Below are 56392 nucleotides of genomic sequence, written 5' to 3' on the forward strand. Positions count from 1 at the left end.
CGCGCCTGGGGGGTCACCCTTTTTCTTTGCGCGGGGCGCCTCATCCTTTCTTTTACCCCCCCCCAAAACAAAACCGCCCCGCGGCAATTGGGGCCGGGGGGGCCTTTTTGGTTTTCGCGTGTGCTGAAGATTCAGCGCGACAGCATAAACGTGTCGTACTCCAGGTCTTCCAGGGCACTGGAAAGACGATGCAGCCCCAGCAGCACGCACACCAGCAGCGACAGGGTGAACCCATAGCCGAAGAAGCTCGGGCCCAGGTACTGGCTGAACAGGGTCAGGACTGCGTTCAACACCGCGAACAACACGCACAACTCCAGGACCACGGTGCGCTTGTCGAGGTAGAAAAACACGTTGAGCAAGGCCATGAATACCACCTGGATACTCACCCCCACCAGGTCGATGTAGAACAGTGGCAGGTAGTAACTGGAGATCCCCAGCCAGTCCAGCAGACGCGGGGCAAACAGAAACAGCAGCACCACTGTCAGCCCCTGCACCTTGCAGATTTCCAGCAGCCCCTGACGAATCGACAAGGTCATTTCGGTTTTCAACTGGCCGATGTGTTGCAGCGTCTCGCCATCGCGAATCGCCCGGAACAGGCGGTCGTACCATTCGGCGAAGTCGGTTTCGATGCGCACCAGGAACACCGCCATGCCGGGGATGATCGCCAGGTACGCGATAAAGATCGGCAAGTCATAGAGGATCGACGCGCGCAACGGGCCGATCACCTGCCCCGAGGTCCCGGGGTTGAACCAGAACATGAACTTGTCGATCCAGATTCCCAGGTTATAGAAGAAGCCGGTGGCCAACAGACTGAGGAATACCTGGCGGCGCTCTAGGAAATCGAAGGCGATCAGTTTCTCGGCGCGGTACTCGCGCAGGATGTCGTACAGGAACAGGAACAGCAGCGTGCTATGGCCAATCAACAACGCCAGCAGCAGCCCGGGCATCTGCAGGAAACTCAGCAGGTAGGCGCTGACCACCATCAGCGTATAGCCCACCAGCATCACCAGCAGGATGCGGTTATAGGCCTTCATCCCCGACAGGAAAATGATCACAAGCCACAGGTTGCACAGCACCACGAAGTTCGCCAGCACCAGCAACCGGTAGATCAGCGGCTGATCGAACAGCAGCGCCAGGATCAACGTACCGAGGATTCCCGCCGCCAGGGTCACCAGCAACAACACCCCCAGCAGGTTGGGCAGGATCTGCTCAAAGCGCCGCTCGAACAATCGGTCGGAAACGAAGCGGGTGAAAAACAGCTGCAAGCCGCCGGTGAGGATCAGCGAGGTGGCCATCAGGTAAGTGACCGTCACCAGAAACTGCCGCACCAGCACATCGGGCAACAGCAGGCCGAGGCTGATGATGCCCACCAGCATCACACTGACAATCGACAGGACCCAGGGCCCCGAGCTGATCAGCCCGGCATAGACATAGGCGTGCAGGGTGGCGGTGTAGGAATCCCGGGAGAGGATTTTCCGCAGTTCGAAGCCGATCCCGGCCATTAGCAATTCTCCATGGCAGTCTGGTACAGCTCGCGATAGCGCTTGAGCATCAAGGCCTCGGTGTAATAACGGGTCACGCGCAGCAGGCCACTGGCCTGGGCCGCCTGCCAGCTCGCCGGACTGCGCAGCAGCTCGAGGATCGCCGCGCAGGTGGCCTGGGGGTCGGCAATCGCCACTACCTTGCCCGCGCTGCCCAGGTCACGGTCTTCGGCGCTGCCGCCTTCGATCAGTTCGCGGCACGAACCCACGTCACTGCTGACCACCGGCGTCCCGGCGGCCCAGGCCTCGAGAATCACCAGGGGTTGCGCCTCGCTGATGGAGGTCAACACCATCAGGCCCAACTGCGGCAGGATGTCCTGGATGCGCTGGAAACCGAGGAAATGCACCTTGCCTTCCAGCCCCAGGCTGGCCATCAGGCTGCGGCATTCGCTGACGTATTCCGGGTCTTCCTCTTCCGGGCCGACAATCCAGCCCTCGGCCTCGGGCATGGCGCTGATCACCCCGCGCATGGCCCGCAGGAAGGTTTTGACATCCTTGATCGGCACCACACGGCCGATCAGCCCCACCACCGGGGCGATGCCCGGCGCGCGCGCCTCAAGGGCCGCGCTCCATTGCGGCAGGTCGATGCCGTTGGGGATCACCTGGGTCCGCGCCGGGTCGGCACCGTCCTTGATCTGCCGTTGGCGGTTGCCGTCGTACAGGGCGATGATCTGGTCGGCGCTGTTGTAGGTCAGTTGCCCGATGCGTTCGAAAAACCGTACCCACAAGGTGCGGATATAACCCGAACCCGCATCCAGGCTGCCGTTCAGCGCCTGGCCCGAACTCTCGGCGATCCAGCTGGCCTGGGCCAGGTCGATCTTGCGTTCCTTGGTGTAGATGCCGTGCTCGCTGAGCAGGTAGGCGCAATTCCAGCGCTGCTTGAGAATGCACCCCAGCATGCCCGCGTACCCGGTGGAGATCGCATGCAGCACCCGCGCCCGGGGCATGCGCCGCGACGCTTCGGCCAGCATCAGCAGCGGCGACTGCATCGAGCGCAGGGTCCAGAAATAATTGACGAACGACGGGTCGGCGCAATGCTCGCGATAGCCCTCGCTGAGGGTGGCCCAGCTGGCGCGGCTGCGCAGCACATCATCCAGGGTCAGTTGGCCCTGGGCGATGCTCGCCAGCAGGCGCTCACCGAGCTCGACCGCCGGCTGCTCCGGGTGATGCAGAAAGCGGTACAGGTCCGACACTTGCTGCTCGTCGGCTGCTCGCGGTGCGGCCCGGCTTTCGCTGAGGTGCGTGGCGTCCTCGAGAAACACCTCCTCGATATGCAGCACATTGGCCGGAATCCCGTAGCGTCGTTCAGCGTACGCCTCGCGCTGGCCGCCGATAAACATCACGGAAAAGGTGAGGTCCGGCAAACCGAGGATCATCTGGTGGATCCAGCTGGAAACACCGCCGCGCACGTACGGCCAGGTGCCTTCGAGCAGCAGGCAGATATCGGTCAACGGGGTGTCGTCGCTATGGCTCATGTCCAGCTCCTGACCAATGCCGCGAAGGGCGGACGCTGGCGCATGTCTTCCGGCAGACGGGCCAGCAGCCCGCCGATCTCGTGGTAGCGCCTGGCCTCGAAGGCCAGCTCGGCACAGAACGGCAGCACCTGGGCTTCATCCATGTCGCTGGCGCGGGCCTGGTTCAACAGCACTTCGGCCCGTGGAATATCGCCCCGCTCCAGGGCGATGCGCCCGGCCAGCAGCAACAGTTCGCCACCCTTGCCGGCCAGCAGGCCCTGCTCGGCATGTTCACTGGCCTGGTTCAACACGTGTTCGAGCACGCTGCCCTGGGCCAGGCCCAGGTAGGCCAGCTCCCAGTACCAGCGCGCCAGGGTGGCATGCAAGGCTCCCGCCGCCTGCGCGTTTGCGCTGGGCAACTGCGCGAGGGCCAGCTGGATCCGCAGGTTGATGTCGTTTTCCTGCTTGTCGAGCATCGAATACGCCAGCAGCCGCACATCGTCGCTCGGGTCGCCCAGGGCCAGCTTGAGGATCGGCACCGCGTCCCGCCCGGGCATGCGCCGGGTGGCCAGCAGACCGGCCAGGCGCTGATCCGGGTCCGGCGCATGGCGCAGCACATCCTGCAGCCCGGCATCGGCGAAGGTTGGCGAATGCAATTGCACCTGGGCGCGGAACGGCAGCGTGGGAATGCCCACCGCCTGCCAGGCCTGCTTGTCGCGTTTGCGCGGCAGGTACAGCGCCGGGAAGATCGCCGCCACCACGCCCAGGGTGCCCAGCACCGGCACAAAGAACGCCAGGCTGAAGATAAACAGCGGGCTCCAGGGCAGCGGCGCACGGTAGCGTGCCGGCAACAGGCGCCATACGGCCGCGCACAACAGCGCGCTGGCCAGGCCATGGCTGAGGGTAAACGCCAGGAATTGCTGCCATTGCGGGGCGACCATCCACAGGCTGGCCCAACTCCCCGCTTCCAGCAGCAGTGCGCCGCTAAACAGCCACTTGCTGATCATTCAGACCACACTCATTGAACAGGAAATTACGCAGCTCATTACGCTCACCGGCAGGTTCCAGGCTGTAAGGCAGCACCCGCACACCCAGGCTGGCCAGGTCGCTGTCGATGCCGAAGTGCTCGTGCAGCATCAGGCCGATACGGGCCAGATAACCTTCGCCGCCTTCCGGGCTGGTCAGGGGCAGGAGCACCAGCAGCAGGCGATTGCCTCGGCTGTTGAGTAACGGCAACTGCAGGTCCAGGCCACGCTGGCTACGTTCGAACAGGCGCGCCAGTTCGTCGTTGGCGCGGGTCATTTCGAAACCGAACAGGCCAGCGGTCAGGCCGTGCTGCTCGACATCCACCAGCGAACGCTTGAGCTGCTGGGTGAAATGCTGCGCATCGGCATCCGCCAGTTGCAGAACCTGTTGGTCGCGACGCAGCAGGTCGGCGATATGCCCGGCCAGCAGCGCCAGCAAGCTCAAGGTGCGCTCCTGGAAAGCGAAGAACGGCATCTGCCGCACTGCCAGGATCGCCAGCAGGCGGTCTTCGGCGTCGATCAACGGGATGCAGGCCTGCAACGAAGAAAACTGCATCGAATGACCGGCATCGATCAGTTCCTGACGCACGCTCACCAGCTCGCCGCGCTCCAGGCACAATTTGATCAGTTCGTCGTCAACATCCAGCGCGCCCATGACCCCGATGCTGGCCAAAGCCTCAGGCAGCACCTGTTTTTCGTTCTCATGCACCCGGTACAAACCGGCCACCCGCAACGAGCCGTACTGGCCCAGCACCGCCAGCACCGCATCGGCCAACAGCGCCAGGCCATCGCCCTGCCCCGGCATCAGCCGCAGTTTGTCGCGCAGGCCCAGCAGGGAGCTGCGCAGGCTCTGGTCACTGCCCGCCACACGCTGCTCGAGCAGGTCGTGGGAGACCCTGAGGATCTGGTGCGAGCGGGTGAACTCGTCAAGGCGGTACTGGCGATAGTTGTTGGCCATCTGCAAGCGCTGCAGGCGCCGCTCCCACAGATCCCGGACCTCGCCCACCAGCATCCCGCAGACCAGTACGCCGACAATGAATGACGGTTCGATCTCGGCATAACCTTCAAGCCCGTTATGACGCAGGACAAACACCGCCAGCACCAACAGCCCGGCGCTGAGCAGCCCGCGGACAAAACCGTAGCGCACCCCGACCAGCAAGGGCGCCAGCACCGGCCAGGGAAAGGGCGCGAACATCTGCAGCGGGTCGTTCGGGGCCAGCCACAGCCCCAGGCCGATGGCCAGGCCGGTGACCAGGAAGGTTTCCAGCCAAGACACCGGGCCGCTGGCGCGAGGCGCCAGGCTGTAATCCATGTGCGGAGAATTCATTGCGATCACTCGAACCGAAGGGCGCCAACAAGTTTGCCGAGCACCTTTTGCGCAGTGCCGGCCAGGCTTTCACGGGACCAGCCGGCGCGCGCGCCACTCTTGCTCCACAGCACACGACCAGTGCCGGCTTCCAGCACGCGCAGGCTGATGCCTACCGCCGGCTCGCCGTCGAGACCGTTCTTGTACTGCCATTCCTCGACGCTGCCGGCGACCACATAATCGAGCTTCTGCTCACGGGCCCAATCCAGGGCACCGGCCAGGCGCTCGTTGTCATCCATCAGCGCCTGTTCGCCCTGGGTCGAGACCGGGTAGACCTGCGGCTGCACGCCATGGCTGCTGAGCACACTGAGCAGAATCTGCTCGCTGCGTTCACCGGCCTGGGGCGTCTGCGAGTAGTTGACCATCGGCACGATGCCCCACTGTGCATTGCGCGGCAGGCCCGGGCTGGTTTCGCTGGTGAAGCTGGCGCAACCGGCCATGAGCAGGGCGGCCAGCGCCAGGCTCAGGTTACGAATTGATTGCATAGGTTTTATCTCCTGTAGACATTCCATGATCAGCGTCCGAAACGCACGCCGTAGCTCACACCCAGGATGCCGCCGGACTGCCCGTCCCCGCCTTGTGGCGCAGATTGGTAGCCAAGGGTCAGGGCCAGTTCGTCATCCCCAAGAATCTCGACACCGATACCGGTGCTGAGGCCGTAGTTGAAACTTTTGTCGAACCACTGCCAGCCCGCCGTGACATCCACCAGCCAGGTGTATTGCGGACGTGTGCGGTTCAAGGCGCCGGGCATGCCGCGCCGCCACGAACTGCCCACATACAGCTGGCCGTAACGGCTTTGCAACAGATCACTGGCCAGCACCGTGGGCGACTCAAGCGGGTTGTCCGGGTTCTTCACCGGGCCACCGTTGCCACTGGCCAAGTCGTCCAGGGTGCGGTCATCGACCCGGTTGTGCTGGTAGTCGATACCGCTGCGCAGGGTCCAGTTCGGCCCTTCGAACTCCAGGGTGTGGTTGTATTCCATCTTCAACGCCTGCCCCTGGCCCAGGGAGTCGCCACCCCGGGTGGAAAACGACTTCTGTGCCACTTCCCAGCTCAGTTGGTCACGGGCAGACAACCCATGGCGCCCGGCCAGCCAGACACTGTCGTGCTGGCCGAAAGCACGCATCAGCCCGCTGTCTTCGCTCTTGCGGTGCCAGTCGACCCCGGTCTCCAGCTCATCGCTGACGCCCAGCTGCCAAGTGCGGCTGAGCCCCAGGCCATTGCGGTCATCGTCCCGACGCTGGCTGGTATCGGCGATCAGTTTGTAGCTGCCGTTCTCTACCTGATGCTGCAAGGTCAATTCGCCATTGCGCTCCTGACCCAGGCGCGAAGAAATCAGCTGGTCACTGTTGTAGGTGCCCTGCTCCAGGACCAGGTTGGCGTACCACTGGTCCCCCAGGTTGCGTGCAACCCGCAGGCGCGGCGCGTTGAACTCCAGCCCGCCGTAGTCCTGCTCCTGCCACGACAGTTGCGCGCCCTGGGGCGTGCGCTCGTGGATCTCCACGGCCTGGCGTCGCAACTGCTCGCGTACGGCCTGGGGCTGTTCGTCGCCGAGGGCCGACAGGCTCACGTCCAGGGCCGCGCCGTCACGCCCCAGGCGACTCAGGGCCTGGGCCCGTTGGGCCGGGTTGAGGTCACTGCTGGCAAGCAAGGTTTCGACCTGCGCCGTGTTGCGGCTGCGCAAGGCTTCCTGGATCTGCTCATAGCGCTCGACCTTCAGGCCTTGCTGGCGAGCCCAGGCCAGCCATTGATCCTTTTGCGCTTCCTGATTGGTCGCGTCGAGGCGCGCCAGCAAGCGGTCGAACCACAATTGCAGCATGGCCGGCGAACCGTCCTGCCACTTCAGCACCTGCTGCTGGGCCTTGCGCGGCGAGTAACTGCTGGCCACCAGGCGCAGCCAGATCCCGTAGCGCGGCGATTGCGGCTGCAGGTTGTCGCCCTCGGGGCTGCGCAACAGCTTGAGGCGCAAACGCTGGGCCGCGTCCTGATAACCGGCGCCGTCCAGGGCATCGGCATAGGCCGCCTGCACCAGCCAATCGTTGGGGCTGCCCTTGAGGTACAGGCGATACCAGGCCAAGGCCTCGCTGTTGCGGCCAAGCATCTGGCTGGCGCTGGCGAATGGCAGCCACAGGGTCCGGTCCTGCCGCGCCTGGGTCCGCCACTGGCTGAGCAATGGCTTGAGCTGCTCGACCCGGCCCTGATCGACATACAGCCACATCAACCGTTCGCGAAACAGGTTGTCGTAGGGGAAGCGGGCCAGGCCCGACAGGTACAGGCGCTGTGCCTCGTCGAACTGCCCCTGCTGCATCGCCAGGGCACCGCGCGCCGCCACCACCTGGGCCTGATCGTAGACCGCCGGGTACTGCTCGGCGTCCTTGATCAACGCCGCCACCTGCGGCCAGTCCTGCAGTTCCTGGGCTTGCTGCAAGGCTTCCACCAGGCGCTGCGGATCATGGCTGCGCTGCCAGCCGGCGACCATCAGGGCCAAGGCTCGTTGCGGATCGCTGGTGCGATACAGGGTGATCAACTGGCTCTCGTCGCCGCTGTTCAGCGAGCCCTTGAGCGCCAGCAGTTTCTCCAGGGAAACCTGCAACTCATCATCCAGCTCCAGGTCCCAGGCCAGTGCCGCGCGGGTACGCCAGTAGCTGTCGTCGGTGATCTTGCGGTTATCCACCTGCAACACCTTCCAGGCGGCCTGATTGTCGAAGAGCTTGAGCCAGGTGTTGGCCCAGTCGACGCGTTCGGTGCTGGTCAGGGCAAAGCGGCTCGACATGCCGCTGTAGGCCTTGGTCTTGGCCGCGAACTGGCCGGTGTTTTCCAGGTTCTGCAGCAGGCGGGTCCAGGCCAGGCGGTGTTTCGGGTACTTGCGCAGATAGGTGTGCAGCCAGGCCTCGGCCTGCTCCGGGGTGCCGCGGGATTCATGACCGTAGATCAGCGCGTCGAGCTCGACGTCAGTCAGCGCCCGCTGGTCCATGATGCCGGCCAGTAACGGGATGCTGCGATCAAAGTCGAATTGCTGGCTCGCCAGGCGCCAGGCGTGCTCGCGGGTCTGCGGGTCTTCACGCAACGCCAGCAGGCGGATCCAGTACCCCAGTGCCTCATAGGTCTGGCCCCGCCATTCGCCAAGGTGGCCCATCTGCTCCAGCAGCTCGGGGTCATCCGGGTGAGCCGCCAGCAGTTGCTGGCCGGCACTCCAGGCGCCGTCGAGGTCGCCGAGGGCCAGGCGCATCGTGAAGTCCTTGGCCAGGATCCGCGGGTTATTCGGCTGCAAGGTGCGCCATTGCTGCACCAGGCGCTGCGCGAGGTCGAAGCGCTTGTTGGCCACGGCCACATCCACGCCCTGTTCCAGCCAGGCCGCATCGGTTTCCGGGTTGTTTAGCTGATCCAGTTCATCGGCCAATACCTGCGCCGCCTGCTCGCCACGTCCGGCGGCCAGCAGGCTGTTGAAAGCCAGCTGCGCGTAGCGACGGCGCTCTTCGGGTTGCTGAGTGTCCTGCTTGAGCAGCAGGTAGATGTCCGCGGCACGGCCCGGCTCCTCCCCCGCCAGGTACCACTGGGCAGCGGATTTGAGCGATTCGATACGCTGCTGCGGGTCGCGCTCGGCCAGTTCTTCATAAACCCCGGCGGCGAACGCCGGGGCTTGCAGGCTCAGCGCCAACTTGGCCAGGCGCTGCAATTGCGGCAGCGGCAACTGGCGATGGTCGAAGGCTTGCAGACGCTCCACCAGGCCCTTTGCGGCGCCCTGTTCCTGGCTGCTGGCGGCGACCAGGGTGTCGATTTCCAGCTGGTAATACGCGAGCAACGTCGGCTGCGGATGGGCCCAGCTGTCCAGGTTCTGTCGGGCTTTGGTGTAGTCGCCCAACTGGATCAACAGGTCCACCAACTGCAAGCGCAGGCGGTCATCTTCCGGGTGCGCAGCCAGCAGCAGTTCGGCGTAATTGGCCGACACGGCGTCCGGCTGCCGGCCATCGGGCTCGAACAGTTCTTCTCGCTGGAAGGTCAGCCATAACAGGCCGCCCACGGCGACCGCTATCACTACCAGTGCCCAGGGATTGAGCAGCCGGCTGCTTTCAGTTGCAGAGGAGTTGGGCATGACTCACCTGCTTCATGGGGAGTTGGAAATGCCAGAGGCCTGCCGACCCCTGACCCGCGAAACGCTGGCCGTCGACTTCAACCCGGCAGACGCCAGGCGCACGTACCGAGAAGCTCAAATCGATCTGGCCGGCAAAAGAGAAACTCACCCGGCGCTCATCCAGGTAGCGCCATTCCTGCAGCGGCAAGTTGGCTTCCTCCAGGGCCGGACGCGGGTCGCGATCGGCCCGCAAAACCAGCAACGCACGGTCGCTGCTCAAGTGCACATATCGCCCTTGGGGCAAATCGCGAACCCCGGCGATACCGCTGGAGCGACCCAGGTCCGGCCAGCCCATCTGCGGGTCCAGGCGCAGGGTGCGCAAGGCATCCATGCCCCGTACCTGCCAGGCGCCATCGGCGGTGCGCGCCAGGCTGGACTGGTACAGGCCGTGCAGGCGATCCAGGTAATCACTCATCCACAGGGAGATCGGCTGCTGGCCTTTCATGTAGCCGTAGATCTCGTTCATGGCCTTGATCGAGGCCTGCTTGGTGCTGGAATAGAAGTGGTAATACAGGTGCAGGCCGCGCATGCGCCGTGGGCTGTCGGTCAGCTCGAAGGTGTCGATCACATCGCGAAAGCCGTAGTACGGGCCTTTCCACAGGTTGGTGTAGAGGTTCTCGTTGATGATCGGCGCGTAATACTGCAAGCCGCCTTCGGTGGGACGCAGCAGCGGGTTGAGCCCGGTCAGCGACGGGTTGGCGCGGGTCAGCATGGTCTCGGCGCCGTTCACGTTCTTTAGCCCGGCGTCGTAGGCCAGCTTGATGGTCGACGGCGCGGGCAAAGCGTCACCCGGCCAGAACACCACCTTGACCGGTTTCTCGGGGGTGGTCAGGTGCTGATTGATGTAGTCCCGCGAACCGAAGATCTCACGCCGAAAATCGATTTTTTCGTAGCCCGGGATGGCCATTTTCAAGCCGTACTCAGGGTTAAAACCTTCGCGTTTCTTCGCCACTTCCGGCTGCATGAAAAACGGATGGCTGAAGGTGTGGGTGGCGACTTCAACTTTCGGGTCGGCAAAAATATCCCGGGCAATCGGCTCCAGCTCCCGGGCCAGGAACGGGAACATGCCGCGCGGGGAAATCTCGCCTTCGATGATCGACACCGACGTCAGGAACGGGTTGGGACGGATGAAGTCATCCAGCACCTGCTTGCCGGCATAGGGCGTACCCCGGACCTCGGCGCGCGAGGGGAAGCCGTCACCGTCAATGTGCACCGTGGCAATGCGACGACCGTTTTCGGTGGTGGTGTCCGGACGCGGCTGCACCGGCAGGCGCAAGGCCGCCTGGAGGAAGGCAAACGGATCGAGAATCCAGCGACTGCGCTCGTTGTTCACTTCCAGAACATAAGGCGCCAGCGCCAGGCCGCCCCACGCCGCGACCGCTACTGGCGCAAACTCCTGGCCGCCCTCGCCCTTGAGCAGCAATGCGGCCTTGGGGCCTTTGGGCAACAGAGAGAGGGCGGTCAGGTCACGGGAACGCGGCTGTACCGGTGCTTCGAACGCGCCGATCAGGGCCTTGTCCTGGTAGGTAATCTGCAATGCCTGGGTCGCCGGCGGCGCGGAGCGTTCGAGCCCCAGGCGCTTGAGCAGGACCTTGTCCTCTACCGGCAGGCCGGCGAAAAACACCAGCGGCACCTGCTCGTCGAGGCGCTTGTTGAGCCAGCGGTTGAACACCTGGCTGTCTTGCGGCGCACCGCTGGTCATCCAGGTCAAAACGCCGGCGTACAGGCCGCTGAAGCTGTACTCAGGCAGCGCATCGGCCGCCAGGTAATCCACGCGATAGCCCAGGTACTCCAGCAAGCCGCCGAGCAGGGTGTGCCCAGCATTGCGGATCAGGTCGCCTTCACGCGGGTCGAACACCAGGGCGATACGCCGGGGCTGGACTTCAATGCTGCTGATGCCCAGGGAGTCCAGGTCCGGGGTGCCGATGTAAGGGATGAACCCCTCGTCGCGCAGGCGCCGAGCCAGTGTGCGCGCCTCTTCACGCCGTTCCGGCGGCAGGTAGTCGATGGCCACCAGCGGGATGCCCTTGGCGCGCAACGGTTGCAGGTGGGTTTCCAGCCACTGGCGATCCGCTTCCGGGACCGGGCGATAACGCTTGGCCGAAGCATCCCAACCGGCGTGGATCGACTCCACGGCGACCGCCGCAGGCACACCCTCCAGCTCCGGCAACACCTCGAAGCCGCGGTTGAAAAACAGCTTCAGGGCCGGTTGGCGCTGATGCAGTTCCCGCAGGAAACTGGCCAGGGCCAGGCGCTGGGCTTCCTGGTCTGCGGCCGGAAGCAGTTGAAAACTGTCCAGGGTGTCGAGGAACAGACCGGCATAACCCTGGGCCTGCAGCGCCTTGGCCTGGGCGAACAGATACTCGCGCCAGGCCGGTGCTGCCAGGTTCATCACCTGGCTGTTCCAGGCCTTGTTGCGCGTCGGGCTGACGGCGGCGCCCAGGGCTTGCTGGTCCAGCTCGCGCTTGCCGCCGTGGAACTCACCCACCGAGAGATAAGCGAACGGCTGGCTGCCCATCCCACTCAGGGTTTTGACATCCGCGGGCGCCATGTGCCCCGGCTCGACCACGGCCCAGTCAAATTGCGCCAGCTCCGGCAACGGCGGTTTATCGGCGTACCAGAACGCCACGCTGGAAGGCGCCACCGGGGCCGCGGCATGCACCGCCGCGCCAGTAAAACAGAGCGTCAGGGCAGCCAGCAGGCGTTTGATGGCCGAGCAGAAGTGCGTCCCGCGAAAAACGTTTTCCATAACTCACTCTTGAGATGACTGAGCCGATACGTGGATGTCTCGGCTGATGTGACGGACCGAGTTACAAACTGCGGATCAGTTGCGCCAGGCCATCGCCGATAGAGGTCGGTGCTGGCAGGGTGAAGCGCTCGAGCAGACGAGTGTTTTTGGCGCGCGAGTGGCGAATGTCGCCCAGACGTGGCGCGTGGTGGATCACGGTCAGGGGGCTGCCGGTGGCGCGGCCCAGTTCGCCGATCAGGTCATTGAGGCTGGTGGAACGGCTGAGGCCGACGTTGACCGCACCAGGGGCCGGCTGATCGGCTTGCAGCGCCTGGATCAGGATGCTGACCAGGTCCGCTACATAGACGAAATCACGGGTCTGATCACCATCACCGAAGACCGCCACCGGCTGCTTGGCCATGGCCCGCTCGGTGAAGATACTGATCACCCCGGAATACGGCGAAGACGGGTCCTGGCGCGGCCCGAAAATATTGAAAAAGCGCAGGATCACCGGCTCCAGACCGTGCTGGCGGCGATAGAAGTCCAGGTAGTACTCGCTCGCCAGCTTGTCGGCGGCATAAGGCGTGAGTGGTGACTTGGCGGTGTACTCGGGGATCGCCGTGCCCTCGCCGTTATTGCCGTAGATCGCCGCGCTGGATGCGAACACCACCCGGTGGATGCCGGCGTGCAGCATGTTTTCGCAGACGTTGAGGGTGCCGACGAAGTTGCTCTGATGGGTCGCGACCGGGTCGTCCACCGACGCTTGTACCGAGGCCACGGCAGCCAGATGCACCACGGCCTGGCAGCCAGACATGGCCTGGGCCACGGCATCGCTGTCGGCGACATCGCCGATGATCAGGCTCAGGTTGCCATTGTCCATGGGCAGGTTATTCACCTTACCGGTGGACAGGTTATCCAGCACACGGACCTTGTAGCCCATGGCCAGCAACGCTTCGACCAAATGAGAGCCGATAAAGCCAGCTCCGCCCGTCACCAATATCCGCTCAGAAAACATGCAAAAACTCCAAGAAACTGTATCCGCCTGCCACTTTCAGCCTGCCAAGGGGCTGGGCCGGCGCAGGGCATCAATGCCTGCCGCTGTTTTCGTCGGAAAACCCCGCCAAAGACGGCGTTTCGGCCGAATTTGAACGCGATTCGCCGCGACGCATAGCTGGCTATGCGCCATCGAATGCGGCGCCGATAGTGAGATACCCGCCCAAGAGTGTCAATATTTTGTTTTTGCTTTGTATTTTTTCGCGGACAAACGGTAATACGCCAATAAAATGCCATTTGTTTGACGACAATATAGAGTCGCTCTATAAAAGGGACCGCGCCCATAGCGGCAAGACGCCCGATCTAAAGCGGTTTCCCTAGGATTGACGCCACGTCAGGCGATTGAGTGGCTCCGACTGAAAGACAAAAAAAATGGCTGATATGCCATGGTGCAGGCGGAACTTCTTGGGAGATTCAAGGACTTCAGGAGGGATGGCAGGCTCGGATTCGTGCCTGGAGATCAATAATCCACTGTTTGAAAAAACAGTGGATCGGTAAATCGCGGACAAACAAAAACGCCGCTCAATGAGCGGCGTTTTTGTGAAATTGGAGCGGGAAACGAGACTCGAACTCGCGACCCCGACCTTGGCAAGGTCGTGCTCTACCAACTGAGCTATTCCCGCAAATGGCGTCCCCTAGGGGACTCGAACCCCTGTTACCGCCGTGAAAGGGCGGTGTCCTAGGCCACTAGACGAAGGGGACACGCTAACTGAAATACATGGTGTGTATTCCAGTGCCCAGACCCGAATCCGAAGACTTGGTCCTGGTTTCACTCAGCATCACCCGAAGGCACTGCTGTTTAAAATTGGAGCGGGAAACGAGACTCGAACTCGCGACCCCGACCTTGGCAAGGTCGTGCTCTACCAACTGAGCTATTCCCGCATATGGCGTCCCCTAGGGGACTCGAACCCCTGTTACCGCCGTGAAAGGGCGGTGTCCTAGGCCACTAGACGAAGGGGACACACGTACAACATTCACTGCTTACTGCGTTTCGCTGTGTGCTTTACGCTGTAAGTGGCGCGCATTCTATGGATGGATTGGGGGGTCGTCAACCCCCTGATATAAATTTATTTAAATCAATGACTTCCCCGCCGATTACCGGGCTGGGCGAGCATTTCTGTCGCCCGGGCTTTGACGCCTATATTCTGGCACCCGACAAGGCGTTATAGTCCAGCGCTGCCAATGATGGCAATGTGCACCTATTGCCGCCACTACCTATATAAGCAGCGTTGCAGCTTGGCCCGGCTCGTCGAGCGGCGCTATGCGCCCCCATGCGAAGCCACTACACTCGCACGCGAAATCCTATAAAGAGGTCTTAACGGTGACACCACTCATGATCACCCTGCTAGTTGTAGCCGGGATCGTAATACTGATCGCCATTGGCTACATGAACCATGTGGTGGAAAACAGCAAACTGGAAAAGGCCCGCACCAAGGTCGAACTCAATGATCGCCTGCGTCGTTGCGGCGAAATCACCGAGACATTCCCCGGCCAGTTGATGACACCGGCGCTCAAGCTGCTGCTGACCCGACTGGAACTCAACGTCAACCAGCGCCTGCTCAACCTGCACAAGTCCGATAGCGGGATCAAGGCCCGTATCGCTGAGCTCAATGCGTTGATCGCCCAGGGCGAATCGATCCCGGTGAACAACCCACCCTGTCCGATCCAGACCGAAGCCAAGGCCAAGGATGTGCGCTTTCTGCTAGAAGCCATGCACGGCCAGGTGACGCGCGCGGCCCAGGACGGCTTTTTGCCGACCAATGAAGCCAAGCGCTGGATCCGCGAGATCCGCCATCTGCTGGTGCTGTTGCACATCGAGTTTTTCAACAACCTTGGCCAGCATGCCCTGCAGCAGGGCCAGCCCGGCCAGGCGCGCCTGGCTTTCGAGCGCGGCGCCCAGTACCTGCGCAAGCAGCAGGACCCGAACACCTACAGGGAGCAACTCGAGTACCTGGAGAAGCTCCTGGCCCGGGCCAACTCGATGGTGCTGGCCAGCACCCAGCCGGTCGAAGGCGAAGTCAACCAGTTGACCGAAGGCCTGAAGACCGCCGAAACCGATGCCGACTGGAAGAAGAAAGCGATCTACGATTGATGCCAGCCCCTTGCCCCACGAGCTCCTCGTGCGGCAAGGGCCAGGACCTGCCCTCAACCTGCGGCCAATAACCCGCAGGTGAAGCACACGGCCTCAGAGCCGGAAGTGCCCGACCATCCCCTTCAACTCCACCCCCAACTGCGCCAGCTCAATGCTCGATGCGGCATTGCCCTGCATCGCCAGTGACGATTGGTCGGCGCTGGCACGGATGCTGGTGACGCTGCGATTGATCTCTTCGGCCACCGAGCTCTGCTGCTCGGCGGCGGCGGCGATCTGCTGGTTCATCTGCTGGATCAGGGATACCGCCGCGGCAATGCTGCCCAGGGCGCTTTCGGTTTGCAGGGCATCACTGACCGCCAGCTTGACCAGCTCGCCGCTGCCCTGGATCTGCTGCACCGAAGAGTCCGCCGCCGCACGTAAGGCACTGACCAGGCGCTCGATCTCCTCGGTGGACTGCTGCGTCCGTTTGGCCAGCGCCCGCACTTCGTCGGCCACCACCGCAAAACCCCTGCCCTGCTCGCCCGCACGCGCGGCCTCAATGGCAGCGTTGAGGGCCAGCAGGTTGGTCTGCTCGGCCACGCTTTTGATCACCCCCAATACCGCGCCGATGTTCTGGATCTCGGCACTCAGGCTTTCGATACTGCTGCTGGCACTGTTCGCCGAGTCGGCCAGTTGCTCGATGCGCTGCATGCTCTGGCGCACCACCTGTTGCCCGCTCTCCACCTTGTTGTCGGCGGACTGCGCCGCCAGCGCCGCCTCCTCGGCGTTGCGCGCCACGTCGTGGACGGTGGCGGTCATCTGATTCATGGCAGTGGCAACCTGCTCGGTTTCTTCCTTCTGGCTGCTGACTTCAAGGTTGGTCTGCTCGGTGACCGCCGACAGGGACTGGGCCGAACTGGCCAGTTGCTCGATACCAGCCTGCAAGCCGCTGACAATACTGCTGAGCCCTGCCCCCATCTGCTGCATCGCCAGCATCAACTGGCCGATCTCATCGCGCCGGGTGACCTCGACCGTGGCGCTGAGATCGCCCGCGGCGATTTGCTGGGCCACGCGAATCACGCTGCGCAGCGGCGCGACAATCAGCCGGGTAATGATCCACGACGCCAGCAGGCCCACCAAAAGGGCCAGGGCCGAAGATCCGATGATCAGCCAGGCGTTCTGCTTCAGCTCGGCCTGCATTGAGAGGTCCTGGGCAGCGTAGGCCTGGTCGACCCGCTCCGTCACCTGCGCGGCGCGTTCGCGCAGCTGCTGGTAAACGGTTTTCTCCTGAGCCAGCAGCCCGGTGTACTCCGCGAGTTTTTCGCCGAAGTTGCCAATGTGCCCGGCGACCTCATTGAGCACCGTCTGATAGCCGGCATCCTTGACGGCGGTCTTGAGCTGCTCGGCCTGGGCCAACGCCTGCTCGGCCTGCTCGATCTTGCCCTGGCCGGCATTTTCTTCGTCGCCCTTGCGGCTTTGATCCAGGCGCAGGCGCGCTTCATTCATGGCCTGCAACATCAGCCGCGAGACCTGGCTGACCTGATTGGCCTGATCGATGAATTCGCTGCCCTCCTTGCCCTGGGACTCCTTCAATCCGTAGGTGCCATCGTCGGCCAGCCCGGCCTGGAGGACATCGAGGTTATTGGCCACGCTGGAGACCGACCAACTGGCCATCTCCAGCGCCAGGTCCTTGGCCTGGGTCAGTTCGACAAACTCATCGAAAGCCTTGCGATAAGCCGCCAAAGCCTGCTCGACATCGTTCATTACCGGCACGTTCGCCGCCGATTGGCTTTTGAGCTCGGACGCCAACCGCAGCAAACCCTCGACCCCCTCATGCAGGGCATCAACGGTCTTAGGGTCGCCACGCAGGGCGTACTCCTGCTCCAGCAGGCGCACGTTGAGTAAACCGCTGTTGAGGGACGACATCTGCTTGAGGCCATCAAAACGATGGCTGATGGTTTGCAACGACCAGACACCAATGGCCGCCACCACTGCCGTCAACAACAGGACCAGGGTAAACCCGATGCCCAGTTTCTTTGCCATGCCCAGGTTGGCAAAACGTCCGCTCGTGGCCGAATTCATTGCGCTCAGTCCCCTTCCGATACCCAATGGCGGCAAGGCCATTTTCGAGTACTGCAGGTTCGCAACGGGCTGTACCGCAACACAAGTCTCTGGCGTCGGAACAATGGCAAAAAGCTAGGTGCAGGTCGTTTTCAGGACGGTCGAGGTCGATCGGGCGGGCCTGGATGCGACAGGGCACATCACCGTCCCGCCTCGACGAAAAATCCCCTCAGATGGCGGTGGCGCCGCCGTCGACCGCCAGCGCATGGCCGGTGGTGAAGGCCGCGCCGTCACTGCACAGATACAGCACGGCGCTGGCGATCTCCTCGACCTTGCCCACCCGGCCCACCGGATGCATGGCTGCCGCGAACTCGGCTTTCTTTGGATCGGCCTCATAGGCGCGGCGGAACATATCGGTGTCGATCACCGCCGGGCAGACCGCGTTGACGCGGATTTTCTTCTTCGCATACTCGATAGCCGCAGACTTGGTCAGGCCAATCACCGCGTGCTTGGAAGCGGCGTAGATACTCATCTTCGGTGCCGCCCCGAGGCCTGCCACCGAAGCGGTGTTGACGATGGCACCGCCGCCCTGGGCCAGCATCAGCGGCAACTGGTACTTCATGCACAGCCAGACGCCCTTGACGTTGACCCCCATGATCGCGTCGAACTCATCCTGGGTACCGTCGGCCAGCCGGCCCTTCTCGATCTCGATTCCGGCATTGTTGAAGGCGTAATCGACCCGCCCGTAGGCATTCACCGCCTGGGCCATCAGCTGCTGTACATCTGCTTCCAGGGTCACGTTGCAGCGCACGAACAAGGCGTCGCCACCGGCACGGCGAATCAGCTCCACTGTGCCCTCGCCGCCGTCGACATCCAGGTCCGCCACCACCACTTTCAAGCCCTCGCCGGCGAATGCCAGGGCGGTGGCTCTGCCAATACCGGCGGCGGCACCGGTAACCAGGGCCACTGTGCCGGAAAACGTCATGCTCATTGTTATGTCCTCGATGGAATGCAGGTCGCGTGCCGGGAGTCTAGCCACAGGCCGGGGCCCTGCGGCAGCACTATCAGAAGCCCGGTTGAGGACTTATGCGCGGCAGTGATAAACCGCCCGGGGTGACCATCACTGCACTGGATCGGCGCCTATTCGCTGCGCCGGCAATCCTTGCGGCAGCGGCGCTGAAGGTCTATCAACTAGGGTTTCATTGACCTTGAGTGCCTGCCATGACCAGCCAGACCAATCGCCAGTTCCTGCTCGCCAAGCGCCCTGTAGGCGCGGCGACCCGCGAGACCTTCACCTACCAGCAGGTTGCGGTCGGTGAACCGGGGCCGGGGCAGATTCTGGTGAAGAACGAATACCTGTCCCTGGACCCGGCCATGCGCGGCTGGATGAACGAGGGCAAGTCCTACATCCCGCCGGTGGCGATTGGCGAAGTGATGCGTGCCCTGGGCGTGGGCCAGGTGATTGCGTCGAACAACCCGGGCTTCAATGTCGGCGACTACGTCAATGGCGCCTTGGGCGTGCAGGACTACTTCCTCGGCGAGCCTCGCGGCTTCTATAAGGTCGACCCCAAGCTCGCTCCCCTGCCGCGCTACCTCTCGGCCTTGGGCATGACCGGCATGACCGCCTACTTCGCCCTGCTCGACGTCGGCGCGCCCAAGGCCGGCGAGACCGTGGTGCTGTCCGGGGCCGCCGGAGCGGTGGGCAGCATTGCCGGGCAGATCGCCAAGATCAAGGGCTGCCGCGTGATCGGCATCGCCGGGGGCCAGGACAAGTGCAAGTTCCTGATCGACGAACTGGGTTTTGACGGCGCCATCGACTACAAGAGCGAAGACGTGCACGCCGGCCTCAAGCGCGAATGCCCGAAAGGCGTCGATATGTATTTCGACAACGTCGGCGGCGACATTCTGGATGCGGTGCTCAGCCGCCTGAATTTCAAGGCACGGGTGGTGATCTGCGGTGCCATCAGCCAGTACAACAACAAGGAAGCGATCAAAGGCCCGGCCAACTACCTGTCGTTGCTGGTCAACCGCGCGCGCATGGAAGGTTTTGTGGTGATGGACCATGCCGCGCAATTCGCGGCGGCCGGGCAGGAAATGGCCGGCTGGATGGCCAAGGGGCAGCTCAAGAGCAAGGAAGATATTGTCGAAGGGCTGGAGACGTTCCCGGAAACCCTGATGAAACTGTTCAGCGGCGAGAACTTTGGCAAGTTGGTGCTGAAGGTTTAAGCGCGGCTGACGATTGAAGGCACCGTCCATCGCCGGCACTCCGGCGATGGACTGGCGCCTCAGGGCCTGTTCACCCTCAGGCCAGTTCGGCGACCACAGCCGCCAGCGCCTGGCCTGGATCAGCCGCCTGGCTGATCGGGCGACCGATCACCAAGTAGTCGGAACCGGCATCCAGCGCCTGGCGCGGGGTGAGGATGCGCCGCTGGTCGTCCTGGGCGCTGCCTGCCGGACGGATGCCCGGAGTCACCAATTGCAGCGACGGGTGGGCGGCTTTCAGCGCCTGGGCTTCCAGCGCCGAGCACACCAGGCCATCCATGCCGGCCTTTTGCGCCAGCGCCGCCAGGCGTAGCACCTGCTCCTGGGGCTCGATGTCCAGGCCGATGCCGGCCAGGTCCTCGCGTTCCATGCTGGTCAGCACGGTCACGCCGATCAGCAGCGGTTTCGGGCCGTTGCGCTGGTCGAGCACTTCACGGCAGGCGGCCATCATGCGCAGGCCACCGGAGCAATGCACGTTGACCATCCACACGCCCATTTCCGCCGCGGCCTTGACCGCCATCGCCGTGGTGTTGGGGATGTCATGGAACTTGAGGTCGAGGAACACTTCAAAACCCTTGTCGCGCAAGGTCCCGACGATTTCGGCGGCGCAACTGGTGAACAGCTCCTTGCCGACTTTGACCCGGCACAGTTTCGGGTCCAGCTGATCAGCCAGTTTCAGTGCGGCGTCACGGGTGGGGAAATCCAGGGCGACGATGATAGGAGTCTGGCAGGCGGACATGAATGGGCTCTCAGGCAAGTCGAAATCGGCGCGGATTGTAGCGCAAGCCGGGATGTTCCGGGACCCGGTGATCGGTAAATCGTCGCCAGGAGCGCCCGATCAGCCGCCAGATCGGGCACAATGGCCGACCCGGCGGGTTTTGTATCAAGCCCGATACACTTCCGACACGCCCGCAACAATCCACAGCGCTACCCTCGCCAGCCGCTATACCCCGAACAGCACTTCCAGCCCTCGGGCCGGACGCCTATGCTGAAGCCACAACCTCGCAGCCCATCTTTGTGGTTGGCAGCCTACCTGGCAGATGATCGCACCCATGCAAAACACTCCAGCCCCTCTCAACGACGATCAGAAAGCGCCCGTCAGCAGCGACGAAAAACGCTGGAACACCCGGGCCTTGATCGTTGACGACGACGTGCCGATCCGCGAACTGCTGATCGACTACCTGGCACGCTTCAATATCCACGCCAGTGGCGTCACCGATGGCGCCGCCATGCGCGTGGCACTGCAAGCCGAACACTTCGACGTGGTGGTGCTCGACCTGATGCTGCCGGGCGAAGACGGCCTGTCCCTGTGCCGCTGGCTGCGTAACGAATCGGACATCCCGATCCTGATGCTCACCGCGCGCTGCGAACCCACCGACCGCATCATCGGCCTGGAACTGGGCGCCGACGACTACATGGCCAAACCGTTCGAGCCTCGGGAACTGGTGGCGCGGATCCAGACCATCCTGCGCCGGGTGCGCGACGATCGCAGCGAACAGCGGGCCAATATCCGCTTCGACAACTGGCGCCTGAACAGCGTCCTGCGCCAACTGATCTCCGCCGATGGCCTGGTGGTGCCGCTGTCGAATGCCGAGTTCCGCCTGCTCTGGGTGTTCATCGAGCGCCCGCGCCGGGTATTGAGCCGCGAGCAACTGCTGGACGCCGCACGCGGCCGCTCCATCGAAGCCTTCGACCGCAGTATCGACCTGCTGGTCTCGCGCCTGCGGCAGAAGCTGGGCGACGATCCGAAATCGCCACAGCTGATCAAGACCGTACGCGGTGAGGGTTATCTGTTCGACGCGCGAGACATCGGCTGATGCGGGGGCGTTTCGATACGCTGTTCAGCCGCCTGTTCGGGATGTTGCTGATTGCGATCGTACTCGCCCACCTGCTGGCCTTTTTCTGGTTTCACCACTACGGCCCGCCACCGCCGCCGCCCCCTCCCCAGGCCGGACAAGCCTTCAACGGTCCGCCCCGCGGGCCGCCGAATTTTGAACCGCGGCCGCCACGACCGTGGTTTGGCGGGCCCATCGTGCCGCTGACCTTTCAGCTGATTTCATTGGTGATTGCTGCCTGGTACGGCGCCAAGCTGCTGAGCCGCCCGATCCAGCGCCTGAGCGGCGCCGCCGAACGCCTGAGTGAAAACCTCGACAGCCCGCCACTGAATGAGTCCGGGCCACGAGAGGCACGCCAAGCGGCCCACACCTTCAACCTGATGCAACGCCGCATCCGCGAGCAGGTGCAGCAGCGCGGGCGCATGCTCGGCGCGGTTTCCCATGACCTGCGCACGCCCCTGTCGCGCCTCAAGCTGCGCCTGGAGCAGATCGAAGACATCAAGCTGCAAGGGCAGATGCGCCAGGACCTCGACGACATGATCAGCATGCTCGACGCGACCCTCAGCTACCTGCATGAGCAGCGCACCAGTGAAGCCCAGCAGCGCATGGACGTGCAGGCCCTGGTTGAATCGCTTTGCGAAAACGCCCAGGACCAGGGCGCCGATGTCCAGGCCAGCGGCCACTGCGCGCCGTTGCAAGTACAGCCCATGGCCTTGCGCTCCTGCCTGAACAACCTGCTCGACAACGCCCTGCGTTACGCCGGGCATGCCGCGATCGACCTGCAGGACAGCCGCGAACAGTTGCTGATCCGGGTCATCGACCACGGCCCGGGGATCGACGCCACCCAACGCGAGGCGGTATTCGAGCCGTTCTTTCGTCTGGAAGGCTCGCGCAACCGCAACTCCGGCGGCGTCGGCCTGGGCATGACCATCGCCCGCGAGGCGGTCGGGCGCCTGGGTGGTCAACTGAGCCTGGAACAAACCCCTGGCGGCGGCCTGACCGCGGTGGTCCGCCTGCCGCGTCACTGATCCCCCTCGAGCAGCATGTGTAGCCCCGGGTACAAAGCCCACATACCCACGACAAATCCCCCCGCGAGGCTGCACAAGCCGGCACACCCACCGGCTTTATCCATCCGCAGGGAGTGAGCCCCATGATCGGTAGCGTCAGTAACTATTCGAGCTATATCAGCTCCAGCAGCAGTACGACCAACAACACCCGCAGCCAGCAGTTGCAGAAAGAGCTGTTCAGCAAACTCGACAGCAACGGCGACGGCGCAGTGGATCAGGACGAGCTCAAGAGCGCCCTGTCGCAGAAAAGCGACAACGGCATCCTGGTCAGCCTGAGCAAGAACTTCAGTGACCTGGACAGCGACAGCAGCGGCAGCCTGAGCAGCGAAGAAATGGCCGCCATGGCGCCCCCGCCGCCGCCATCGCAGGCCCAGGCACCCAATACCGAGCTGGCCGATGCCCTGATCAAGGCCCTGGACACCGACGGTGACGGCGTTGTCAGCAGCGACGAGCTGAGCAACGGCCTGAGCAGTGCCGGCAGCAGCGCCGACAGCAAGGAAATCTTCTCGGCCCTGGACAAGAACCAGGATGGCAGCGTCAGCCAGGAAGAAATGGCCGCCGCCCTCGCCCCGCCTCCACCGCCGCCTCAGCAGGTTTCCAGTGAGGAGTTGTTCAGCCAGCTGGACACCGACGGCGACGGCAGCATTACCACCAGCGAACTGAGCAGCGCGCTGCAGGCCAGCAATAGCAGCACCACCAGTACTGACAGCAGTGCCGCCCTGCTCAAGGTGCTGGACAGCGATAACAGCGGTGGCGTCAGCAGCGACGAGCTAAAGGCCGCGTTGCAGGCCGGTCGTGATCAGCCAAGCGCGGCCTCCAGCGAAAAGAGCGAACTGGCCCAGGCCCTGGGCAAGATGATCGCCAACCTGAACAAGCAGTATCAGCTCGATAACGTGGCGCAGGTCGGCAGCAGCGTCAACGTCGCCGCCTGATCCGCGGAAAGCGGCGCTGGCCTGCCAGCGCCTGCACGCCAGCAGGTCGCACGGTCAGCGCTGGTCCTCGACCCGCGCCTGGCTCGCGCTCCAGTCGGTGAGCAGGCTGTAGGCCACCGCCAGCAGGGTCGGGCCGATAAACAGGCCGATAAAACCGAAGGCGATCAAGCCGCCGAACACCCCCAGCAGCACAATCACCAGCGGCAGGTTGCCGCCACGGCTGATCAGGTAGGGTTTGAGCACGTTGTCGACGCCGCTGATGATGAACGTGCCCCAAATCCCAAGGAACACCGCCATCCCGTATTCGCCCTTCCAGGCCAGCCAGGCCGTGGCCGGTATCCACACCAGGGGCGGCCCCATGGGAATCAGACTGAGCAGGAAGGTGGTGATCCCCAGGACCAGGGCGCCCGGCACCCCTGCGATCAGGAAGCCGATCAGGGCCAGGATCGCCTGGGCCGCTGCCGTGCCGATCACGCCATTGACCACCCGCTGCACCGTACCCGCCACCAGCTCGATGTAGTAGCCGGCCCGCTCGCCGATCAGGCGTTCCAGCAGCTTGTGCACGAACAGCGCCAGGCGCGGGCCGTCGCGATAGAAGAAAAACACAAAGACGATACTCAGGGTCAACTCGAGGATGCCGCCGCCGATCTGTGCGCTGCGCGCCAGCAGCCAGTTCCCGACCTGCCCCAGGTAGGGCTTGACCGCCAGCATCATCGCCGCGCCCTGCTGATCGATGCTGTCCCACAGCCCCACCAGACGCTCCCCGACCAGAGGGATGCTGCCCAGCCAGACCGGCGCAGCGGGCAGGCCATCGACCTGCACGTCCTTCATAAAGGCCGTGGCATCGCGCACATGGTCAGCCAGGTTCAAGCCCAGCCAGACCATGGGTGCGGCCACCAGCACCATCCAGCCCAGGGTCAACAGGGCCGCGGCCAACGACTCGCGGCCATTGAGCCAGCGTGTCAGCAGGCGCATCAGCGGCCAACTGGCAAACGCCAGCACCGCACCCCAGAACAGCGCCGACCAAAACGGCGCCATCACCCACAAACTGGCACCAAACAACACCAGGAGCAGAATCTGCACCAACAGGCGATCGTTATTGAGCATGAAGAATCTCGAGAAAGGACGTCGAACACAGAGTAGGCGAACACAGGGCCGGTGTGTTCGCCTTGGAGGGTATTAGCGCAACAGCTCGAAGTGCAGGCCCGTCGTATCGGTGTTGCCGGTTTCCATCCGCGCGGCGCGCACGCCCTGGCCGATCAGGGCCTGACGCCAGGCTTCGGCGTTGCTCCCGGAAATACTGACCCGCAGCGTGGTATCCAGGTTCAGCCCCCGGGACAGCAGGGTCAGCCAGACCGGCTGCGGATCGGCACCGAGTTTGGGCAGGTCCAGGCGGCCGGTGTCTTTCAACTGGCGCAACAGAGTTGCCGAAGTCGGCAGCAAGTCACCCAGTGGCGCACTGGCCTCGAACTGTTCGACATGCAGGTACGCCCGGCGATTGCCCCGAGTGATGCTGTACAGCGCCACCAGGGAATTGTCCTGGGGCGCGGCCAGGCGCAACAGCAGGTAGGCCTGCTGGTCGTCGGCGCCAAAGAGCTTGGCGTTGCCGAACACTTCATTGGCCCACAGGCTGCTTTCCCCGCAGTCCCGCGCCTGGCACCAGAACAGCAGTTCGGCACCCTGCTTCTGCAGGGCTTCGCGGGCGGCGGTAAAGGCTTCGGTGGATGAATGCTCGGGCGGCAACTCATAGGTCACCGAAGTGGCCTTGCCCCGGGCGCCGACCTGGCCGTCAAAGCGCAACTGGCCGCTGATCCTGCGGATCGAGCCCATGGGGTAGATGCGCTCCAGCTCCGCCAGTGGCCGGTAATCGACAATTTGCGCATCGGCCAGGCGCGGTACCAGCGGCAAGTCGTGGCTACCGGGCACGTCGGCGGCGAACACCATGGAACTGGCACAGTACAAGCCCAGCATGCTGAAGCAACGGATGAGTCCTTTCATTGGAAATACGCTCATCGGATCAGCATGGCCTGGGCACCTTTGACAACGCTGGCGTCATCCGTGCGTTGAGGGACCAGCAGGCCGCGTTGCACCGCCGGGCGCGCCGCCAGGGCCGCCATCCAGCGCTGCAGGGCCGGCAGGCCGTCGACCGAGACCCCGGACCATTCATGGCCGCGGACCCAGGGGTAAGTGGCGATGTCGGCGATGCTGTAATCACCGGCCAGAAACTCCACCGCCTGCAAACGACCGTCGAGCACTTCGTACAGACGCCGGGTTTCATGCTGGTAGCGGTCGATGGCGCCTTGGAGTTTTTCCGGGAAGTAACGGAAGAACACGTTGGCCTGACCCTGCATCGGGCCGACCCCGCCCATCTGGAACATCAGCCATTGCAGAACCAGCGAACGACCCTTGGGGTCGGCGGGCAGCAATTGGCTGCTGAGTTCGGCGAGGTAGATAAGGATGGCGCCGGATTCAAACACGGCGAAATCGCCATTGGCACGGTCGACGATTGCCGGGATCCGCCCGTTGGGATTGATCTTGAGAAAGTCTGGAGCCTTCTGTTCCTTTTTGTCGAAACTCAGGGCATGCACCGTATAGGGCATGCCGAGTTCCTCGAGCACGATAGAGACCTTGTGGCCATTAGGCGTCGCAGCGGTGTAGAGATCTATCATGGTTGTCTCCGATTTCAACCCGCCCAGCCTCGACAGTTGACCGGCGCAAGTCAAGGAACGGCGAAAAACCGATTGAAACAGTCTGCGACAAAGATCGCGCCGGCCTCGTCGTTCAGGTGCAAATGATGGCCTCCCGGCAACTGCTCCCGGGCAAAGGGTAGACGCTCGAGCAATTGCCCGTGCTTGGCCAGCATGCCATCGGCCGCCACCACCAGCCGGGTCGGGCAACTGACCCGCTGTACGAAGGCCATGGCCTGCTCTTCGGTCAGGCGCAACGGCGACGCCAGGGTCAGGCGGTTATCGCTGCGCCAGGTATAGCCCCCGGGTACCGGCATCAGGCCGCGCTGGGCCAGCAGTTCGGCCGCTTCACGACTGACCGCCACCAGGCCCTTCATCCGCGCCTCGATGGCCTGCTCCAGGGTGGCATAGACCCGCTTGCGCTTGTCCTGCAGGGCGAGTTGCGCCTGCAGCGCCATGCCCAGGCGCTCGGCGGCATTCTCGGTGCCGGCGGTGGGCGGGATCACCCCATCGATCAACGCCAGGTGGCTGACGCGCTCCGGCAAGGCTCCGGCCAGCACCAGCGAGACAATCGCCCCCAGGGAGTGGCCCATCAGGGCAAAGCGTTTCCAGCCCAGTTGCTCGGCCACCTGCAGCACGTCGTACACATAGTCCCACAGGGCATAACCTGCGCCCGCCGGCCGATGGTCGGAGTGGCCGTGGCCGGCCATGTCCAGGGCAACGATACGCAAGCCGTCGAGCTTGGGCGCCAGGCGCGCAAAGCTGTTGGCGTTATCCAGCCAGCCATGCAGGGCAATTACCGGCAAGCCGTCCTCGGGACCGAACAGATGGGCCGCGAGTTCGATATGGGGCAGGCTCAGGCGCACCTCTTCGACCACCCGGCTCATGCGCAACTCCGTTCGCGGCGTGTGTCCCAGCGGCTGAACAGCTCCTTGAGCAGCGCCGCGGTGTCCTGGGGGCGCTCCAGCGGAAACATGTGCCCGCCCGGCATGCTCAGCGACTCGCCTTGGGGCATGCGCCCAACCGCGCTGGCGTGATGCCGCATCACCACCCGGCTATGCCGTCCACGCACCATGGCCAGCGGCACCTGCAATTGGCGGGCGAGGCCCGGGCTGGTGTGGGGCACCCCACGGTAGATGCTGATTTCCGTCGCTGGGTCGAAGCGCAGGCGCAGACGATCGCCGACCTGATGCAGGCCGTGTTGCAAATAGGCTTCGAAACATTCCGGATCAAACCGGCGAAACAGGCTCTTGTCGGCAAAGTAACTGCGAGCCGACTCCAGGCTGGCAAACTCCTCGCGCCGCCCCAGGGTGCGGCCGGCCGGGGTCAGGCGGTCGATAAATCCAAAGCGCTTGGCTGCCCGGATGACCCATTGGTCGGCACGGGTCAGCACCGGCGAATCGAGCATCACCACCCCGCGATACAGCTCTGGACAACGCAGGGCGGCATGCAAATGCAGAATGCCGCCCAGGGAATGACCCACGCCCCACACCGGCTGCGCCTGCTGTTGCAGATGGTGGATCAGCTCGCTGACCAGGTTCTGCCAGTTGTCGTCCACTGGAAAACGCGGATCGTGCGCGTGTTGCTGCAAATGGGCCACGTCATACTCGGGCGCCAGGGCAGCAAACAACTTGCCGTAGGTTCCCGAAGGAAAGCCGTTGGCGTGAGCGAAAAAGACCTGCTGCGACATACCGAGTTACCCATGGACCGGACAATGGCTGATTGTCCGCAGGTCACCGCACCAGGGCAATGACCGTAACGAACACGAATGATGACACGCCGCTTCAGCCTATAAGCCTGCGCCGCTCAGCGGGCCGGCGGCGTTTCCCCCAGCGGCACCACCGCCATGGTCAGGCGCGAGATGCAGCTGGACTTGCCCTCATCGCTGCTCAGGCGGATATCCCAGACATGGGTCGTGCGGCCGATGTGCACCGCCCTGGCCACCGCGCTCACCCGGCCGCTGCGCAGGCCACGCAGGTGGTTGGCGTTGATTTCCAGGCCCACGCAATAGAATTTGCTGGCATCGATGCACAGGTAGCTGGCCATGGAGCCGACGGTTTCCGCCAGCACCACCGAGGCGCCGCCATGCAGCAGGCCGTAAGGCTGGTGAGTGCGATGATCGATGACCATGCTTGCGGTCAGGGATTCTTCGTCAAAGGACTCGAAGCGAATATCCAGTACTTCGCCGATGGTGTTTTTCTGAAGCGAATTGAGTTGTTCGATGTTCGGAGTGGTACGCCATAGGCTCATCGCTGCATCCTTCAGGGTTTTTATGGGGGTCAATCCTGCCACAGCACGGCTTCGGAGCGCTCGCTCCACTCCTGAAAGCGCTGGCCGTAAGCGGCTTCGATCACGTTGCGCTTGATCTTCAGGGTCGGCGTCAGGAAACCGTTCTCGACCGCCCAACTGTCCTTCACCACCACCAGGCGACGCAAGCGCTCGTGTTTATCCAGGACCTGATTGACCTGCTCCAGCAGCACTTCCAGGCTGCTGTGCAGGGCACCGCGCGCCGCGCCGGCGGCCTCCTGCACGCCCACCGCCGAAAGCACGCACAGCCCCAGCGGTGCCCCCAGACCGTCGCCGACCACGCACACCTGCTCGATCCGCGGGTGCACCGCCAGGCGATTCTCGATTGGCGCCGGGGCCACATACTTGCCTTTGCTGGTCTTGAAGATCTCCTTGAGCCGGCCGGTCAGGCGCAGGTTGCCGGCGGCGTCCTGCTCGCCCTTGTCGCCCGTACGCAAAAACCCGTCGGCGGTGAGGGTCTCGGCGGTTTTCTGCGGATCCTTGTAGTACCCGAGCATGGTCGCGCCGCTGCGCACCTGGACTTCACCGAACTCATCGATGCGCACTTCGACCTCCGGGCACGGCTTGCCGATCCAGCCGGGAATATGTTCCCCGGGGCGGCCGATATGGGAGTAGCCGCAGCTCTCGGTCATGCCGTACACCTCCAGCACATCCAGCCCCAGGCGCTGATACCAGTGCAGCAACGTCTGCGGCACCGGAGCCGCACCCGACAGCGCCACGCGCAACGCGTCCAGGCCCAGCCCGGCCAGCACTTTGTGGCCCACGCGCTTGCCGATGAATGGCAGCCGCAACAAAAAGTCCAGGCGCTTGGCCGGGACCTTGCTGTAGACCCCCATCTGGAACTTGGTCCAGATCCGCGGCACACCGAACATCGCGGTCGGGCGGGCGCGCTGCAGGTCGGTGAGGAAGGTATCGAGGCTCTCGGCGAAGAACACCGTCTGCCCGGTATAGATGGCCGCCATCTCGACAAACATGCGCTCGGCCACGTGGCACAGCGGCAGGTAGGACAGCAGGCGGTCCGCAGTGCCCAGGCCGAACAGCCCGGCGCCGTGGGTGGTGGCAAACCCCAGGTTGGCGAAACTGTGCATCACCCCTTTGGGCAGGCCGGTGGTGCCGGAGGTATAGATGATGGTCGCCAGTTGCTCGCCGGCCGGCGTGGGGCTGTCCAGGATCGGTGAACAGCGCTGCAGATCGTCCCAGTTGAAATCAAAATCGCCCTCGGGGTGCAGCGGCAGGCTGACGGTAGCCAACCCCGGTTTGAGCCCGGGCGCCATGGCGGGCCAGTCATCCAGCTTGCCGATAAACACCAGGGCCGACTCGGAGTGTTCGAGCACCTGGGCCACCGAATCGGCGGTCAGGTTGGGGTACAGGGGCACGGAGACGTGGCCGGCCATCCAGATCGCCAGGTCGGCAATGATCCAGTGCGCGCAGTTCTTGGAGATGATCGCGATATGGCTGCCGGGCGGCAGCTCGCGCCCGCGCAGCCAATGTGCGGCGCAGCGTGCCTGGTGAGCGACCTGGGACCAGTCCAGTTCCTCGACCTGCCCACCGCCCGTGGGCTGGACCAGAAAACGTTGGCGGGGATGACGAGCTTCACGCTCGTAGAACACTTCCAGCGGCAAACGAAAAGCAGTAGACATGCGACTCGCTCCTTGTTTTTGTTCTGATCGTGAGACTAGCCAACCAAGCACTTGCTCGGCTGACTATTCCACGCACAAAGGAGCGCTGCAAGTTAAGAAATGTTGCGCCCTGCCACCTGGAGACAGGGCTGTCCCTCTAGGGCTGCTTGAGGCTATTGAGCGCCATCAGCCCGGCCAGTGGCCAGTCGCCTTCAAGCTCGGCAAGGAAGGCGGTGCCCATCGCCTGCGGGCTGCGCAGGTGACCATGCTGCAACAAGCCAATCAGGTTGCCCACCAGGGGTTGGTGGCTGACCAGCAGCAGGTTGTCCGCCGAATCGATTCGCTCCAGCGCGGTCAGCGGGTTGCTGTCGGGCGTCAGCCAGGGCACGGTGCGGATCGGCGCCTCGAAGCCCAGGGCCTCGCGCACCAGCTCGGCGGTCTGCTGGGCCCGCACATACGGGCTGGCAAGGATGGCGTCGATGGGCTGGCCGATCAATTGCGCGGCACTGCTCAGGACTTCCTTGCGCCCATGCTCGGTCAGGTTGCGCTCGGCATCGCTGCGGGCGTGGGGCTCGGCTTCGCCGTGGCGCAACACCCAGAGCTTCATAGCTTGGGCTCCTCGTCACGGGCCGGGTGCGGGGCCGGCGGCACGGCATGGGGCGCCTCGCCTTCAGGGGTGCGCGGCGCCGGCCAGTCGGCAAAGGGCCAGGGTTTCTGATCGGTATGAAAGCTGCCGAAACGGCCGATCTGCGCCAGGAACTGGCTCAGGCTGTCGCCGAAGTTCATCAGGCTGGCGCTGGGCGCGCCGTAGATCAGGCGATAGATCAACTGCACCAGCACCAGGACGCCGAGGATGAATTGCGCCACCTGCCACACCAGCAGAAACACCAGCATCCACAGGACCCGCAGCAGGATCGACTCGTATTTGGCTTCGGAATTGCTATCGTTCATGTCTCGCTCCTGTCTGCTTTCAGTTGAATCCGCTGGTGGAGATAAAGTCGACGTCGGTTTTCGGCTCGCCACGCATCAGCAACTCGATCACCTGGTTCAGCGTACGCCCTTCGAACAGAATCGCGTGCAGCCCGGCTACCAGCGGCATGTACACCCCCAGTTCCTGGGCCTTGACCTTGAGCACCTTGAGCGTGTTGACGCCTTCGGCCACCTCGCCTAGGCGGGTCACCGCCTCTTCCAGGCTCAAGCCCTGGCCCAGGGCAAAGCCGACCTGATAGTTGCGGCTCTTGGATGAAGAGCAGGTGACGATCAGGTCGCCCACCCCGGCCAGGCCGAGAAAGGTCATCGGGTTGGCACCCTGGCTGACGGCAAAGCGGGTCATTTCCGCCAGCGCCCGGGTGATCAGCATGCTCTTGGTGTTTTCCCCCATGCCCAGCGCCACCGCCATGCCGGCGATGATCGCGTAGACGTTTTTCAACGCCCCGCCCAACTCGACGCCAAAACGATCGGCACTGGCGTACACGCGGAAGGTGCGCCCATGCAACGCGGCCTGCACGCGCTGGCACAGCTCTTCGTCTTCGCTGGCGACCACGGTGGCGGTCAACGCATGCTCGGCCACTTCGCGGGCCAGGTTCGGCCCTGAAAGCACGCCGATCCGCGCCTGGGGAGCGATGTCCTGGAGGATTTCGCTCATCAGCTTGAAGGTCTGGGCTTCGATGCCTTTGGTCAGGCTCACCAGCAATTTGCCGCTGAGCAGTTGCGCATGGGGGGCCAGTACCGAGCGCAAGGCGCTGGAAGGCAGCGCAACAAAGCACAGGTCACATTCGCCGAGGGTGGCCAACAGGTCGGTGACCGGCTCGACCGCCGGATGAATCTTGATGCCCTTGAGGTAGCGCGGGTTCTCGCGATTGACCCGAATGGCCTCGGCCTGCTCGGGATCGCGCATCCACTGCCGCACCCGATGACCGTTTTCGGCCAGTAGATTTGCCACGGCGGTACCAAAACTTCCGCCTCCCAGGACCGCAATAGGGCGCTGTTCAGTCATATGCAATCCGTCAATCCATACCAGTGGCGATGGCGGCATTATACGGTTCGGTCCTGCGCCTACCAGCCCCTGGGACAATTAGCGCGAAATGTCGGGATCTGCCGGATTCGATCAGGGAATGTCGGGCTTATCGACTGGAAAACTCAACCATCTCGGTTAACATGCGCGGCCATTATTCCGATTCAAGGCTGTACCGTGCGTTTTGGCCCTCCCTGCCGCCCCTCGTCGTTGCTCCTGGCACTGTTGTTCAGTGCTGCGGCGCTGGCCGACGACCTGTTTGTGGACAACCAGCCGCTGCCGCAAGTGCTGACGGCTACCCGTCTCAAGCAGTCCCCGGCAGCGGTGCCCGGGAGCATGACGGTGCTCGACAGCGAGCTGATCAAGGCCAGCGGTTCCCGGGATATCGGCGAACTGCTGCGCCTGGTGCCGGGGATGATGGTCGGCGCCATCAACGGCAACCAGGCGGCGGTCAACTATCACGGCACCAGCGCCAGCGAAGCGCGACGCATGCAGGTGCTGATCGACGGCCGCTCGGTGTATCGCGCGGGCCTGGCGACCGTGGACTGGAGCGATATCCCGGTGGCCATGGAAGACATCGAGCGCATCGAAGTCTTCCGCGGCCCCAACACCGTCAGCTACGGCGCCAACGCGCTGATGGCGGTGGTCAACATCATTACCCGCGCCCCGGCCGACAGCCACGGCACCCGGTTCAAGATGACCCGCGGCCAACGCGGCATCAGCGACTGGTACGCCAGCCAGGGCACCGGCTGGGACAGCGGCGACCTGCGGCTGTCGCTGTCCGGCCAGGAAGACGACGGCTTCGACTCCGACCGCAGCGGTGCCGACTACCGCGACAGCAGGCGCCTGAACCGCATGAGCCTGGCCCTGGGGCAGATGCTCGATGAGCGGCAGAGCATCGACTGGCAGTTCAGCGCCAAGGAAGGCAGCAACCAGCGTCCTTATACCTACCGGCCGGTGTTTGCCGGCATCACTCAGACCGGCAAGGACTCCGATGTGGCGGCCAAGGACTACGCCAGTTCCTTGCGCTGGAACCTCGACCTCAACCCCAGGCACAGCCTGTACATCCAGGGGTCGGCCCAGCACTGGGACCGCCAGCAGACCTGGCGCGCCTGCGATGCCGAGATCTCGTTCAGCCCCGAACTGACCCGCCTGTGGCAGCTCAACCCGAATTACGCCGAGCGCCTGGCGCGCAATATTCCCAGCTACCTCGGCACCGGTGCGCCGGCGGGCCGCAGCGACGAACAGGCCCTGGCCAACCAGGTACTGACCCAGTGGCGGGACGGCGCGAGCCAGACCGTGTGCGGCAATATCGACCAGAGTGCCCGGGAAACCCGCTACGACCTGGAGCTGCAAGACACCCTGAGCCTGTCCGACAGCCTGCGACTGGTCAGCGGCATGAACTATCGTTATGACCGGGCGGACTCCGAGACCTACTTCAATGGCACCCTCGATGACACCACCTGGCGCCTGTTCGGCCAGCTTGAATGGCGAGCCAGCGAACACTGGCTGCTGCAGGGCGGAGCCATGTTTGAAAACAGCCAACTGACCGGCAGTTCGCTGACCCCGAGGGTCGCGCTCAACTACCTGATCAACCCGCGCCATGGTCTGCGTGCGGTGTATTCGGAAGCGATCCGCTCACCGGACATGTTCGAGAACAACGTCAACTGGAGTTACCGGGTCACCGGCCTCAACCCTCGCGCCTATGGCCAGCCCAGCGCCGAATACTTCGTCAAGACCCGGGGTCCGGACAACCTCGACCAGGAACACATGCGTTCGCGGGAGCTGGGTTACAACGGCTTTTTCGTCGACCTGGGGCTCAACCTCGACGTAAAACTGTTCTATGACGAAATCACCGGCATGGTCAGCGAGCCCCTGCGCAACAATCAGTACATCGCCAGCAATGCCAACAGCTCGCGCTTCAGCGGCACCGAGAGCCAGCTGGACTGGCACCTGAGCCGCGCCGACCGGCTGCGCCTGACCTACGCCTATGTGCATGCCGAAGCCAGCAATCGCCTGGATCAGCGCCAGACCGCCAGCAACAGTGGTTCGGCGGGTTGGCTGCGCGATTGGGGCCAGGGTTGGTCGAGCGCGCTCTTCTACTATGGCGACAATGCGCTCAACGGCTATCGCTTCGAACGGGTGGACAGCCGTGTCGCCAAGCACCTGGCCCTGGGCAAGGCCAACCTGGAGCTGGCCGCCATGCTCCAGCAACGCCTGGACAAACAGCCGACAACCTTCAGCGACAACAATTACGACCAGCGTCACGTCCTGTACTTCAGCGCGGAGCTGGAGTTCTGACATGGGCAGGGCTCAGTCACGGGTACCGTCCGCTTGGGGCCGCAAGCTGGTCGCCTGCCTGGCGCTATGGGCCAGCCTGTGGGGCGCGGCGCCGGCCTGGGCCGCCTCGGTTCTGCTGACTGCCAGCGAAGACAGCCTCGGCGTTCAGGCCTTCACCCAGGAACTGGCCCGGCAACGACCGATGGACAACGTACGGTTCGTCGCCCTGTATGACCTGCCCGCCCCCAGCCACCTGCCGAGCAATACCCGACTGATCCTGCTCGACCCTCCCAGCCTCGACTGGCGCCTGCAGGACGCCCAGGGACCATGGACTCTGGTGCTGCGCATCAGCCGCCTGCAAGCCGAAAAACACCCGGTAATCAGCCGCACTCCACGCCTCAGCCTGCTATGGAGCGATCCACCGCTGGCCCGGCAATTGCGCCTGATCCAAAGCGTCCTGCCCCAAGCCAGGCGAGTCGGCGTGCTGTACAGCGCCCACAGCGAGTTTCTGCTCAAGGAGCTGGGCAGCGCCGCCGCCCACCTGGGGCTGGAAATCGTTGCCGAGCGCTGGGACAGCACCGCTGACAGCCGGCCGCTGCAGGCCCTGCTGAAAAACAGCGACGTCCTGCTGGGGCTGGACGATCCCCTGCTGTACAACCCCAAGACCGCCAAGAACCTGTTGCTCAGCAGCTACGCTCGCCACCTGGCGCTGGTCGGCCCGAATGCCGGCTTCGTCAGGGCCGGCAGCCTGGCCAGTACCTACAGCGATCAGCAAGACTGGCTGCACACCCTCAACAGCCTGCTCGACCAGCCCCCGGCGCGCTGGCCTGGAGCGCTCTATCCCACGAATTTCAAGGTGCTGAGCAACCCGCAGGTGGCTCGGTCGCTGGGTATCGAAGAGATTGACGAGACGTCCGTCGCGCGCCGACTGGCTGAAGGAGAACAACGCCCATGAGTTTGCGTCGCCATTGGGACATCAACACCCGCACCCAGGTCATCAGCCTTGGCCCGGCCCTGCTGCTGACGTTGCTGCTGATCAGTTTCTTCACCTTCGTGCGGATCCAGGATTTGCGCCAGGAGCTCAACCACACCGGCCAACTGATCGCCAACCAACTGGCACCCGCCACCGAGTACGGGGTGATCTCGGGCAACAGCGAGGGACTCGAAAGCCTGCTCAAAGCCACCCTGGCCACGCCCCATGTGCGCTTCCTGGAAGTCCAGGACAGCGCCAACAACATCCTGGTCTACGTCGAACAGCCGTCGGAGGCCGACAACCGCTCGCAACAGGTCAAGGTGTTCCAGGCCCCGGTACGCCTGCAGCGGATCCAGGTGCAGAACGACTTCTTCCAGAATGAAGACAGCCACCTCGGCACCCTGGGCGACGGGTATCTGGGCCGGGTCATCGTCGGCATGTCGAACGACGCCTTCAGCCAGCGCCAGCAGGAAATCCTGCTCAAGGCCGCCGTGCTGGCGCTGTTTGCCCTGCTGTTCACCTTTCTCCTGGCGCGGCGCCTGGCGGCCGGCCTGTCGCAGCCCATCAGTGCCATGGGCCAGGCGGTCAAGGCGATCCAGGAAGGCGACTTCAAGACGCCGCTGCCCATTGTCGACGACGCCGAGCTGGGTGACCTGGCGCGGCACATCAACAACCTCGCCGCCGGCCTCGAACTCGCCAGCCGCGAGCAGCACCAGGCCATGGCGCAACTGATCCAGACCCGGGAAGAAGCCGAGCGCGCGAACAACGCCAAATCGGACTTCCTGGCGATGATGAGCCACGAGCTGCGCACGCCGATGAATGGCGTGCTGGGTATGCTGCAGTTGCTGGAAACCACCGAAATGACCGAGGAGCAGGCTGAATACGCGGCGCTGGCCTCCGAATCCACCGAACACCTGCTCAAGGTGATCAACGACATTCTCGATTTCTCGCGCATCGAGCGTTCGGCCCTGGAGCTGGAACATATTGCGTTCAACCTGTCGGAGCTGATCATCAGCTCGGCCCAGGCCTTCCAGCACAACGCCGCGCAGCGCGGCCTCGACCTGCAACTGCAGATCCCGCCCGGCATGGAGTCTTTGCAGGTCAAGGGCGACCCGACGCGGATCCGCCAGATCCTGGTGAACCTGGTGGGCAACGCCTTGAAGTTCACCGAGAAAGGCAGTGTCAGCATCGAGCCGCAGTGGCAAGCGCTGGATCACGAGTTGCTGTGGTTCACCTGCACCGTGCGCGACAGCGGCATTGGTATCAGCGCGCAAAGCCTGGAGCTGATGTTCGATGCCTTCCAACAGGCCGACAGCTCGATCTCTCGACGTTATGGCGGCACCGGCCTGGGCCTGCCCATCGCCCGCACCCTGGCCGAACGCATGGGCGGCACCCTGCGCGCCCAGAGCGAAGAGGGTCAGGGCTCGGTCTTCACCCTGGAAATCCCCCTGGCGCGGTTTCAACAGAGCCTGCCGGTGCTGGCACCACGGGCCCACGCCGGCAACGCCCACGGCGAGGGGCGCAATGTGCTGCTGGTGGAAGACAACCCGGTCAACCAGACCGTGATCCAGGCCATGTTGCGCAGCCTGGGTTTTACCGTGAGCATCGCCACCGACGGCGCCCAGGCAATACGCAGTGCCGAGAGCCTGATATTCGAAGCGATTCTGATGGATTGCCGGCTGCCGCTGATCGATGGTTATGAAGCCACCCGGCAGATCCGCCAACTGCCCGGCTGTGCCGATCTGCCGATCATCGCCCTGACCGCCAACGCCTTGCAGGGTGATCGCGAGGCCTGTCTGTCGGCTGGAATGAACGATTACCTGGCCAAGCCGTTCAAACGCACGGATTTGCAGCAAATTCTGCAACGCTGGGTGCGCTGAGAAGCGGTTTTCGTACTGCTACGACTGGCGTGAAGGGCGAAAGTGCGGCAGTCTTAGGCACCCGAACGGACCCGGAAACGGGCCGGTTTTAAATTTTCAGTGCACAAGTGTACATTCATGTTCCTTGTGCTGTGACTTTCACCACAACGCAATAGTCTATGAGTAGGCTGCCGGTTCGAGGCATGAAGGCTTCGATCGGCCGGGAAGATCTGCCCCACCTGCCGCATGGGACTATTGAGGAGCTCGCATGACCAAACAAAACGCCTTTACCCGGGAAGACCTGCTGCGCTGCAGTCGCGGTGAGCTGTTCGGCCCAGGTAACGCGCAACTGCCCGCCCCGAATATGCTGATGGTGGATCGCATCACCCATATCAGCGAAGAGGGTGGCAAGTACGGCAAGGGTGAATTGGTCGCCGAGCTGGATATCACTCCAGACCTGTGGTTTTTCGCCTGCCACTTCGAAGGTGATCCGGTAATGCCGGGCTGCCTGGGCCTCGACGCCATGTGGCAGCTGGTTGGCTTTTTCCTTGGCTGGCAGGGTCTGCCAGGCCGCGGTCGCGCACTGGGTTCGGGCGAAGTGAAATTCTTCGGCCAGGTCCTGCCGACTGCCAAGAAAGTCACCTATAACATCCAAATCAAGCGCGTCCTGAAAGGCAAGCTGAACCTGGCCATCGCCGATGGTTCGGTCAGTGTCGACGGCCGCGAAATCTACACCGCCGAAGGCCTCCGGGTCGGCGTATTCACCTCCACTGACAACTTCTAAGGGTTATCCGCATGCGCCGCGTCGTTATCACAGGTCTTGGCATTGTTTCGTGCCTGGGCAATGACAAAGAGACCGTCTCCGCTAACCTGCGTGCAAGTCGCCCTGGCATCCGTTTCAACCCGGAATATGCCGAGATGGGTCTGCGTAGCCAGGTTTCCGGCTCCATTGACCTGCCCCTCGAAGAACTGATCGATCGCAAGATTTATCGCTTCGTCGGCCACGCGGCGGCTTACGCCTACCTGGCCATGAAAGACGCCATCACCGATTCCGGCCTGACCGAAGAGCAGGTTTCCAACCCGCGTACCGGCCTGATCGCCGGTTCCGGTGGCGCGTCGACCCTGAACCAGATGGAAGCGCTGGACATCCTGCGCGAGAAAGGCGTCAAGCGCGTCGGCCCATACCGCGTTACGCGGACCATGAGCAGCACCGTTTCCGCCTGCCTGGCCACGCCGTTCAAGATCAAGGGCCTGAACTACTCCATCGCATCTGCCTGCGCCACCAGTGCTCACTGCATCGGTACCGCCATGGAACAGATCCAGATGGGCAAGCAGGACATCGTGTTTGCCGGCGGCGGTGAAGAAGAACATTGGAGCCAATCGTTCCTGTTCGACGCCATGGGCGCCCTGTCCAGCCAGTACAACGAAACGCCGGAAAAAGCCTCCCGCGCCTACGACGCCAAGCGTGACGGTTTCGTCATTGCCGGCGGCGGCGGCATGGTCGTGGTCGAGGAGCTGGAGCACGCTCTGGCTCGCGGCGCGAAGATCTACGCTGAAATCGTGGGCTACGGCGCAACGTCCGATGGCTACGACATGGTCGCTCCAAGCGGCGAAGGCGCCATCCGCTGCATGCAGATGGCCATGTCCACCGTTGACGCACCGATCGACTACCTGAACACCCACGGCACCTCGACTCCGGTCGGCGACGTTGCCGAAATGAAGGGCGTACGTGAAGTGTTCGGCGACAAGGCTCCGGCCATCAGCTCCACCAAGAGCCTGTCCGGTCACTCCCTGGGCGCCGCCGGCGTTCATGAAGCGATCTACTGCATGCTGATGATGGAAGGCAACTTCATGGCCGGCTCGGCCAACATCGACGAACTGGATCCGGAAGTGGCCGATATGCCGATCCTGACCAAGACTCGCGAAAACGCCACCATCAACACCGTGATGAGCAACAGCTTCGGCTTCGGTGGCACCAACGCCACCCTGGTCCTGAAACGCTGGCAGGGCAAGTAAGCCCCGCAGCTTGGCACCATGAAAAAGCCCCGACTGGTTCGGGGCTTTTTTATGCCTGGGACAATGGCCTTTCCAGGCCGACCACCTATACCGAGAAGCGCGCCACCATGCTGTTGAGGTCCACCGCCAGGCGCGACAGCTCCTGGCTCGCGGCACTGGTCTGGTTGGCTCCGGCCGACGTCTGCAACGCCAGGTCACGGATGTTCATCAGATTGCGGTCGACTTCCCGTGCCACAGCCGCCTGCTCCTCCGATGCGCTGGCGATCACGATATTGCGCTCATTGATCAGGGTGAACGCCGAGGCGATCTCCTCCAGCGCCGTGCCAGCGGCCTTGGCCACCTCCAGGGTTGAACGGGCACGGGTGTTGCTGTGCTGCATGGAACTGACAGCCTGGTCGGTGCCCTGCTGAATACCGCCAATCATCTGCTCGATTTCCTGGGTCGACTGCTGGGTGCGATGGGCCAGGGCCCGCACCTCATCGGCCACCACCGCGAAACCGCGCCCGGCATCGCCAGCGCGCGCCGCCTCGATAGCCGCATTGAGTGCCAGCAGGTTGGTTTGCTCGGCGATCGAACGAATCACATCCAGCACCTTGCTGATGCCGTAGACCTTCTGCGCCAGATCTTCCACTTGTGAAGCGTTGGCGGTCACATCGTCGGCCAGGGCCTCGATCGACAGCACCGTCTGATGCACCTGCTCGCGACCGTGCTGGGCAATCCGATCCGATTCCCGCGATGCCTCGGACGTGGCCACGGCATTGCTTGCCACCTCCTCCACCGCTGCGGTCATCTGGTTGACCGCCGTCGCCGCCTGCTCGATCTCCAGGCTCTGCTGGTGCAGACCACGGGTCGCGTCCTCGGTCACGCAACTGAGTTCTTCCGAGGCGGACGCCAACTGGCTGGAAGAGTCGGAAATCCGGCGGATGGTCTCGCGCAGGTTGTGCTGCATGGTCTTGAGTGCCTGCAGCAGGCGCGCCGGCTCGTCCTTGCCGCTGATCGTGATATCTCCGGTAAGGTCGCCACCCGCCACCACTTCGGCAACATTCAGCGATTGCGAGAGCGGCAGCACAATACTGCGGGTCAGCAGCAGCGCCAGGGCGATGGTCACCAGCCCGGTCACCAGGATCATGCCGATCACCCACACCCGGGAGTTGCTGAATACCGTGCGTGCCAGTTCAGTGGCCTGGCTGGCGTTCAGCTTGTTCAAGGCCATCAGCTCGTTCAGGGTCAGGGTCATGTCGTCGGCCAGCTGACTCATCTCGCCATTGACCACCGCCACCGCGTCCTCGACCCGGCCCTGACCGGATAACGCCATGACCTGGCTCTGGTGCTCAAGGTATTGGCGCTCGATCTGTTTGAAGCGGTCGAACAGCACGCGCTCCGCGGGCAATACGATCAGCGCTTCATAGCGGTCCTGGGCAATGCTCAGGCCGCGCTTGATGTCATTGAGTTTGCCCTCGTTCTGGGCCAGGGCCTGGGGATTGCGATTGACCAGCAAGCGCATGGTCAGGGCCCGCAGGCGCAATAGATCCTGATTCATCTCGCCAACCGACATCACGCTGGGAAGCCAGTTGTTGTCGACCTCATCGGATTGCTGGCGCATGTTCGACATCTGCATCAGGGCGAACATCCCCAGGCCGAACACCATCAGCGCCAGCAAGCCAAAACCAAGGCCTGCACGCGGCGCGATATTGAGACTTCTGATACTCATCCTCTGGTTCCTTCCAAGAGCGCTGCATCCGCCATGCAGCTGGCTGCTTTAGAAGGTATCGGCCCTTGGAAATTTTGCGTAAGACAAAAACGTGATATCAAAACGCCCTAGCACTTCCATACCAGGGCTCAATCGATTCAGCGTACGGTAAAACGCTGCTGCGCCAGCAAACGATCGCCCTGGAACACCATGAAATGCCATTCGCCTGGTATCACTTCATGGCTTTCGGTGAATTCGTAGGCCATCACATCCTGCGGTGCTCCGGGCACCAGCTTCTGGGTGACTTCGAACTTGTCATGGCGCAGCCCGTCAGGGGTGCGGATCCCTGGCGTGAGGTAAAGCAGGGTCAGCGGCACGTCATCGGCCACTTTGCCCACCAGCGAATAACGCAGGCCGAACTTGCTGCCCAACTTGGCCGGGACCACTTCGGTCTGCTGGATTTTCTCATTGCTGCGGCGCAGCACGCGCTCGCCCGACTGCAACTCGGCCTTGGGCCCGCTGAACACGCCATATTCCACCGGGCCTTCTACACGGACTTCGGCACTGGCCAGGCCACTGAGCATCATCAGCGCGGCCAACGCGCTAAAACGGGTGAGGTGCATATCGCGCTCCTTGATTGAGATGGCGCGAGCCTATGACGCAGGCATGACAGGCTGATGACAGTCTGAGGCGCGCCTGGCGCACTCGCTCCCCCCAGGCACCGGCGCTCAGCGCGCCACGGTGCGGGGCAATATCGCCAGAAAGTTGTCCCGCGCCACCTTGTGCGCCACCTCCGGCGGCAAGGCATCGAGAAACGGCTCGAAACTGCGCAACTCCCGGCCCAGCTTGTTGAAACGCCCGACCACATCGGACCCCAGCATGAAGCGCTCCGGAAAGCGCTGGACCAGCGCCAGCCATTCAGGGCGGGGCTTGCCCTTGTCATCCAGCAGATAAGGCGTGAGCACGCTCCAGGACAGGTCCACGTACAGGTTGGGGTAGGCCTCGAGCATTCGCGCCAGGGTCGGCAGCAGAAAATCCAGCTGCACCTGGTGCCGATGGATCTCCGCGCTGGTGCCGGCATGGGCCCAGATAAAACGCGTGTGCGGATGGTTGCGCAGCGGCTCTTCGATCTCCGCCAGATACAGCGGGTTACGCTCGCGCTTGGAGGTGATGTTGGAATGCAGCATCACCGGCAGATCGTTTTCCGCCGCCAGGTGATAGATGCGGGTCATGGCTTCGTTATTGGCGCGCGGCGTATCGCCGGAGGTCAGTGCGGTCAGATCGTCGTGGCGAGTGAAGACCTCGCCGATGCCCTGCCACAGGCCCGGGTTAAGATCGAGCATGCGCTGGATATGGGCCGCGGAGTTTTTATCATTGGGATTGAAACCCGCAAGAAACGGATGAAAGTGCTGGCGCTGCTCGGGCGTCAGCTTGTTGACCGCCGCCGCGACAATCACGTCAGTGGCGCTGTACCAGTAGGCATCGGCGTCATCGCCGGCGTAATAGCGCGGGCGCTTGGGTTCATCCTCATGCCATTTCTTGGCCACCGGAATCCCGGAAATCATCACGTGCTCGATGCGATTGTCGGCCATGGACTTGAGCAGCTTGTCCATGCCCGCCGTTTCCTGGAAAAAGTCCACGTAATGCAGGTGCGCATCGCTGTAGGCGTAGTCCCGGGCCTGGGTCAGGGCCGCGGGCAGCAGCAACAACAGGGCAGTCAGATGAGTCCAGTGCACGGGGTAATCTCCAGTCGTTCCGAGCAGGATAGACCCGGCCCGAGGCGCTGCGGTTCATAAAAAGGGGAACGCAGCGGCAGCGTAATGCTCTATAACTTCAGCACCTTTGAAGCCTGTCCGAGTTTCATCACTGCCTGAGGTTTGCCATGACCATTACCGTCAATACCGAGTCCAGCGAAAGTTTTCGCCACAGCATCCAGATCGATGACCATGAACTGTTTACCGACCTGCCCAAGACCCTGGGCGGCGAAGGTTCGGCTCCTGACCCGCACGACTACTTCGACGCGGCGCTGGGCGCCTGCAAAGCCCTGACCCTGAAGCTGTACGCCCACAAGAAGGGCATCCCGCTGACCGGGGTCACGGTGGAGGTCAAGCACGACAGCAGCCAGGAGCAAAAAGGCAAATATGCGCTGCACGTCAAACTGACCCTCAAGGGCGTGCTGACCGACGCCCAGCGCGACGAATTGCACCAGGTGGCGGATCGCTGCCCGGTGCATAAATTGATGACCACGACCGAGGTCAGCATCGAGACCCACCTTTCCGAAGGCGCCTTCAGCCAGTAGCGGCGCGGGCATCAGAGGCGGGTTATGCTTTCGGGCATGACCCGCCCTGCCTGGAATGTCCCCATGCCCACATCAGTCGTGATCCGTCCCCGCGCCGAGGACGTCGAAGGCCAACCCATCCTGCGCCCCCTGCCCTCGGCACAATGCCGCAGCGTCGGGCCTTTCGTATTCTTCGACCATATGCTGAGCACCGCCTACCCGGCCGGCAGCGGCATGAATATCCGCCAGCACCCCCATATCGGCCTGTCCACCCTCACCTACCTGTTCGAAGGCCAGATCCAGCACAAGGACAGCCTCGGCTCAGACCAACTCGTCAACCCGGGGGACGTCAGTTGGATGACCGCCGGCAGCGCCATCGCCCACATCGAGCGCACGCCTGAAGCCTTGAAACAGAGCGGCTTCCGTCTGCATGGGCTGCAAGTCTGGCTGGCTTCGCCCAAGGACCATGAGCAGGGCCCCGGGCACTACAGCCATCACCCGGCCGCCAGCCTGCCGGTCAGTGAGGTGCTGGGGGTGAAGATCCGCATGATTGCCGGCAGCGGTTTTTGCCTGGAGTCCCCGGTGCCGGTGCTCTCCCCGACCTTGTATGCCGAGGTGCAGCTGCAGACGGCAACCAGCCTGCTGATCCCGGCCGAACATCAGGAACGCGCGCTATATGTGCTGGATGGCGATGCCGAACTGGATGGCGAAGCGGTGCAGCCCCACACGCTGATCGTGCTTGAACCCGGGCAAAGCGCGACGCTCTGCGCCCAGAGTGACTGTCATGGGGTGATTCTGGGTGGCGCGCCGCTGGACGGGCCGAGGCGCATCAACTGGAACTTCGTTGCCAGCGACCCGGCACGCATCGATGAAGCTCGCCGACGCTGGGCGGCCGGCGACTGGCCGCAGGTACCGGGAGAAAGCGAGCGCATCGAATTGCCGCCGAGCAGGCGCTGATCCTGCTCAATTCGCCGGCAACCCAGGATGGCAAGGGCGCTCCCCGGGCAAAAAAGCCGAAGCCGGCAAACCGATGGCTTGCCGGCGCCCGCTCCGGGTCAGGCCTTGAACACTTCATCCAGCAGGTTATGCATTGAGGTGAAGGCGCGGCTGGCGGTCTTGGCGTCGTACATCATCTTGCCCGGCACGTTGGCGTGCGGATCGGTGAAGGAATGCACCGCGCCACCGTAACTGAGCAATTGCCAATCGACGCCTGCTGCATCCATTTCCGCCTCGAAGGCCGGCAGTTGCTCTTTCGGCACCAGCGGATCAGCGGCGCCATGCAGCACCAGCACCGAACCCTTGATGTTGTTGGCGTCTGCCGGGTTCGGCGTATCCAGGGTGCCGTGGAACGAAACCGCGGCCTTCAGCGGCGCACCGGTACGGGCCAGTTCCAGCGAGCAGCAGCCACCGAAACAGAAACCAAAGGTCGCCAGCCTGGAGCTGTCCACCGCCGCCTCGCCCTGGCTCTGCAAGGCTTCAAAGGCGGCCTGCATGCGCTTGCGCAACAGGGCGCGGTCATTCTTCAGCGGCATCATCGCGGCACCGGCTTCGTCAGCGTTGCTCGGCCGTACTGTCTGCCCGTACAAGTCGGCCACCAGCACCACGTAGCCCTTGGCGGCGACCGCTTCGGCGATCTGCTCGGCACCGGCGCTGACGCCCATCCAGTTCGGCGCCATCAACAGGCCCGGCCGCGCGCCCTTATGGCTGGCGTCGAATGCCAGGCGGCTTTCATAAGACTGGCCATCGACCTGATAGACCACGGAACGCAGAGTGACTTGGCTCATTAATCATGTTCTCCAGCTGAGAGGACGAGAATGAAAAAACCCGCCGAAGCGGGTTTTTCTTGCAACGCAGTTAAACCGACAGTTCAACCAACAGCTTGTTCAGTCGACGGACATAGGCCGCCGGATCCTTCAGGCTGTCGCCGGCAGCCAGGGCCGCCTGGTCGAAGAGGATGTGCGACAAGTCGCCAAAACGCTCTTCGCTCTGCTCGCCGTCGAGTTTCTCGATCAGCGGGTGAGCCGGGTTGAACTCGAAGATCGGCTTGGAATCCGGAACCTTCTGGCCGCTGGCTTCGAGGATCTGCCGCATCTGCAGGCCCAGGTCCTGCTCGCCGATGGCCAGGATCGCCGGGGAATCGGTCAGGCGGTGGGAAACCCGGACTTCGCTGACGGCATCGCCCAGCGCAGTCTTGATACGCTCGACCAGGCCTTCTTTGGCCTTGGCCACTTCTTCGGCTTCTTTCTTCTCTTCTTCGGAATCCAGGTTGCCCAGGTCCAGGTCGCCACGTGCCACGTCGACAAAGCTCTTGCCGTCGAAGTCGTTGAGGTAGCTCATCAGCCACTCGTCGATGCGGTCGGTCAGCAGCAGCACTTCGATGCCTTTCTTGCGGAAGACTTCCAGGTGCGGGCTGTTCTTGACCTGTGCGTAAGTCTCGCCGGTCAGGTAGTAGATCTTGTCCTGACCTTCCTTGGCGCGAGCCAGGTATTCGGCCAGGGACACCACTTGTTCCCCTTCTTCACCCTGGGTGGAGGCGAAGCGCAGCAGGCCGGCGATTTTTTCCTTGTTGGCGAAATCTTCAGCCGGGCCTTCTTTCATCACCTGGCCGAAGTTTTTCCAGAAGCCCTTGTATTGCTCAGGCTCGTTCTTCGCCAGTTTTTCCAGCATGTCCAGCACGCGCTTGGTCAGTGCGGACTTCATGGAGTCGATGATCGGATCTTTCTGCAGGATTTCCCGCGACACGTTCAGCGACAGGTCGTTGGAGTCGACCACACCCTTGATGAAGCGCAGGTACAGCGGCAGGAAGGATTCCGCCTGGTCCATGACGAACACACGCTGCACGTACAGTTTCAGGCCTTTCGGCGCTTCACGCTGATACAGATCGAACGGAGCGCGGGCCGGTACGTAGAGCAGCGAGCTGTATTCCAGCTTGCCTTCGACCTTGTTGTGGCTCCAGCTCAGCGGGTTCTCGTAGTCGTGGGCGATATGCTTGTAGAACTCCTGGTATTCCTCGTCCTTCACCTCGGTGCGAGGACGGGTCCACAGGGCGCTGGCGCGGTTGACCACTTCCCATTCCTGGGCAGGCTTGTCTTCGCCTTCGGCAGCTACCTGTTCTTTCGGCAGTTCGATCGGCAGCGCGATATGGTCGGAGTATTTCTTGATGATGTTGCGCAGGCGGTAACCATCGGCGAATTCATCTTCACCGGATTTCAGGTGCAGCACGATGCGGGTGCCACGGTCGGCCTTGTCGATGGTGGCGATTTCGAATTCGCCCTCACCCTTGGACGACCAGTGCACACCTTCGCTGGCGGCAAGGCCGGCGCGACGGCTGAACACTTCAACTTTGTCGGCGACGATGAAGGCCGAGTAGAAGCCCACACCGAATTGACCGATCAGGTGCGAATCTTTTTTCTGGTCGCCCGACAGGTTCTTCATGAAGTCTGCGGTGCCGGACTTGGCGATGGTGCCCAGATGGGTGATCGCGTCTTCACGGCTCATGCCGATGCCGTTGTCTTCGAGGGTGACGGTCTTGGCGTCTTTATCGAAGCTCACACGGATCTTCAGCTCCGAGCCACCTTCCAGCAACTCGGGCTTGGACAGGGCTTCAAAGCGCAATTTGTCGACTGCGTCAGAGGCGTTCGAGATCAATTCGCGAAGGAAAATTTCCTTGTTGGAATACAGCGAATGGATCATGAGGTGCAGCAGTTGCTTCACCTCGGTCTGGAAGCCCAGGGTTTCTTTTTGAGTTTCCACACTCATGGTCATCAAACTCCAATCAGATGGCATAAGCCGTGCCTACGGGGCTAACGGCGGGATGTCATCAAAGTTGGGGGCTATGGCCGGGATTTCAAGGGCTGGGGCTTTCTTCAATCTTGAAATGTGCCCGCGCCGTGGCGATCGGCTCTGCCTGGGTGCTTTGCCAGGCGGTTATCGCGACGTTGGCCACCCGTCGGCCTTGGCGGCACACCTGGCACTTGGCGTAGGTATCACGAAATTGCCCGGCCCGCAGGTAGTCCAGGGAGAAGTCGATAATCTTTGGCACCCCGGGCGAGCCGGTGAAAATCAACAGGTGCAGGGCAGCGGCCAACTCCATGAAACCCGCAATCACTCCGCCATGGATCGCCGGCAGCAAGGGGTTGCCGATGTTGTCTTTGTTGGCAGGCAGGCGAAACAGCAATTCATCGCCCAGGCGCGAACACTCGATGCCGATCAGTTTGGCGTAGGGAATCAGGTGCAGCAGCGATGCATAGTCGCCCTGCTCATGGGCGGTTTGCAGTTGTTCCTTGAAGTCGTCGCTCATGCAGCACCGTCCTTGATCGCGCTGGTGAAGCCCCTGGTTCCCTTGAGCCCCTTGCCCATGCGCATGAAGGTGCCGACAGCATGGGCGACCGGTTGTTCGGGATCGTCCTGATAGGCAAAACCGCGGGTGAAGATCACATCACGGGTAACCCGGTAGCACTGGGCGAAGCCATACACCGGCTTGTGCGGCTCGGCTGGGTGCATGTAATCGACGCGCAGGTCGAGGGTCGGGCAGACCTCGAACTCCGGCAGCACACAGAGGATGGCCATGCCGCAGGCGGTATCCATCAATGAGGTCAGCGCGCCACCATGAATCACCCCGGTTTGCGGGTTGCCGACAATTTGCGGGCTGTATGGCAGGGTCACGGTAATGCCGTCCGTCGAGGCGTTGTGCACGCACATCCCCAGGACCTGACAGTGTCGCAACGCTGAAAGAAATCGCGTCGCACGCTCAAAAATGGGGTTTTGCGCCATGGGCTGAACTCTCTTTTAATGTCGAAACTTGGCAATGGGTGGGGGCTGTAAAAGTTCCCTGCGCTGAGCACTTAATATATCTGTGAATCTCAAGGAACTTAACCTGTTGGGGTGTGCTCGAAAGGCCAGAAGATATCTTCACTAAGGAGAAACACCCCATGCGTAAGACTTTAGCTATTGCCTTGATGTTGACCGCTACCCTCGGTCTCGCTGCCTGCGATAAAAAATCCGAGGACAAAGCTCAAGATGCCAACCAACATGCTGAGCAAGCTCAACAGAAAATGAACGAAGCTCAGAATAAGGTGAACGAGGCGGCAAAAGAAAACGCCGAAGCTGCCAAAGATCAGGCTGAATCGAATAAGGCTGCTGCTCAAGAAGCCGCTCCGGAAGCTGCACCTAAAACCAACTAATACGGTTTTAGAGCAACAAAAAAACCCGCTTAGTGCGGGTTTTTTTATGGGCTAAGTTATTCAGCTGCGCCACTGCAAAGACTGCTTGATTGCAAGTTGATACAGCGTCGACCAATGCCAATCGATAACGCAGTAAAACGATTCAGTCACCACCCCCAACAACTAATGGCGGCCAGGCCTATCGCGGAACAAATACCTCATCGGCCTGGGGTTCGACCTGCAACGGAACATCCACCGTGGAATGCTCGGCAACCTTGTAAGTTAAGTGGCTGCCAGCCGGGAGCATGCGCACAGGAAACTCATAACGCCTGTCGAAGAGCACTTCCCAATGCCTGGCCTGGTAACCCGGAGCCTCAATGCTCACGAAACACGGCCGCTTGTTGTCCAGTGGCGAGCGCCCTGCCAGGAAGTTCACCACCTCCCAATCGGTTTTCTCGGCGACATGAAAAGCGCCGTCATCGCCCGTCACCCGCCTGACCCCGCAAAAGTTCACCTGCGCCTGGGCGATGGGCTCAGCCGTCAAGGCGTCCACCACCACGGCGGAACCTTCACCATTGAGGTACAAGGTCTGAACTCGGCATCCCGGCAACACCAGCACACATAAAAGCAGCAGCTTGAAGGCACTCGACTGCGTCATCGGCAACATCCTGTTTAGCTGAATATGAAAAAGCCCGTCAGCCTGCGTCCTTCGCGGACTCCGCAAGCGGCGCCTCGGTCGGGGTATAGACCATAACGTCGAGCACATCGGAATGAAACTCGCGCCGATAGAGCACAAACACCACCCCGGCACTCATCAGCATGAACAACCAGGGGCTGACGAACCAGGCCAGCATGGTCATGCCGAAGTAATAGGAACGCAGGCCGAAGTTGAACTGGTTGGCAGCCATGGAGATCACCCGCGCAGCCCGCGAGGCGAATGCCTTGCGCTCCTGCTCGGAGACATGCCGCTCGCCGATCATCGGGGCCGAGCCCACCAGGATCGCGGCAAAGTTGTATTGGCGCATGCACCAGCTGAAGGTGAAGAAGGCATAGACAAACACCAGCGCCAGGCACAACAACTTGATCTCCGACATGCCTTGGGACGCCTGCTGGACCATGGGAATGTCCGCCAGCAGCGACACTGCACGCTCGGACGCGCCCAGCACAGTGAGGATACCCGCCAGGATAATCAGGGTGCTGGAAGCAAAGAACGAGGCATTACGCTCCAGGTTGCCGATCACGCTGGCATCGGCGATGCGGTTGTCACGCAGCAGCATCCGACGCATCCAGTCTTCGCGGTACAAATGCAGCACGCTGGCCAGGCACGCCGTATCGCGCCCCTTCCAGGTGGCGTAGCGGGTGTAGCCGCCCCAGCAGATGGCAAACCACAGGGCCGCAAGAATATGGATCAGGTTGGCTTGAACAAACGACATGCATTTCCCTACAAGAGCGTTGGCAGAAGGTAAGAACAGACCCGAACTGCTTCGACGCTGCACCTGAGAAAAAGACACCCTGCGCCGCCCATAAAAAATGCCCCGCATCGATGGATGCGGGGCATGTTCATTCCTGCGCCGGGGTCGCTTGTGGCAACCCGGCCATCAAGGGGGTATCAGGCCAGGGCGTCGCTGCGTTTACCCAGCAGGCGATCACACAAGAAGGCGAACACCAGGACGCTGAATGCAGGCACCAGCCATGCCAGGCCTTGTGCGCTCAGCGGCATGTCGGACAACGCCGGCGGGATCTTGTGTGCCCACGGCGTGCCCTTGAGCGCGTCAATCACGCCAACCACAAACGCCACCAGCATCACCGGCCCGACAATACGCCGCTCCTCATACCAGAAGTCCTTGCAGAAGCTCAGGGCCACGAGAACGATGCACGGCGGGTAGATCGCGGTCAGCACCGGAATCGAGAACGCAATCAGCTTGGTCAGGCCCAGGTTGGACACCACCAGCGAGAACAGCGCGAGGATCACCACCAGGGTCTTGTAGGAAAGCGGCAGGATCCGGCTGAAGTACTCGGCGCAGGCGCAGGTCAGGCCGACCGCAGTCACCAGGCACGCCAGGGAAATCAACACGGCAAGGAAGCCACTGCCCAGGGAGCCAAAGGTGTACTGCACATAAGCGTGCAATACCGCGGCGCCGTTGCTGGCACCCGCCGCCACTTCATGGCTGCCCGCACCCAGGCGGAACAGGCTGATGTACACCAATGCCAGACCCACCCCGGCGATCAGGCCGGCGATGATCGCGTAGCGGGTGATCAGGCGTGGCGACTCAATACCGCGAGAACGGATGGCGTTGACGATAACGATGCCGAACACCAGTGCCCCCAGGGTATCCATGGTCAGATAGCCATTGACGAAGCCTTGAGAGAACGGCGCGGCAACGTACTCCGGGGTAGCAACCCCGATATCACCGGCCGGCAAGGCAAACGCAGCGATACCCAGTACCGCCAGGGCGATGATTTTCAACGGCGCCAGGAAGCGCCCGACGGTATCCAGCAAGCGACCTGGGTAGAGGGAGACGAAAAACACCAGGAGGAAATACACCGAACTGTAGAGGAACAACGCCAGCGGGCTTTCACCCGTCAATGGCGCCAGGCCCACTTCAAAGGACACGGTGGCGGTCCGCGGCGTCGCGAACAACGGCCCTACCGCCAGATAAGCCGATGCCGCCAACAGGCCACCGGCGATCTTGCCGATCGGGCTGCTCAGCGCATCCATCGCACCGCCGACCTTGGCCAGGGCTACGACTGTGACCACCGGCAGACCGACTGCCGTGATCAGGAAACCCAGCGCCGCCATCCAGACATGAGGCCCGGACTGCAAACCGACGATAGGCGGGAAGATGATGTTGCCAGCCCCGACGAACAGGGCGAACGTCATAAAACCAAGTGCCAGAATGTCCTGGCCTTTCAACACTTTCATTAAGGAAATACCACACTACTGAATCGGAATTTAGAGAGGGATTTCCCTTATGGGTGAGGGAAATGCTGTCAGTCCGTATAAGACTGACCCGTTTAGCGCGCAGCATCCTTATGGGACGCAGACGCAAAAAGAGGCGGCTAGATTACAGATTTCACAAGACAAGCGCACCGTTAGAGGGCGAACTATCTGATAAGCGACATTTGCGTGTCGCGTTTTTGAAAGAAAAGCAGCCATAAGCGGCAAACAACGGCCTTGGGCTTCAAGCTTGAAGCTACAAACTTGCCGCTTGTAGCGGCCCCTAAAACAACAAAAGCCACCCGAAGGTGGCTTTTGTCGTTAGGGGTTTCAGCTAAGCGCGAGGCTTACTTGATAGCCCAACCGGTCAGCTCGGACAGAGCCTTGCCGATGTCTGCCAGCGAACGCACGGTTTTCACGCCTGCGTCTTCCAGGGCAGCAAACTTCTCGTCTGCAGTGCCCTTGCCGCCGGAGATGATTGCGCCAGCATGGCCCATGCGCTTGCCCGCAGGGGCAGTCACACCAGCGATGTAGGAAACAACTGGCTTGGTCACGTTGGCCTTGATGTAGGCAGCGGCTTCTTCTTCAGCCGAACCGCCGATCTCGCCGATCATGACGATCGCTTCGGTCTTCGGGTCTTCCTGGAACAGCTTCAGGATGTCGATGAAGTTCGAGCCTGGGATCGGGTCACCGCCGATGCCGACGCAAGTCGACTGACCGAAACCGGCGTCAGTGGTCTGCTTCACAGCTTCGTAGGTCAGGGTGCCGGAACGGGAAACGATACCGACCTTGCCTGGCAAGTGAATGTGACCTGGCATGATGCCGATCTTGCATTCGCCTGGAGTGATCACGCCTGGGCAGTTAGGACCGATCAGGACTACGCCCAGCTCGTCGCACTTGACCTTGGCATCCAGCATATCCAGGGTAGGAATGCCTTCAGTGATGCAAACGATCAGCTTGATGCCGCCGAATGCTGCTTCCAGGATGGAGTCCTTGCAGAAAGGAGCTGGAACGTAGATCACGCTGGCGGTGGCGCCAGTGGCAGCTACAGCGTCTTTCACGGTGTTGAACACTGGCAGACCCAGGTGCTCGGTGCCGCCTTTACCAGGCGTTACACCACCCACCATCTTGGTGCCGTATTCCAGAGCTTGCTGGGTGTGGAAACTACCTTGCGAACCGGTAATACCCTGGCAGATAACTTTGGTGTCTTTATTGATCAGGACGCTCATTATTTGCCCTCCGCAGCTTTGACAACTTGTTGAGCAGCGTCGGTCAGGCTGGTAGCAGCGATAATGTTCAAGCCGCTTTCTGCCAGTACTTTAGCGCCCAGTTCAGCGTTGTTACCTTCAAGGCGAACAACAACCGGGATTTTCACGCCGACTTCTTTCACTGCACCGATGATGCCTTCGGCAATCATGTCGCAACGAACGATGCCGCCGAAGATGTTGACCAATACTGCAGCGACGTTGGTGTCGGACAGGATGATCTTGAACGCTTCGGTAACGCGTTCCTTGGTAGCGCCACCACCTACGTCGAGGAAGTTGGCTGGTTTGCCGCCATGCAGGTTGACGATGTCCATGGTACCCATGGCAAGGCCAGCACCGTTGACCATGCAACCGATGTTGCCTTCCAGGGCTACGTAGTTCAGTTCGAACTTGGCAGCGTGCGCTTCGCGCGGATCGTCTTGCGACGGATCGTGGAAAGTCTTCAGCTTAGGCTGACGGTACATAGCGTTGGCGTCGATGTTGATCTTGGCATCGAGGCAATGCAGATCGCCGTCAGCCTTGATCACCAGCGGGTTCACTTCCAGCAGAGCCAGATCGTGGTCCTGGAACAGCTTGGCCAGGCCTACGAAAATCTTGGCGAACTGAGTGACTTGTTTGCCTTCCAGGCCCAACTGGAATGCCAGCTCGCGACCCTGGAATGGCTGAGCGCCAACCAGTGGATCGATAGTGGCCTTGAGGATTTTCTCAGGGGTATCGTGAGCGATTTTCTCGATGTCCACGCCACCTTCGGTGGAAGCCATGAACACGATGCGACGGCTCGAACGGTCAACGACAGCGCCCAGGTACAGCTCTTTAGCGATATCAGTGCACGATTCAACCAGGATCTTGGTGACTGGCTGACCATTGGCGTCAGTCTGGTAAGTCACCAGACGCTTGCCCAACCACTGTTGAGCGAATGCTTTAGCGTCTTCTTTGCTGCGAACCAGCTTAACGCCGCCCGCTTTACCGCGACCGCCTGCGTGAACCTGGGCTTTGACAACCCACTCGGTGCCGCCGATCTTGTCGCAAGCTTCTGCTGCTGCTTCGGGGGTGTCTACCGCGTAACCTTTGGATACTGGCAGGCCGTACTCAGCGAACAGCTGCTTACCCTGATACTCGTGAAGATTCATGCTTTTTACCGTCTTCGTTAGGTACTGCGCATTCGGCGCTGCACTGTTGATAAGTGCCGCGCCACCTGTGACCGCTACTCACCGGACATCTCCAGCCCTGAACCCGGAGCCGTGGCTCTGGTACAGCGCTGAAGCGATCCCATGAGGTCGAGTCCAGCGGATGTTCCGCGGTGAGTCTTGCTCGCAAGGCTCACGACGGGCAATCCGCCGTGGTTTCTTATTGTCTTAACGCTTTTTGCGGTTGGCGATGTGGATGGCGCCGCCATTCACTGCCAATGCTGCTTCGTGCAGGGCTTCGGACAGGGTCGGATGGGAGAAAACCATCATGCCCAGGTCTTCGGCACTGGTGCCGAATTCCATGCCGATTGCACCTTGCTGAACCAGTTCCGCAGCGCTTGGGCCAATCACATGGACGCCCAATACGCGATCAGTCTTGGCATCGGCGATCACTTTGACGAAACCGCCGGTGTCGTTGGCGGCCATGGCACGGCCACTGGCTGCAAACGGGAAGGTGCCGACGTTAACTTCAACGCCTTCAGCTTTCAAGGCCTGCTCGGTTTTACCGACCCACGCGATTTCCGGGTGAGTATAAATAACCGAAGGGATCAGGTCATAGTTCATCTGAGCCTTGTGGCCCTTGATGCGCTCGACAACCATGATGCCCTCTTCCGAGGCCTTGTGAGCCAGCATCATGCCGCGAACCACGTCACCGATGGCGTAAACGCCCGGTACGGTAGTGGCGCAGTGATCATCAACGTGCACGAAACCGCGCTCGTCGAGGGTCACGCCGCAATCAGCAGCCAGCAGATCGGTGGTCACCGGACGGCGACCAACGGCTACGATCAGCTTGTCGAAAGTAATGGTCTGCTCACCATTGGCGTCGGTGTAAGTCACTACGACTTCTTCGCCATTGACCTTGGAACCGGTAACGCGAGCACCCAGCTTGATGTCCAGACCTTGTTTGGTCAGGGTTTTCAGCGCTTCCTTGGAAACGGCAGCGTCTGCAGCCATCAGGAAGGTATCCAGGGCTTCCAGAACGGTCACCTGGGCGCCCAGGCGCGACCATACCGAACCCAGTTCCAGGCCGATGACGCCAGCGCCGATCACGCCCAGACGTTTTGGTACAGCTTGGAATTCCAGAGCGCCGGTGGAGTCGACGATCACGTTCTGATCGACTGGAGCCGGTGGAATGTCGATTGGACGCGAACCTGGAGCCAGGATCACGTTTTCAGCTTCGATCACTTCAACCGAACCGTCAGGCTTGGTCACTTCGACTTTCTTGCCAGCCAGCAACTTGCCGTGACCCTGGATAGAGGTCACGCCGTTGGCTTTGAACAGGGTGGCAACGCCGGAAGTCAGGCCTTTGACGATGTTGGCCTTGCGGCCGACCATCGCCGATACGTCCATGGTCACGCCAGCGTGATTGATACCGTGGATCGCGAAACCGTCTTGGGCTTCGTGGAATTTCCAGGAGCTGTCCAGCAGCGCCTTGGAAGGAATGCAACCTACGTTCAAGCAAGTACCGCCGAGGGCCAGCTTGCCTTCTTTGTCGGTGTATTTCTCGATGCAGGCAGTGCTGAGGCCCAGTTGTGCAGCCTTGATCGCGGCTACGTAGCCACCAGGGCCCGCACCAATAACTACAACGTCAAATTTCTGTGTCATAAAAGGTTCCCTTTTAGCAACAAGCTACAAGCCGCAAGCTGCAAGTTCGAAGCCCAGCAGCTCTTGAGCTTGAGGCTTGCCACTTGCAGCTTGCCGCTGCTTTTTAGATATCCAGCAGCAGACGAGCCGGGTCTTCCAGCAGGTTTTTGATGGTAACCAGGAAAGTCACAGCTTCTTTACCATCGATCAGGCGGTGATCGTAGGACAGTGCCAGGTACATCATCGGACGGATAACGACCTGACCGTTGATCGCCATAGGACGCTGCAGAATGTTGTGCATGCCCAGGATGGCCGCTTGCGGCGGGTTGACGATCGGGGTCGACATCATGGAACCGAAAGTACCACCGTTGGTGATAGTGAAGGTACCGCCAGTCATCTCTTCCATCGACAGCTTGCCGTCGCGGGCTTTCTTGCCGAAGGTGGCGATGCCGCCTTCGATTTCAGCCAGGCTCATCAGTTCGGCGTTACGCAGAACCGGCACTACCAGGCCACGGTCGCTGGACACGGCAACACCGACGTCGGCGTAGCCGTGGTAAACGATGTCCGCGCCATCGATCGAGGCGTTGACTGCCGGGAAACGCTTCAGCGCTTCGGTAGCCGCTTTCACGAAGAACGACATGAAGCCCAGGCGTACGCCGTTGTGGGACTTCTCGAACAGGTCCTTGTACTTCGAACGCAGGGCCATGACTTCAGTCATGTCGACTTCGTTGAAAGTGGTCAGCATCGCCATGTTCGATTGAGCTTCAACCAGACGCTCGGCAACCTTGGCCCGCAGACGGGTCATCGGTACGCGCTTCTCGACGCGATCACCGGCAGCGAATACCGGGGCAGCGGCAGCTGGAGCAGCAGCCTTGGCAGGCGCGGCAGCTGGAGCGGCTTTCTTGGCGGCAACAGCAGCTACCACGTCTTCCTTGGTCACACGACCGCCTTTGCCAGTGCCGGCAACGGAGGTGATGTTGATACCGTTTTCTTCAGCCAGCTTGCG

At 62.3% G+C, this 56392-nt stretch carries 48 protein-coding genes, 4 tRNA genes and 3 pseudogenes (1 of these 55 running past the window's edge); 14 read left to right on the forward strand and 41 right to left on the reverse strand.

Features of this window, described 5'->3' with window-relative positions; genetic code table 11:
- Nucleotides 1-131: 131 nt before the first annotated feature.
- The 8 genes from pelG to ACOZJV_RS11860 form a co-directional block, all read right to left on the reverse strand.
- Nucleotides 132-1502 (reverse strand): exopolysaccharide Pel transporter PelG, encoded by a 1371-nt coding sequence (gene pelG, locus ACOZJV_RS11825; protein WP_078471063.1) that lies wholly within the window; start codon nt 1500-1502, stop codon nt 132-134.
- Nucleotides 1502-3016: a GT4 family glycosyltransferase PelF gene (gene pelF, locus ACOZJV_RS11830; protein ID WP_421547714.1), complete on the reverse strand. Its 1515-nt coding sequence runs from the start codon at nt 3014-3016 to the stop codon at nt 1502-1504. Before pelF ends, pelG begins: the two co-directional genes overlap by 1 nt.
- Nucleotides 3013-4002 (reverse strand): transporter, encoded by a 990-nt coding sequence (locus ACOZJV_RS11835; RefSeq protein ID WP_078471061.1) that lies wholly within the window; start codon nt 4000-4002, stop codon nt 3013-3015. Before ACOZJV_RS11835 ends, pelF begins: the two co-directional genes overlap by 4 nt.
- Nucleotides 3980-5347: a PelD GGDEF domain-containing protein gene (locus ACOZJV_RS11840; RefSeq protein ID WP_078471060.1), complete on the reverse strand. Its 1368-nt coding sequence runs from the start codon at nt 5345-5347 to the stop codon at nt 3980-3982. Before ACOZJV_RS11840 ends, ACOZJV_RS11835 begins: the two co-directional genes overlap by 23 nt.
- A 5-nt stretch (nt 5348-5352) precedes the next feature.
- Nucleotides 5353-5871 carry a hypothetical protein gene (locus ACOZJV_RS11845; RefSeq protein WP_020300236.1) on the reverse strand — a complete coding sequence of 173 codons (519 nt, stop codon included), beginning with the start codon at nt 5869-5871 and terminating at the stop codon, nt 5353-5355.
- 29 nt (nt 5872-5900) lie between these two features.
- Nucleotides 5901-9479, reverse strand: a complete 3579-nt coding sequence (locus ACOZJV_RS11850) for a tetratricopeptide repeat protein (RefSeq protein ID WP_421547715.1) — start codon at nt 9477-9479, stop codon at nt 5901-5903.
- Nucleotides 9457-12267, reverse strand: coding sequence for an endo alpha-1,4 polygalactosaminidase (locus ACOZJV_RS11855; RefSeq protein WP_421547716.1), 2811 nt, complete (start codon nt 12265-12267; stop codon nt 9457-9459). The genes ACOZJV_RS11850 and ACOZJV_RS11855 overlap by 23 nt, the downstream gene beginning before the upstream one ends.
- A 61-nt stretch (nt 12268-12328) precedes the next feature.
- On the reverse strand, nt 12329-13240 hold the full coding sequence (locus ACOZJV_RS11860) for an NAD-dependent epimerase/dehydratase family protein (RefSeq protein WP_421548316.1): 912 nt from the start codon (nt 13238-13240) through the stop codon (nt 12329-12331).
- Here ACOZJV_RS11860 and ACOZJV_RS11865 point away from each other — a divergent pair.
- Nucleotides 13124-13417, forward strand: a pseudogene (locus ACOZJV_RS11865) (hypothetical protein); the annotation flags it as partial. The gene ACOZJV_RS11860 and the pseudogene ACOZJV_RS11865 sit on opposite strands and share 117 nt — an antisense overlap.
- Nucleotides 13418-13846: 429 nt before the next feature.
- On the opposite strand, the gene ACOZJV_RS11870 reads toward ACOZJV_RS11865, so the two are convergent.
- The 4 genes from ACOZJV_RS11870 to ACOZJV_RS11885 form a co-directional block, all read right to left on the reverse strand.
- A tRNA-Gly gene (locus ACOZJV_RS11870) sits at nt 13847-13922 on the reverse strand.
- A 3-nt stretch (nt 13923-13925) separates the two neighbouring features.
- Nucleotides 13926-14001 (reverse strand) — tRNA-Glu (locus tag ACOZJV_RS11875).
- A gap of 104 nt (nt 14002-14105) precedes the next feature.
- Nucleotides 14106-14181: transfer RNA gene (locus tag ACOZJV_RS11880), tRNA-Gly, on the reverse strand.
- Between the two features lie 3 nt (nt 14182-14184).
- Nucleotides 14185-14260 (reverse strand) — tRNA-Glu (locus ACOZJV_RS11885).
- Nucleotides 14261-14632: 372 nt separating this feature from the next.
- Here ACOZJV_RS11885 and ACOZJV_RS11890 point away from each other — a divergent pair.
- Nucleotides 14633-15391, forward strand: a complete 759-nt coding sequence (locus ACOZJV_RS11890; RefSeq protein ID WP_078471057.1) for a hypothetical protein — start codon at nt 14633-14635, stop codon at nt 15389-15391.
- Between the two features lie 93 nt (nt 15392-15484).
- Here ACOZJV_RS11890 and ACOZJV_RS11895 read toward each other — a convergent pair whose 3' ends face one another.
- The 3 genes and pseudogenes from ACOZJV_RS11895 to ACOZJV_RS11905 form a co-directional block, all read right to left on the reverse strand.
- Entirely contained in the window at nt 15485-16366 is an 882-nt protein-coding gene (locus tag ACOZJV_RS11895; protein WP_421548317.1) for a methyl-accepting chemotaxis protein, read from the reverse strand.
- Between the two features lie 27 nt (nt 16367-16393).
- Nucleotides 16394-17494: pseudogene (locus ACOZJV_RS11900) on the reverse strand (HAMP domain-containing protein); the annotation flags it as partial.
- A 166-nt stretch (nt 17495-17660) separates the two neighbouring features.
- Complete coding sequence (locus tag ACOZJV_RS11905) at nt 17661-18422, reverse strand: SDR family oxidoreductase (RefSeq protein ID WP_078471055.1); 762 nt, start codon at nt 18420-18422, stop codon at nt 17661-17663.
- A 230-nt stretch (nt 18423-18652) separates the two neighbouring features.
- On the opposite strand from ACOZJV_RS11905, the gene ACOZJV_RS11910 reads away from it, so the two are divergent.
- Complete coding sequence (locus ACOZJV_RS11910; protein ID WP_421547717.1) at nt 18653-19657, forward strand: NADP-dependent oxidoreductase; 1005 nt, start codon at nt 18653-18655, stop codon at nt 19655-19657.
- A gap of 76 nt (nt 19658-19733) precedes the next feature.
- Here the strand turns inward: ACOZJV_RS11910 and pyrF are convergent, their stop codons facing one another.
- A complete protein-coding gene (gene pyrF / locus ACOZJV_RS11915; protein WP_421547718.1) occupies nt 19734-20432 on the reverse strand; it encodes an orotidine-5'-phosphate decarboxylase in 699 nt (232 codons plus the stop codon).
- A gap of 313 nt (nt 20433-20745) precedes the next feature.
- On the opposite strand from pyrF, the gene ACOZJV_RS11920 reads away from it, so the two are divergent.
- The 3 genes from ACOZJV_RS11920 to xopAW all read left to right on the forward strand — a co-directional run bounded on the left by ACOZJV_RS11920 (nt 20746) and on the right by xopAW (nt 23527).
- Nucleotides 20746-21510, forward strand: a complete 765-nt coding sequence (locus tag ACOZJV_RS11920) for a response regulator (RefSeq protein WP_421547719.1) — start codon at nt 20746-20748, stop codon at nt 21508-21510.
- Nucleotides 21510-22556 carry a sensor histidine kinase gene (locus ACOZJV_RS11925; protein WP_421547720.1) on the forward strand — a complete coding sequence of 349 codons (1047 nt, stop codon included), beginning with the start codon at nt 21510-21512 and terminating at the stop codon, nt 22554-22556. The genes ACOZJV_RS11920 and ACOZJV_RS11925 overlap by 1 nt, the downstream gene beginning before the upstream one ends.
- Nucleotides 22557-22678: 122 nt before the next feature.
- Nucleotides 22679-23527 carry a XopAW family type III secretion system calcium-binding effector gene (xopAW, locus tag ACOZJV_RS11930; RefSeq protein WP_421547721.1) on the forward strand — a complete coding sequence of 283 codons (849 nt, stop codon included), beginning with the start codon at nt 22679-22681 and terminating at the stop codon, nt 23525-23527.
- 54 nt (nt 23528-23581) lie between these two features.
- Here xopAW and ACOZJV_RS11935 read toward each other — a convergent pair whose 3' ends face one another.
- The 10 genes from ACOZJV_RS11935 to ACOZJV_RS11980 all read right to left on the reverse strand — a co-directional run bounded on the left by ACOZJV_RS11935 (nt 23582) and on the right by ACOZJV_RS11980 (nt 32136).
- Nucleotides 23582-24634 (reverse strand): AI-2E family transporter, encoded by a 1053-nt coding sequence (locus ACOZJV_RS11935; protein ID WP_421547722.1) that lies wholly within the window; start codon nt 24632-24634, stop codon nt 23582-23584.
- A gap of 72 nt (nt 24635-24706) precedes the next feature.
- Nucleotides 24707-25513, reverse strand: coding sequence for a DUF4892 domain-containing protein (locus ACOZJV_RS11940; RefSeq protein ID WP_201132134.1), 807 nt, complete (start codon nt 25511-25513; stop codon nt 24707-24709).
- Between the two features lie 23 nt (nt 25514-25536).
- Nucleotides 25537-26196 (reverse strand): glutathione S-transferase family protein, encoded by a 660-nt coding sequence (locus ACOZJV_RS11945; protein ID WP_421547723.1) that lies wholly within the window; start codon nt 26194-26196, stop codon nt 25537-25539.
- A 50-nt stretch (nt 26197-26246) separates the two neighbouring features.
- Complete coding sequence (locus ACOZJV_RS11950) at nt 26247-27101, reverse strand: alpha/beta hydrolase (protein WP_020299198.1); 855 nt, start codon at nt 27099-27101, stop codon at nt 26247-26249.
- Complete coding sequence (locus tag ACOZJV_RS11955) at nt 27098-27904, reverse strand: alpha/beta fold hydrolase (protein ID WP_078471047.1); 807 nt, start codon at nt 27902-27904, stop codon at nt 27098-27100. The genes ACOZJV_RS11950 and ACOZJV_RS11955 overlap by 4 nt, the downstream gene beginning before the upstream one ends.
- 116 nt (nt 27905-28020) lie before the next feature.
- Nucleotides 28021-28464: a hotdog fold thioesterase gene (locus tag ACOZJV_RS11960; RefSeq protein WP_020299200.1), complete on the reverse strand. Its 444-nt coding sequence runs from the start codon at nt 28462-28464 to the stop codon at nt 28021-28023.
- A 29-nt stretch (nt 28465-28493) separates the two neighbouring features.
- Entirely contained in the window at nt 28494-30161 is a 1668-nt protein-coding gene (locus ACOZJV_RS11965) for an AMP-binding protein (RefSeq protein ID WP_421547724.1), read from the reverse strand.
- A gap of 136 nt (nt 30162-30297) precedes the next feature.
- Nucleotides 30298-30747: a phosphohistidine phosphatase SixA gene (gene sixA, locus ACOZJV_RS11970; RefSeq protein WP_078471045.1), complete on the reverse strand. Its 450-nt coding sequence runs from the start codon at nt 30745-30747 to the stop codon at nt 30298-30300.
- Nucleotides 30744-31091 (reverse strand): DUF4389 domain-containing protein, encoded by a 348-nt coding sequence (locus ACOZJV_RS11975; RefSeq protein ID WP_020299203.1) that lies wholly within the window; start codon nt 31089-31091, stop codon nt 30744-30746. The genes sixA and ACOZJV_RS11975 overlap by 4 nt, the downstream gene beginning before the upstream one ends.
- A gap of 19 nt (nt 31092-31110) precedes the next feature.
- On the reverse strand, nt 31111-32136 hold the full coding sequence (locus ACOZJV_RS11980) for an NAD(P)H-dependent glycerol-3-phosphate dehydrogenase (RefSeq protein WP_078471044.1): 1026 nt from the start codon (nt 32134-32136) through the stop codon (nt 31111-31113).
- A 195-nt stretch (nt 32137-32331) separates the two neighbouring features.
- On the opposite strand from ACOZJV_RS11980, the gene ACOZJV_RS11985 reads away from it, so the two are divergent.
- The 5 genes from ACOZJV_RS11985 (at nt 32332) to fabB (ending at nt 39282) form a co-directional block, all read left to right on the forward strand.
- Nucleotides 32332-34455 (forward strand): TonB-dependent receptor plug domain-containing protein, encoded by a 2124-nt coding sequence (locus tag ACOZJV_RS11985; protein ID WP_421547725.1) that lies wholly within the window; start codon nt 32332-32334, stop codon nt 34453-34455.
- A 1-nt stretch (nt 34456) separates the two neighbouring features.
- Nucleotides 34457-35389, forward strand: a complete 933-nt coding sequence (locus tag ACOZJV_RS11990) for an ABC transporter substrate-binding protein (RefSeq protein WP_421547726.1) — start codon at nt 34457-34459, stop codon at nt 35387-35389.
- Nucleotides 35386-37287, forward strand: coding sequence for an ATP-binding protein (locus ACOZJV_RS11995; protein WP_020299207.1), 1902 nt, complete (start codon nt 35386-35388; stop codon nt 37285-37287). Before ACOZJV_RS11990 ends, ACOZJV_RS11995 begins: the two co-directional genes overlap by 4 nt.
- Before the next feature lie 247 nt (nt 37288-37534).
- Nucleotides 37535-38050 (forward strand): 3-hydroxyacyl-[acyl-carrier-protein] dehydratase FabA, encoded by a 516-nt coding sequence (fabA, locus tag ACOZJV_RS12000; RefSeq protein ID WP_010211704.1) that lies wholly within the window; start codon nt 37535-37537, stop codon nt 38048-38050.
- A gap of 11 nt (nt 38051-38061) precedes the next feature.
- On the forward strand, nt 38062-39282 hold the full coding sequence (fabB, locus tag ACOZJV_RS12005) for a beta-ketoacyl-ACP synthase I (RefSeq protein WP_020299208.1): 1221 nt from the start codon (nt 38062-38064) through the stop codon (nt 39280-39282).
- 85 nt (nt 39283-39367) lie between these two features.
- Here the strand turns inward: fabB and ACOZJV_RS12010 are convergent, their stop codons facing one another.
- From ACOZJV_RS12010 to ACOZJV_RS12025, 4 genes and pseudogenes are all read right to left on the reverse strand, one after another.
- Nucleotides 39368-40426, reverse strand: coding sequence for a methyl-accepting chemotaxis protein (locus ACOZJV_RS12010; RefSeq protein ID WP_421548318.1), 1059 nt, complete (start codon nt 40424-40426; stop codon nt 39368-39370).
- Between the two features lie 87 nt (nt 40427-40513).
- Nucleotides 40514-40993 (reverse strand): annotated as a pseudogene (locus ACOZJV_RS12015) (MCP four helix bundle domain-containing protein); the annotation flags it as partial.
- 137 nt (nt 40994-41130) lie between these two features.
- Nucleotides 41131-41595 (reverse strand): DUF3859 domain-containing protein, encoded by a 465-nt coding sequence (locus ACOZJV_RS12020; RefSeq protein ID WP_020299210.1) that lies wholly within the window; start codon nt 41593-41595, stop codon nt 41131-41133.
- Nucleotides 41596-41700: 105 nt separating this feature from the next.
- Nucleotides 41701-42708 (reverse strand): amidohydrolase family protein, encoded by a 1008-nt coding sequence (locus tag ACOZJV_RS12025; RefSeq protein WP_201130079.1) that lies wholly within the window; start codon nt 42706-42708, stop codon nt 41701-41703.
- A 146-nt stretch (nt 42709-42854) separates the two neighbouring features.
- Between ACOZJV_RS12025 and ACOZJV_RS12030 the strand changes: the two genes are divergently transcribed.
- Both ACOZJV_RS12030 and ACOZJV_RS12035 read left to right on the forward strand, forming a co-directional pair.
- Nucleotides 42855-43271: an OsmC family protein gene (locus ACOZJV_RS12030; RefSeq protein ID WP_421547727.1), complete on the forward strand. Its 417-nt coding sequence runs from the start codon at nt 42855-42857 to the stop codon at nt 43269-43271.
- A 63-nt stretch (nt 43272-43334) separates the two neighbouring features.
- Nucleotides 43335-44207 (forward strand): pirin family protein, encoded by an 873-nt coding sequence (locus ACOZJV_RS12035; protein WP_421547728.1) that lies wholly within the window; start codon nt 43335-43337, stop codon nt 44205-44207.
- Nucleotides 44208-44305: 98 nt separating this feature from the next.
- Here the strand turns inward: ACOZJV_RS12035 and ACOZJV_RS12040 are convergent, their stop codons facing one another.
- The 4 genes from ACOZJV_RS12040 to ACOZJV_RS12055 form a co-directional block, all read right to left on the reverse strand.
- Nucleotides 44306-45034, reverse strand: coding sequence for a dienelactone hydrolase family protein (locus tag ACOZJV_RS12040; RefSeq protein WP_078471036.1), 729 nt, complete (start codon nt 45032-45034; stop codon nt 44306-44308).
- A gap of 70 nt (nt 45035-45104) precedes the next feature.
- The gene (gene htpG, locus ACOZJV_RS12045) at nt 45105-47009 is read right to left on the reverse strand and encodes a molecular chaperone HtpG (RefSeq protein WP_421547729.1); all 1905 of its coding nucleotides are present in this window, start codon (nt 47007-47009) and stop codon (nt 45105-45107) included.
- Between the two features lie 88 nt (nt 47010-47097).
- Nucleotides 47098-47550 (reverse strand): PaaI family thioesterase, encoded by a 453-nt coding sequence (locus ACOZJV_RS12050; protein WP_078471035.1) that lies wholly within the window; start codon nt 47548-47550, stop codon nt 47098-47100.
- Entirely contained in the window at nt 47547-48023 is a 477-nt protein-coding gene (locus tag ACOZJV_RS12055; protein WP_421547730.1) for a PaaI family thioesterase, read from the reverse strand. The genes ACOZJV_RS12050 and ACOZJV_RS12055 overlap by 4 nt, the downstream gene beginning before the upstream one ends.
- Nucleotides 48024-48181: 158 nt before the next feature.
- Here ACOZJV_RS12055 and ACOZJV_RS12060 point away from each other — a divergent pair, with 158 nt between their 5' ends.
- The gene (locus tag ACOZJV_RS12060; protein ID WP_078471034.1) at nt 48182-48433 is read left to right on the forward strand and encodes a hypothetical protein; all 252 of its coding nucleotides are present in this window, start codon (nt 48182-48184) and stop codon (nt 48431-48433) included.
- A gap of 178 nt (nt 48434-48611) precedes the next feature.
- On the opposite strand, the gene ACOZJV_RS12065 is transcribed toward ACOZJV_RS12060, so the two are convergent.
- The 7 genes from ACOZJV_RS12065 to odhB form a co-directional block, all read right to left on the reverse strand.
- Nucleotides 48612-49070, reverse strand: a complete 459-nt coding sequence (locus ACOZJV_RS12065; protein WP_078471033.1) for a hypothetical protein — start codon at nt 49068-49070, stop codon at nt 48612-48614.
- Between the two features lie 37 nt (nt 49071-49107).
- Nucleotides 49108-49845 carry a DUF599 domain-containing protein gene (locus ACOZJV_RS12070; protein ID WP_020299220.1) on the reverse strand — a complete coding sequence of 246 codons (738 nt, stop codon included), beginning with the start codon at nt 49843-49845 and terminating at the stop codon, nt 49108-49110.
- A gap of 176 nt (nt 49846-50021) precedes the next feature.
- The gene (gene brnQ, locus ACOZJV_RS12075) at nt 50022-51335 is read right to left on the reverse strand and encodes a branched-chain amino acid transport system II carrier protein (RefSeq protein ID WP_421547731.1); all 1314 of its coding nucleotides are present in this window, start codon (nt 51333-51335) and stop codon (nt 50022-50024) included.
- 362 nt (nt 51336-51697) lie between these two features.
- The gene (sucD, locus tag ACOZJV_RS12080; RefSeq protein ID WP_020299222.1) at nt 51698-52579 is read right to left on the reverse strand and encodes a succinate--CoA ligase subunit alpha; all 882 of its coding nucleotides are present in this window, start codon (nt 52577-52579) and stop codon (nt 51698-51700) included.
- A complete protein-coding gene (gene sucC / locus ACOZJV_RS12085; RefSeq protein ID WP_020299223.1) occupies nt 52579-53745 on the reverse strand; it encodes an ADP-forming succinate--CoA ligase subunit beta in 1167 nt (388 codons plus the stop codon). Before sucC ends, sucD begins: the two co-directional genes overlap by 1 nt.
- A 225-nt stretch (nt 53746-53970) precedes the next feature.
- Nucleotides 53971-55407 (reverse strand): dihydrolipoyl dehydrogenase, encoded by a 1437-nt coding sequence (gene lpdA, locus ACOZJV_RS12090; RefSeq protein WP_078471031.1) that lies wholly within the window; start codon nt 55405-55407, stop codon nt 53971-53973.
- Nucleotides 55408-55510: 103 nt separating this feature from the next.
- Nucleotides 55511-56392: the 3' portion of a 2-oxoglutarate dehydrogenase complex dihydrolipoyllysine-residue succinyltransferase gene (gene odhB, locus ACOZJV_RS12095; protein ID WP_201130072.1), read on the reverse strand. Its footprint extends 342 nt past the window's final position; the window shows 882 of its 1224 coding nt (coding positions 343-1224); its start codon lies beyond the right edge, outside the window; the stop codon is at nt 55511-55513.

This window comes from Pseudomonas sp. QD4 (assembly GCF_049199125.1).
Classification (GTDB): Bacteria; Pseudomonadota; Gammaproteobacteria; order Pseudomonadales; family Pseudomonadaceae; genus Aquipseudomonas.

Excerpts from the sequence above, each read along its gene's own strand:
- pelG (WP_078471063.1), bottom strand. The coding sequence starts at position 1,502 with ATGGCCGGGATCGGCTTCGAACTGCGGAAAATCCTCTCCCGGGATTCC.
- pelF (WP_421547714.1), bottom strand. The coding sequence starts at position 3,016 with ATGAGCCATAGCGACGACACCCCGTTGACCGATATCTGCCTGCTGCTC.
- ACOZJV_RS11835 (WP_078471061.1), bottom strand. The coding sequence starts at position 4,002 with ATGATCAGCAAGTGGCTGTTTAGCGGCGCACTGCTGCTGGAAGCGGGG.
- ACOZJV_RS11840 (WP_078471060.1), bottom strand. The coding sequence starts at position 5,347 with ATGAATTCTCCGCACATGGATTACAGCCTGGCGCCTCGCGCCAGCGGC.
- ACOZJV_RS11845 (WP_020300236.1), bottom strand. The coding sequence starts at position 5,871 with ATGCAATCAATTCGTAACCTGAGCCTGGCGCTGGCCGCCCTGCTCATG.
- ACOZJV_RS11850 (WP_421547715.1), bottom strand. The coding sequence starts at position 9,479 with ATGCCCAACTCCTCTGCAACTGAAAGCAGCCGGCTGCTCAATCCCTGG.
- ACOZJV_RS11855 (WP_421547716.1), bottom strand. The coding sequence starts at position 12,267 with ATGGAAAACGTTTTTCGCGGGACGCACTTCTGCTCGGCCATCAAACGC.
- ACOZJV_RS11890 (WP_078471057.1), top strand. The coding sequence starts at position 14,633 with ATGATCACCCTGCTAGTTGTAGCCGGGATCGTAATACTGATCGCCATT.
- ACOZJV_RS11895 (WP_421548317.1), bottom strand. The coding sequence starts at position 16,366 with ATGCTGGCGATGCAGCAGATGGGGGCAGGGCTCAGCAGTATTGTCAGC.
- ACOZJV_RS11905 (WP_078471055.1), bottom strand. The coding sequence starts at position 18,422 with ATGAGCATGACGTTTTCCGGCACAGTGGCCCTGGTTACCGGTGCCGCC.
- ACOZJV_RS11910 (WP_421547717.1), top strand. The coding sequence starts at position 18,653 with ATGACCAGCCAGACCAATCGCCAGTTCCTGCTCGCCAAGCGCCCTGTA.
- pyrF (WP_421547718.1), bottom strand. The coding sequence starts at position 20,432 with ATGTCCGCCTGCCAGACTCCTATCATCGTCGCCCTGGATTTCCCCACC.
- ACOZJV_RS11920 (WP_421547719.1), top strand. The coding sequence starts at position 20,746 with ATGCAAAACACTCCAGCCCCTCTCAACGACGATCAGAAAGCGCCCGTC.
- ACOZJV_RS11925 (WP_421547720.1), top strand. The coding sequence starts at position 21,510 with ATGCGGGGGCGTTTCGATACGCTGTTCAGCCGCCTGTTCGGGATGTTG.
- xopAW (WP_421547721.1), top strand. The coding sequence starts at position 22,679 with ATGATCGGTAGCGTCAGTAACTATTCGAGCTATATCAGCTCCAGCAGC.
- ACOZJV_RS11935 (WP_421547722.1), bottom strand. The coding sequence starts at position 24,634 with ATGCTCAATAACGATCGCCTGTTGGTGCAGATTCTGCTCCTGGTGTTG.
- ACOZJV_RS11945 (WP_421547723.1), bottom strand. The coding sequence starts at position 26,196 with ATGATAGATCTCTACACCGCTGCGACGCCTAATGGCCACAAGGTCTCT.
- ACOZJV_RS11950 (WP_020299198.1), bottom strand. The coding sequence starts at position 27,101 with ATGAGCCGGGTGGTCGAAGAGGTGCGCCTGAGCCTGCCCCATATCGAA.
- ACOZJV_RS11955 (WP_078471047.1), bottom strand. The coding sequence starts at position 27,904 with ATGTCGCAGCAGGTCTTTTTCGCTCACGCCAACGGCTTTCCTTCGGGA.
- ACOZJV_RS11960 (WP_020299200.1), bottom strand. The coding sequence starts at position 28,464 with ATGAGCCTATGGCGTACCACTCCGAACATCGAACAACTCAATTCGCTT.
- ACOZJV_RS11965 (WP_421547724.1), bottom strand. The coding sequence starts at position 30,161 with ATGTCTACTGCTTTTCGTTTGCCGCTGGAAGTGTTCTACGAGCGTGAA.
- sixA (WP_078471045.1), bottom strand. The coding sequence starts at position 30,747 with ATGAAGCTCTGGGTGTTGCGCCACGGCGAAGCCGAGCCCCACGCCCGC.
- ACOZJV_RS11975 (WP_020299203.1), bottom strand. The coding sequence starts at position 31,091 with ATGAACGATAGCAATTCCGAAGCCAAATACGAGTCGATCCTGCTGCGG.
- ACOZJV_RS11980 (WP_078471044.1), bottom strand. The coding sequence starts at position 32,136 with ATGACTGAACAGCGCCCTATTGCGGTCCTGGGAGGCGGAAGTTTTGGT.
- ACOZJV_RS11990 (WP_421547726.1), top strand. The coding sequence starts at position 34,457 with ATGGGCAGGGCTCAGTCACGGGTACCGTCCGCTTGGGGCCGCAAGCTG.
- ACOZJV_RS11995 (WP_020299207.1), top strand. The coding sequence starts at position 35,386 with ATGAGTTTGCGTCGCCATTGGGACATCAACACCCGCACCCAGGTCATC.
- fabA (WP_010211704.1), top strand. The coding sequence starts at position 37,535 with ATGACCAAACAAAACGCCTTTACCCGGGAAGACCTGCTGCGCTGCAGT.
- fabB (WP_020299208.1), top strand. The coding sequence starts at position 38,062 with ATGCGCCGCGTCGTTATCACAGGTCTTGGCATTGTTTCGTGCCTGGGC.
- ACOZJV_RS12020 (WP_020299210.1), bottom strand. The coding sequence starts at position 41,595 with ATGCACCTCACCCGTTTTAGCGCGTTGGCCGCGCTGATGATGCTCAGT.
- ACOZJV_RS12030 (WP_421547727.1), top strand. The coding sequence starts at position 42,855 with ATGACCATTACCGTCAATACCGAGTCCAGCGAAAGTTTTCGCCACAGC.
- ACOZJV_RS12035 (WP_421547728.1), top strand. The coding sequence starts at position 43,335 with ATGCCCACATCAGTCGTGATCCGTCCCCGCGCCGAGGACGTCGAAGGC.
- ACOZJV_RS12040 (WP_078471036.1), bottom strand. The coding sequence starts at position 45,034 with ATGAGCCAAGTCACTCTGCGTTCCGTGGTCTATCAGGTCGATGGCCAG.
- htpG (WP_421547729.1), bottom strand. The coding sequence starts at position 47,009 with ATGAGTGTGGAAACTCAAAAAGAAACCCTGGGCTTCCAGACCGAGGTG.
- ACOZJV_RS12050 (WP_078471035.1), bottom strand. The coding sequence starts at position 47,550 with ATGAGCGACGACTTCAAGGAACAACTGCAAACCGCCCATGAGCAGGGC.
- ACOZJV_RS12055 (WP_421547730.1), bottom strand. The coding sequence starts at position 48,023 with ATGGCGCAAAACCCCATTTTTGAGCGTGCGACGCGATTTCTTTCAGCG.
- ACOZJV_RS12060 (WP_078471034.1), top strand. The coding sequence starts at position 48,182 with ATGCGTAAGACTTTAGCTATTGCCTTGATGTTGACCGCTACCCTCGGT.
- ACOZJV_RS12065 (WP_078471033.1), bottom strand. The coding sequence starts at position 49,070 with ATGACGCAGTCGAGTGCCTTCAAGCTGCTGCTTTTATGTGTGCTGGTG.
- ACOZJV_RS12070 (WP_020299220.1), bottom strand. The coding sequence starts at position 49,845 with ATGTCGTTTGTTCAAGCCAACCTGATCCATATTCTTGCGGCCCTGTGG.
- brnQ (WP_421547731.1), bottom strand. The coding sequence starts at position 51,335 with ATGAAAGTGTTGAAAGGCCAGGACATTCTGGCACTTGGTTTTATGACG.
- sucD (WP_020299222.1), bottom strand. The coding sequence starts at position 52,579 with ATGAGCGTCCTGATCAATAAAGACACCAAAGTTATCTGCCAGGGTATT.
- sucC (WP_020299223.1), bottom strand. The coding sequence starts at position 53,745 with ATGAATCTTCACGAGTATCAGGGTAAGCAGCTGTTCGCTGAGTACGGC.
- lpdA (WP_078471031.1), bottom strand. The coding sequence starts at position 55,407 with ATGACACAGAAATTTGACGTTGTAGTTATTGGTGCGGGCCCTGGTGGC.